The sequence below is a fragment of the Alkalihalobacillus sp. BA299 genome (genome assembly GCF_017745675.1).
Lineage (GTDB): Bacteria > Bacillota > Bacilli > Bacillales > Bacillaceae_F > Alkalihalobacterium.
In genome coordinates, this window is the sequence record NZ_JAFLJM010000002.1 from 169644 (window position 1) to 227314 (window position 57671).

Annotated in this window: 55 protein-coding genes (2 of these 55 cut by a window edge); 7 read left to right on the top strand and 48 right to left on the bottom strand. The window is 37.9% G+C overall.

Going from position 1 to position 57671, the window contains the following annotated elements; translation table 11 throughout:
* Nucleotides 1–1165, top strand: partial view of a vanadium-dependent haloperoxidase gene (locus J0N78_RS03365; RefSeq protein WP_247747120.1) — the 3' portion only. 338 nt of this gene lie to the left of the window's left edge; 1165 of the gene's 1503 nt are visible here — the last part of the coding sequence; its start codon lies off the left edge, out of view; its stop codon occupies nucleotides 1163–1165.
* A 639-nt stretch (nucleotides 1166–1804) separates the two neighbouring features.
* Here J0N78_RS03365 and J0N78_RS03370 read toward each other — a convergent pair.
* The 11 genes from J0N78_RS03370 to J0N78_RS03420 form a co-directional block, all read right to left on the bottom strand.
* Nucleotides 1805–2164, bottom strand: a complete 360-nt coding sequence (locus J0N78_RS03370; RefSeq protein WP_307794892.1) for a hypothetical protein — start codon at nucleotides 2162–2164, stop codon at nucleotides 1805–1807.
* A 97-nt stretch (nucleotides 2165–2261) separates the two neighbouring features.
* Nucleotides 2262–3080, bottom strand: a complete 819-nt coding sequence (locus J0N78_RS03375) for a DUF3100 domain-containing protein (RefSeq protein ID WP_209121616.1) — start codon at nucleotides 3078–3080, stop codon at nucleotides 2262–2264.
* 18 nt (nucleotides 3081–3098) lie between these two features.
* Entirely contained in the window at nucleotides 3099–3998 is a 900-nt protein-coding gene (locus J0N78_RS03380; protein WP_209121617.1) for an NAD(P)-dependent oxidoreductase, read from the bottom strand.
* A 36-nt stretch (nucleotides 3999–4034) separates the two neighbouring features.
* A complete protein-coding gene (locus J0N78_RS03385) occupies nucleotides 4035–5492 on the bottom strand; it encodes an aldehyde dehydrogenase family protein (RefSeq protein ID WP_209121618.1) in 1458 nt (485 codons plus the stop codon).
* Between the two features lie 2 nt (nucleotides 5493–5494).
* Nucleotides 5495–6697, bottom strand: coding sequence for a M20 metallopeptidase family protein (locus J0N78_RS03390; RefSeq protein WP_209121619.1), 1203 nt, complete (start codon nucleotides 6695–6697; stop codon nucleotides 5495–5497).
* A gap of 88 nt (nucleotides 6698–6785) precedes the next feature.
* Entirely contained in the window at nucleotides 6786–8402 is a 1617-nt protein-coding gene (locus tag J0N78_RS03395; protein ID WP_209121620.1) for a helix-turn-helix domain-containing protein, read from the bottom strand.
* Nucleotides 8403–9846: 1444 nt separating this feature from the next.
* A complete protein-coding gene (locus J0N78_RS03400) occupies nucleotides 9847–10647 on the bottom strand; it encodes a tyrosine-protein phosphatase (RefSeq protein ID WP_209121621.1) in 801 nt (266 codons plus the stop codon).
* Between the two features lie 15 nt (nucleotides 10648–10662).
* A complete protein-coding gene (phnE, locus tag J0N78_RS03405) occupies nucleotides 10663–11490 on the bottom strand; it encodes a phosphonate ABC transporter, permease protein PhnE (protein WP_209121622.1) in 828 nt (275 codons plus the stop codon).
* Nucleotides 11487–12278: a phosphonate ABC transporter, permease protein PhnE gene (gene phnE / locus J0N78_RS03410; RefSeq protein WP_209121623.1), complete on the bottom strand. Its 792-nt coding sequence runs from the start codon at nucleotides 12276–12278 to the stop codon at nucleotides 11487–11489. The genes phnE (J0N78_RS03405) and phnE (J0N78_RS03410) overlap by 4 nt, the downstream gene beginning before the upstream one ends.
* Nucleotides 12275–13078 (bottom strand): phosphonate ABC transporter ATP-binding protein, encoded by an 804-nt coding sequence (gene phnC / locus J0N78_RS03415; RefSeq protein WP_209121624.1) that lies wholly within the window; start codon nucleotides 13076–13078, stop codon nucleotides 12275–12277. The genes phnE (J0N78_RS03410) and phnC overlap by 4 nt, the downstream gene beginning before the upstream one ends.
* A gap of 12 nt (nucleotides 13079–13090) precedes the next feature.
* Nucleotides 13091–13999 carry a phosphate/phosphite/phosphonate ABC transporter substrate-binding protein gene (locus J0N78_RS03420; RefSeq protein WP_209121625.1) on the bottom strand — a complete coding sequence of 303 codons (909 nt, stop codon included), beginning with the start codon at nucleotides 13997–13999 and terminating at the stop codon, nucleotides 13091–13093.
* Nucleotides 14000–14243: 244 nt separating this feature from the next.
* On the opposite strand from J0N78_RS03420, the gene J0N78_RS03425 reads away from it, so the two are divergent.
* Nucleotides 14244–14873 (top strand): GntR family transcriptional regulator, encoded by a 630-nt coding sequence (locus J0N78_RS03425; RefSeq protein WP_209121626.1) that lies wholly within the window; start codon nucleotides 14244–14246, stop codon nucleotides 14871–14873.
* Nucleotides 14874–15050: 177 nt separating this feature from the next.
* Here the strand turns inward: J0N78_RS03425 and J0N78_RS03430 are convergent, their stop codons facing one another.
* From J0N78_RS03430 to J0N78_RS03460, 7 genes are all read right to left on the bottom strand, one after another.
* The gene (locus J0N78_RS03430) at nucleotides 15051–16655 is read right to left on the bottom strand and encodes a class I adenylate-forming enzyme family protein (protein WP_209121627.1); all 1605 of its coding nucleotides are present in this window, start codon (nucleotides 16653–16655) and stop codon (nucleotides 15051–15053) included.
* 149 nt (nucleotides 16656–16804) lie between these two features.
* On the bottom strand, nucleotides 16805–17695 hold the full coding sequence (locus J0N78_RS03435) for an isocitrate lyase/PEP mutase family protein (RefSeq protein ID WP_209121628.1): 891 nt from the start codon (nucleotides 17693–17695) through the stop codon (nucleotides 16805–16807).
* Nucleotides 17696–17740: 45 nt separating this feature from the next.
* Nucleotides 17741–18304 carry a TRAP transporter small permease gene (locus J0N78_RS03440; protein ID WP_209121629.1) on the bottom strand — a complete coding sequence of 188 codons (564 nt, stop codon included), beginning with the start codon at nucleotides 18302–18304 and terminating at the stop codon, nucleotides 17741–17743.
* 23 nt (nucleotides 18305–18327) lie between these two features.
* Nucleotides 18328–19632 carry a TRAP transporter large permease gene (locus tag J0N78_RS03445; RefSeq protein WP_209121630.1) on the bottom strand — a complete coding sequence of 435 codons (1305 nt, stop codon included), beginning with the start codon at nucleotides 19630–19632 and terminating at the stop codon, nucleotides 18328–18330.
* Nucleotides 19633–19719: 87 nt separating this feature from the next.
* The gene (dctP, locus tag J0N78_RS03450; protein ID WP_209121809.1) at nucleotides 19720–20880 is read right to left on the bottom strand and encodes a TRAP transporter substrate-binding protein DctP; all 1161 of its coding nucleotides are present in this window, start codon (nucleotides 20878–20880) and stop codon (nucleotides 19720–19722) included.
* Between the two features lie 82 nt (nucleotides 20881–20962).
* The gene (locus tag J0N78_RS03455) at nucleotides 20963–21475 is read right to left on the bottom strand and encodes a 3-isopropylmalate dehydratase small subunit (protein ID WP_209121631.1); all 513 of its coding nucleotides are present in this window, start codon (nucleotides 21473–21475) and stop codon (nucleotides 20963–20965) included.
* A gap of 16 nt (nucleotides 21476–21491) precedes the next feature.
* Nucleotides 21492–22745 (bottom strand): 3-isopropylmalate dehydratase large subunit, encoded by a 1254-nt coding sequence (locus J0N78_RS03460; RefSeq protein ID WP_209121632.1) that lies wholly within the window; start codon nucleotides 22743–22745, stop codon nucleotides 21492–21494.
* 390 nt (nucleotides 22746–23135) lie between these two features.
* On the opposite strand from J0N78_RS03460, the gene J0N78_RS03465 reads away from it, so the two are divergent.
* Nucleotides 23136–23732 (top strand): TetR/AcrR family transcriptional regulator, encoded by a 597-nt coding sequence (locus J0N78_RS03465; RefSeq protein WP_209121633.1) that lies wholly within the window; start codon nucleotides 23136–23138, stop codon nucleotides 23730–23732.
* Between the two features lie 832 nt (nucleotides 23733–24564).
* On the opposite strand, the gene J0N78_RS03470 is transcribed toward J0N78_RS03465, so the two are convergent.
* From J0N78_RS03470 to J0N78_RS03530, 13 genes are all read right to left on the bottom strand, one after another.
* On the bottom strand, nucleotides 24565–25221 hold the full coding sequence (locus J0N78_RS03470) for a bifunctional 4-hydroxy-2-oxoglutarate aldolase/2-dehydro-3-deoxy-phosphogluconate aldolase (RefSeq protein WP_209121634.1): 657 nt from the start codon (nucleotides 25219–25221) through the stop codon (nucleotides 24565–24567).
* Between the two features lie 19 nt (nucleotides 25222–25240).
* Nucleotides 25241–26182, bottom strand: coding sequence for a sugar kinase (locus tag J0N78_RS03475; protein WP_209121635.1), 942 nt, complete (start codon nucleotides 26180–26182; stop codon nucleotides 25241–25243).
* A gap of 165 nt (nucleotides 26183–26347) precedes the next feature.
* Entirely contained in the window at nucleotides 26348–27196 is an 849-nt protein-coding gene (locus J0N78_RS03480) for an SDR family oxidoreductase (RefSeq protein WP_209121636.1), read from the bottom strand.
* Nucleotides 27197–27198: 2 nt separating this feature from the next.
* Nucleotides 27199–28269, bottom strand: a complete 1071-nt coding sequence (uxuA, locus tag J0N78_RS03485) for a mannonate dehydratase (protein ID WP_209121637.1) — start codon at nucleotides 28267–28269, stop codon at nucleotides 27199–27201.
* Nucleotides 28270–28281: 12 nt separating this feature from the next.
* On the bottom strand, nucleotides 28282–29679 hold the full coding sequence (uxaC, locus tag J0N78_RS03490; protein ID WP_209121810.1) for a glucuronate isomerase: 1398 nt from the start codon (nucleotides 29677–29679) through the stop codon (nucleotides 28282–28284).
* A 46-nt stretch (nucleotides 29680–29725) separates the two neighbouring features.
* Nucleotides 29726–30484: an SDR family NAD(P)-dependent oxidoreductase gene (locus J0N78_RS03495; RefSeq protein WP_209121638.1), complete on the bottom strand. Its 759-nt coding sequence runs from the start codon at nucleotides 30482–30484 to the stop codon at nucleotides 29726–29728.
* 38 nt (nucleotides 30485–30522) lie between these two features.
* Nucleotides 30523–31803 carry a TRAP transporter large permease gene (locus tag J0N78_RS03500; RefSeq protein WP_209121639.1) on the bottom strand — a complete coding sequence of 427 codons (1281 nt, stop codon included), beginning with the start codon at nucleotides 31801–31803 and terminating at the stop codon, nucleotides 30523–30525.
* 19 nt (nucleotides 31804–31822) lie between these two features.
* A complete protein-coding gene (locus J0N78_RS03505) occupies nucleotides 31823–32305 on the bottom strand; it encodes a TRAP transporter small permease (protein ID WP_209121640.1) in 483 nt (160 codons plus the stop codon).
* Between the two features lie 12 nt (nucleotides 32306–32317).
* Nucleotides 32318–33367 (bottom strand): C4-dicarboxylate TRAP transporter substrate-binding protein, encoded by a 1050-nt coding sequence (locus J0N78_RS03510; RefSeq protein ID WP_247747095.1) that lies wholly within the window; start codon nucleotides 33365–33367, stop codon nucleotides 32318–32320.
* A gap of 100 nt (nucleotides 33368–33467) precedes the next feature.
* Nucleotides 33468–34154, bottom strand: a complete 687-nt coding sequence (locus tag J0N78_RS03515; RefSeq protein ID WP_247747096.1) for a GntR family transcriptional regulator — start codon at nucleotides 34152–34154, stop codon at nucleotides 33468–33470.
* A gap of 1231 nt (nucleotides 34155–35385) precedes the next feature.
* Entirely contained in the window at nucleotides 35386–35565 is a 180-nt protein-coding gene (locus J0N78_RS03520) for a YvrJ family protein (protein WP_209121641.1), read from the bottom strand.
* Nucleotides 35566–35812: 247 nt separating this feature from the next.
* Nucleotides 35813–36028 (bottom strand): DUF2922 domain-containing protein, encoded by a 216-nt coding sequence (locus J0N78_RS03525; protein ID WP_209121642.1) that lies wholly within the window; start codon nucleotides 36026–36028, stop codon nucleotides 35813–35815.
* 35 nt (nucleotides 36029–36063) lie between these two features.
* Complete coding sequence (locus tag J0N78_RS03530; protein ID WP_209121643.1) at nucleotides 36064–36270, bottom strand: DUF1659 domain-containing protein; 207 nt, start codon at nucleotides 36268–36270, stop codon at nucleotides 36064–36066.
* Nucleotides 36271–36461: 191 nt separating this feature from the next.
* On the opposite strand from J0N78_RS03530, the gene J0N78_RS03535 reads away from it, so the two are divergent.
* Nucleotides 36462–37310: a hypothetical protein gene (locus J0N78_RS03535; protein ID WP_209121644.1), complete on the top strand. Its 849-nt coding sequence runs from the start codon at nucleotides 36462–36464 to the stop codon at nucleotides 37308–37310.
* A 31-nt stretch (nucleotides 37311–37341) separates the two neighbouring features.
* Nucleotides 37342–37830, top strand: coding sequence for an NUDIX hydrolase (locus tag J0N78_RS03540; RefSeq protein ID WP_209121645.1), 489 nt, complete (start codon nucleotides 37342–37344; stop codon nucleotides 37828–37830).
* Nucleotides 37831–38252: 422 nt separating this feature from the next.
* Here the strand turns inward: J0N78_RS03540 and J0N78_RS03545 are convergent, their stop codons facing one another.
* The 3 genes from J0N78_RS03545 to J0N78_RS03555 form a co-directional block, all read right to left on the bottom strand.
* Nucleotides 38253–38408, bottom strand: a complete 156-nt coding sequence (locus J0N78_RS03545) for a Fur-regulated basic protein FbpA (protein WP_209121646.1) — start codon at nucleotides 38406–38408, stop codon at nucleotides 38253–38255.
* A 122-nt stretch (nucleotides 38409–38530) separates the two neighbouring features.
* Nucleotides 38531–39220: an LrgB family protein gene (locus tag J0N78_RS03550; protein WP_209121647.1), complete on the bottom strand. Its 690-nt coding sequence runs from the start codon at nucleotides 39218–39220 to the stop codon at nucleotides 38531–38533.
* Between the two features lie 3 nt (nucleotides 39221–39223).
* Nucleotides 39224–39586, bottom strand: coding sequence for a CidA/LrgA family protein (locus J0N78_RS03555; RefSeq protein ID WP_307794893.1), 363 nt, complete (start codon nucleotides 39584–39586; stop codon nucleotides 39224–39226).
* 442 nt (nucleotides 39587–40028) lie between these two features.
* On the opposite strand from J0N78_RS03555, the gene J0N78_RS03560 reads away from it, so the two are divergent.
* Entirely contained in the window at nucleotides 40029–41006 is a 978-nt protein-coding gene (locus tag J0N78_RS03560) for a cation diffusion facilitator family transporter (protein WP_209121648.1), read from the top strand.
* 391 nt (nucleotides 41007–41397) lie between these two features.
* Here J0N78_RS03560 and J0N78_RS03565 read toward each other — a convergent pair whose 3' ends face one another.
* The 10 genes from J0N78_RS03565 to J0N78_RS26090 form a co-directional block, all read right to left on the bottom strand.
* On the bottom strand, nucleotides 41398–42468 hold the full coding sequence (locus J0N78_RS03565) for an ABC transporter ATP-binding protein (protein ID WP_209121649.1): 1071 nt from the start codon (nucleotides 42466–42468) through the stop codon (nucleotides 41398–41400).
* A complete protein-coding gene (locus J0N78_RS03570; protein WP_209121650.1) occupies nucleotides 42465–44198 on the bottom strand; it encodes an ABC transporter permease in 1734 nt (577 codons plus the stop codon). Before J0N78_RS03570 ends, J0N78_RS03565 begins: the two co-directional genes overlap by 4 nt.
* 21 nt (nucleotides 44199–44219) lie before the next feature.
* The gene (locus J0N78_RS03575; protein WP_209121651.1) at nucleotides 44220–45260 is read right to left on the bottom strand and encodes an ABC transporter substrate-binding protein; all 1041 of its coding nucleotides are present in this window, start codon (nucleotides 45258–45260) and stop codon (nucleotides 44220–44222) included.
* A gap of 1142 nt (nucleotides 45261–46402) precedes the next feature.
* Nucleotides 46403–47560, bottom strand: coding sequence for a poly-beta-1,6-N-acetyl-D-glucosamine biosynthesis protein PgaD (gene pgaD / locus J0N78_RS03580; protein WP_209121652.1), 1158 nt, complete (start codon nucleotides 47558–47560; stop codon nucleotides 46403–46405).
* On the bottom strand, nucleotides 47557–48780 hold the full coding sequence (pgaC, locus tag J0N78_RS03585; protein WP_209121653.1) for a poly-beta-1,6-N-acetyl-D-glucosamine synthase: 1224 nt from the start codon (nucleotides 48778–48780) through the stop codon (nucleotides 47557–47559). Before pgaC ends, pgaD begins: the two co-directional genes overlap by 4 nt.
* A 157-nt stretch (nucleotides 48781–48937) precedes the next feature.
* Entirely contained in the window at nucleotides 48938–49669 is a 732-nt protein-coding gene (locus J0N78_RS03590) for a transposase (protein WP_247747097.1), read from the bottom strand.
* Nucleotides 49670–49728: 59 nt separating this feature from the next.
* Entirely contained in the window at nucleotides 49729–49998 is a 270-nt protein-coding gene (locus J0N78_RS03595; RefSeq protein ID WP_209121814.1) for a magnesium chelatase subunit ChlI family protein, read from the bottom strand.
* Nucleotides 49999–50918: 920 nt separating this feature from the next.
* The gene (locus J0N78_RS03600; RefSeq protein ID WP_209121655.1) at nucleotides 50919–51947 is read right to left on the bottom strand and encodes an aminopeptidase; all 1029 of its coding nucleotides are present in this window, start codon (nucleotides 51945–51947) and stop codon (nucleotides 50919–50921) included.
* A gap of 48 nt (nucleotides 51948–51995) precedes the next feature.
* Nucleotides 51996–53468: a sodium:solute symporter family protein gene (locus tag J0N78_RS03605; protein ID WP_209121656.1), complete on the bottom strand. Its 1473-nt coding sequence runs from the start codon at nucleotides 53466–53468 to the stop codon at nucleotides 51996–51998.
* 27 nt (nucleotides 53469–53495) lie between these two features.
* The gene (locus tag J0N78_RS26090; RefSeq protein ID WP_280637169.1) at nucleotides 53496–53624 is read right to left on the bottom strand and encodes a hypothetical protein; all 129 of its coding nucleotides are present in this window, start codon (nucleotides 53622–53624) and stop codon (nucleotides 53496–53498) included.
* A gap of 151 nt (nucleotides 53625–53775) precedes the next feature.
* Here J0N78_RS26090 and J0N78_RS03610 point away from each other — a divergent pair, with 151 nt between their 5' ends.
* Nucleotides 53776–54705: a LysR family transcriptional regulator gene (locus J0N78_RS03610; protein WP_247747124.1), complete on the top strand. Its 930-nt coding sequence runs from the start codon at nucleotides 53776–53778 to the stop codon at nucleotides 54703–54705.
* Nucleotides 54706–54868: 163 nt separating this feature from the next.
* Here the strand turns inward: J0N78_RS03610 and J0N78_RS25660 are convergent, their stop codons facing one another.
* From J0N78_RS25660 to J0N78_RS03625, 4 genes are all read right to left on the bottom strand, one after another.
* The gene (locus tag J0N78_RS25660; RefSeq protein WP_307794894.1) at nucleotides 54869–54973 is read right to left on the bottom strand and encodes a putative holin-like toxin; all 105 of its coding nucleotides are present in this window, start codon (nucleotides 54971–54973) and stop codon (nucleotides 54869–54871) included.
* Between the two features lie 219 nt (nucleotides 54974–55192).
* A complete protein-coding gene (locus J0N78_RS03615) occupies nucleotides 55193–55624 on the bottom strand; it encodes a Zn-ribbon domain-containing OB-fold protein (protein ID WP_209121657.1) in 432 nt (143 codons plus the stop codon).
* Nucleotides 55625–55653: 29 nt separating this feature from the next.
* Nucleotides 55654–56808 (bottom strand): thiolase family protein, encoded by a 1155-nt coding sequence (locus tag J0N78_RS03620; RefSeq protein WP_209121658.1) that lies wholly within the window; start codon nucleotides 56806–56808, stop codon nucleotides 55654–55656.
* 1 nt (nucleotide 56809) lies between these two features.
* Nucleotides 56810–57671 carry the 3' end of an acetate--CoA ligase family protein gene (locus J0N78_RS03625; RefSeq protein ID WP_209121659.1) on the bottom strand. 1298 nt of this gene lie beyond the right edge of the window, so only the last 862 of its 2160 coding nucleotides appear in the window; its start codon lies off the right edge, out of view; its stop codon occupies nucleotides 56810–56812.

Genomic DNA, 57671 nt, shown 5'->3' on the forward strand with positions numbered 1-57671 from the left:
CGCCTTCAGCAGTGCCTGGGAAGCCGGCGAAATGGCTGAAGTATACTGGAGAGCATTAACTCGTGACGTCCCATTTGAAGATTATGATACTAACCCGCTCACTATAGAAGCAGCATCAGAACTCTCTGGTTTTTCAGACTTTCGCGGCCCGAAAGACAATGGGACTGTTACAACATGTACGTTGTTTCGCGGTGATACACCGGGCGATCTCGAAGGACCTTTTATTTCACAATTCTTGTGGAAAGACATTCCCTTTGGAGCAACAACAATCACGCAACGTTATCGGACGGCATTAGCGGGGTCTGATCACATGACGGAATATGAAGAATGGTTGAATATCCAAAACGGCGGAAACCCTGCCTCCTCAACTTCAGACCCAACACCTCGGTACATTCGGAACGGTCGTGACTTAGGGGAATATGTTCACCATGACTTCTCATATCAATGTCTACTTTCTGTTTGTTTAATATTAACTCATTACGGAAAAGAAGCACTAAGTCCGAACAACCCCTACTTGAAATCAGCAAATCAAGGCGGCTTTGTTACCTTTGGTGGCCCACATATATTAGATTTAGTAACAAAAGTGACAAGGATAGCGTTAGAGGCTGCATGGTTTCAAAAGTTTTGTGTTCACCGCAGACTCAGACCAGAGGAATTTGGCGGACGGGTTCATAATCATGTAACAGGTGCCGCAAATTACCCGATTCATCAAGAACTACTTCATTCTCAAGCTATATCTAAAGTATTCAGTCAATACGGGACTTACCTTTTACCAATTTCATACCCGGAAGGATGTCCAACACACCCCGCTTATCCAGCTGGGCACGCATGCATTGCTGGAGCTGGTGTCACCGTCCTTAAGGCCTTTTTTAATGAAGCCTTTGTCATCCCGAATCCAGTAACAGCGAGCCAAGATGGCGATTCATTAGTTCCATATCAAGGCTCTACTTTGACATTAGGTGGTGAATTGAATAAACTCGCTTCCAATATTGCTCTCGGCCGAGATACAGCAGGTCTCCATTGGCGCTCTGACGGGATCGAAGGGATCAAATTCGGAGAAGCTGTTGCACTTCAGGTTCTTCGTGATTACAGGAAAACGTATAATGAAAATTTTCATGGTTTTACTTTAACAAAGTTTGACGGAACGAAAATACACATCGACTAGATAATAGATATTCCTTTTGCGATCTCCACTAGGCGATTTGGGCTAAATTCACGAGTTTGCCGTGATGTAATGTCCAACTTCGTTCATTTCCGTTTCAGGCAGAGCAAAACAGTGGATTTCCACCGACTCTTATGCTGAAATCATCGTCCATTCGTGTTAAAAAGCGGCTTTATTTTTGACTTCGTTGCATTTATCTTCGACTTTGGGTAATTTATTTTTGACTTCGTTGCATTTATCTTCGACTTTGGGTAATTTATTTTTAACTTTTAGTGATTTATTTTCAACTTTCACCGTTTTAAAGATTTCTCGGCAAATCTAACTATATTTCGACAACTAGTAAAACTGTCTCCATTTAACATTCGTTTAAAAAACTATCAATTACAGCAGGGAGTCCCTCATAAAAAATAGTCGTTATGCTCACCTACCACAGATGAGCATAACGACTAATCTAGCAAACTCTTCACTTATTCAACCTCTCTATACTACATTTAATTCAACCAAACCAGCTGAATTTTTGATGATGACAGGCACCCAATACAACCTACTCTAACAAACTTTCCCTCAACTTTTCTTTCTTTTCTTCGGCATATCTCCCATTAACTCGTTGGAGAGTGGGGTCAGAGTCAGACCCCGCATCACTTAAATAATCCCCTGCATCCGCAAAATTACTTCGGCTATTAGTGCGGAGCCAAGGAATGTCCCAAGCATGACGCACATAGCAACGACGATACTTCTCCAGCCGAGCTTGACGAAGTCTGTCCATGAACGGCCGATGGCGATACCCGCATAAGCTAAGATCGGTGTCGCTAAGGCTAATAGGTTGACACTATTGGTCCATTCGATAATTTGCGTTGAGCCTGGCATCCACGGCATCGAAACAAGGATACCGACGATCGCAACATAAGCAACACTTGGAATATTAACAGGTATGATTTTTTGAATGATTAAGCCTACAAGGCAGATGAGAACAAGGATAATCATCCCAGGTATCGCAGTCATTGGCAGTACATCATAGCCTACCCAGTTGCCAAGTAGCGAAACAACGCCAAATATAACTAATAATAATGTCCATTCTTGAATATTTTTCAGCATCGTATTACGCTCCTTTCCCTGCTTTAGCTTCTTCTTTTTTCTGCTTTCTTTTCGTCAATATATCATAGAACTTTTCAGTTAATGGAAGTCCAATAAAGATACTCATATATAGCCCTGTCGATAAGGATAATAAGTTACTTGCGCCAGCAAAGGCAAGTATATCCGTTTCCAAGTCAGGGAATGCCGCAACGAGCGATCCACTTGCAGCAGCCATCATACTACCACTACCAATACCCGATGCCATCGCAAACGATAAAGGATGAAGTGGCGTAAGGGTAGCTAAAAATCCAGAGATAAGACCCATAAATACAGCACCAAATACAGTACCGAAAATATAAATAGACATTACCCCACGCCCTTCAGGTGAGTCAAAACCAAATTTATCCATGATTAGACCAACGTTCGGCTCACGGGCAACCGAGTGTGTCATCCCGATACTTTCTCTCTTTAGACCTAAAAATACAGCGACTGGTAAAGCTAACAGGATCGTTCCTAAGTTACCGAATTCCTGCAGCAATAACGCTGGACCTGCAGCAATAATTTTAGGTAATGAAGGACCAATAATAACGCCAATTTTCGCAATTAGTAAAGTTACCCCTAAAACGATTAATGGTTCTGCATTCTTGGATTGCTTTTCTTTAACGATTGGTGTGAAGTATAATGCAAGACCGATAATAATGGCATAAAGCATAGGTAATAATAAAATTACTCCAGGACCAACCGTAAACTGATGGATGCCAATAAACTCTGTTAAAATTACAATGGCAAGAACAATTGCATGTAAACGCCAGTCTTTCCAAAGATTCTTTCTTTCTTCAGACATGTAAATTCCTCCTCTAAATTATTTTGAAACAATGGTAGCACCAGTCAAAACTTCTAGCACTTGACTAACTGCAGACGTATCCAACGCTCCTTTTCCATTATTTTTCGCAATGGTGTAAAAATTATCTACCATAGCACTGAAAAAGGTTGGGATCTTCTCTTGCTTCGCTAGATCCATATATAATTGAATATCTTTAGACATGTGCTGAAGCATAAACTTTACATTTTCATGGTCACCACTGATTAAATTAGGACCAAAAACAGACATCACTTTAGTTTGCGCAGAGCCTTTTTGAAACATACTTGCGATCTTTTCAGCTGGAACTCCCGCTTTCACTCCGGTTAACAAAGATTCGCTAAGCAAGGTCACAATCCCCGCGACCACAATGTTGTTACACAGCTTAATTACCTGACCAGAGCCTGACTCACCGATGTATTCAATCTCTTTTCCAATGACACGGAGCAGCGGGGAGATGTGTTCAAATTGAACTTCATCCCCACCAACAACAATCGTTAGCTCCCCTTTGTCAGCTCCATCGGGTCCACCGCTTAATGGACAATCAAAATAGGAAATCCCCTTTTGCTTTGCTTGCTCAAAAATGCGCCGTGTCGTTTCCACATCCGACGTACTAACATCTAGAATATAGGTGCCACTACTCATGAAGTGCAGGGCACCATTTTCCCCAGCAATCGTTTCTTCAACGAGTTCAGTTGTTGGTAATGAAGTAAACAAGTAATGAACTTGCCTAAAAATCAGCTCTTTGTTATAGATCGGGGTAGCTCCTAGTTCTATCACCGAATGCATTGCTTGATCATTTACGTCATAAGCAAATACTTCATAACCACCCTTGACCAGATTTTTAATGATCCCTCTTCCCATCGCTCCACAGCCAAACACACCGACTTTTAATTGATCCATTTCAATCGCCTCTATTTTTTATCGATATTTTACATCCTAATAATTCGGGTTGATATAAACGGTTTTGTAATCCGTCCAAAAGTCTAGCGCCGTGCTCCCTTGCTCTCTCGGGCCAATGCTTGACGTTTTCTTACCACCGAATGGGTACTGATTTTCAAAATAATTCGATGGAACATTGACATGAGTAACACCTGATTCAATGTTGCGAACAAAGTGGAACGCTTTTTCTAAATCCTTCGTATAAATTGATGACGACAAGCCAAATTCCGTATTATTTGCCACTCGGATCGCTTCCTCATACGAGTCTACTTCCATCACGGCAATAACTGGCCCGAAAATTTCTTCTTTAGCGATCGTCATCTCTTCTGTTACATTACTAAAAACAGTAGGTGCGACAAAATAGCCTTTATCTAAACCATTCTCGGTCAATCGTTTACCGCCAAATTCGAGTTTTGCTCCTTCTTCAATCGCTGTTTTAACGTAATGTAAGTACACATTGAGCTGTGACTCATCGATGACCGGACCGTTATCTACACCCTCATCAAAACCATTGCCAATCACGAGTTCTTGCGCCTTTTCCACGAGTTTTTCCGTTAAGTCCTTCGCAATCGATCTTAAAACAATTAATCGACTTGTGCCCGTACAACGTTGGCCATTATCTAAAAAGCCACTTACAACCAAACTCGCTGCTACCTTGTCGAGATCAGCATCCTCTAAAACGATCGAAGGGTTTTTCCCCCCCATTTCCGCTTGCATTTTCCCACCACGAGCGGTTACCGCTTTTCCGAGGGCAATTCCAACATCTGAAGATCCTGTAAAAGAAACCGCCTTAAGACTTGGGTTTTCTCCAAACGCTTTTCCAACAACGGAGCCCGATCCAGTGACCATATTGAGGACCCCTTTTGGCACCCCAGACTTTTCAAATAACTCAATGATTTTAATACTAATTAACGATGTATTACTTGCCGGTTTAAAAACGACGGTATTTCCAGCGACAATTGCAGGAGCAATTTTCCAAATCCCAATCCCCAGCGGGAAATTGTATGGAGCAATGACCCCGACTACTCCTAGCGGCTCTCTGACCGTATAGCCAAAGATATTCGGATCGTAGGACGGAATCGTCTCGCCTGTTAATCGTGTTGCTTCACCACTAAACTGCTTCATCGCTTGAATCGTTTTTTCCACTTCACCCTTCGCTTCTCGGAGCGATTTACCAACTTCTTTTGTAATGATTTCAGCAAGGATGTCTCTTTCCTGCTCTAGCTCTTGAATTAAGCGAAATAACACATCGCCTCGGGTTGGAACAGCTGTGTTGGCCCAAGCTGGAAATGCTTCACTAGCAGCTGCAATTGCTTGATCCACATCGGCAACTGTCGAGCTTTGAAAATAACCTAAAACTTCCTCTGTATTTGCTGGATTAATGCTCGCATACGTTTTTCCTGATTCCGAATTAACCCACTCTCCGTTAATGTAATTCTGATAAGTAGCTACCATACTTATTTCTCCTCCTTATTCAATCGAAAATGTTCTAAAGCTTTTTCTAGCGTTCGAACGACAGTCGTGACTGCATCTGGAATGATCTCATCGTTCACTAAAAAGGCTGGATCGTGCCACTGCTTGTTCACACCCTTATCGTCATCCCCTGTGCCGACCCAGAAAAAACAACCCGGTACATACTGTTGATACAATGAAAAATCTTCTCCACCAAGGGTAGGCTCTGGTTTCACGACGGCATCGTTGCCAAACACTTCTTCTACCGATTCTCGGACGATTTGAGTCATCGCCTGATCATTATCAATGGCCGGGACTTGCGGAATAAAATCTAATACCGCTTCTGCTCCATAGCCCTTTGCAATATCTGTCGCAATTCTTTCGATTAATTGCGGAAGCTGCGCTCGAACGTTCGGATTAAAACTGCGCACCGTTCCAAAAAGTTCCGCCGACCCCGCAATCACATTATGTGTTGTTCCTGATTGAAACGAACCGATTGTAATCACAACGGGTTCGAATGGATCGATGTTCCGGCTCACTGCAGATTGCAGCCCCATCACGATCGCTGAACCTGCAACAACCGAATCGACCGTGTGCTGTGGAATCGCACCGTGACCACTTTTTCCAGTTACCTTGATTTTTATCGTATCGACGGCACCCATTAAGTGATGATCGGTTACACCGACTTTACCTGCAGGAATACCAGGTTGGTTGTGAACACCAAAAATAGCCTGAATTTGTCCATCCTCAAACAAACCAGCCTCTATTAACTGCCTTGCCCCCTGCGTCGTTTCCTCAGCAGCCTGAAAAATAAAACGAACCGTCCCGCGGAGCTCTTCCTTTTTTTCCGCTAAAGTGAATGCTGCACCAAGAGCAATTGTCATATGGAAGTCATGACCACAGGCATGCGACACTCCGTCGATCATTGAAGCATAAGGAAGACCGGTTTGCTCCTGGATCGGTAAAGCATCAATATCCGTTCGATAGGCAATAGTTGGCCCTGGTAAATCCCCACGAATTTCAGCCACTAATCCCGTCTCCACCTCAAGTGGTAGAATAGAATACCCTGCTTCCGTTAACCACGCCTTTAATCGTTCAGTGGTTTGAAACTCTTTCGAACTTACTTCTGGGTATCGATGTAGCTCTTGTCTAATGTCAATCAATCGATCGGTCAGATTTTCTTGATGAATGGTTTTTGCGTTTACCAACCCACACTACTCCTTTTTTATTTGTCTTAATAAGAATTATAATATTCAGAAAAATAAAAAGAAATGTGACAAGTCACAATGTTTCAATCTATCCATTGTGACTTGTCACATATAGGTTGTAAGCAATCACTAAATTTAACCAATCGATTTCACGATCAAAGGAGATGTTCATTACTTTTTCTATCTTTTTGATCCGTTGGTAAAGCGTATTGGGATGGACATGTAATTGTTCCGCTGTCAGCTTGTGGTTTTTATTTAAACGAATGAATGCTCCTAGTGTTTCTAAATAAATCGGTTCCATTGAAATGAGTGGTCCCATTTTGTCATCAACAAACATACTTAACGTCGTTGGATCCACGTGTTGCAGCAAACGTTCAAAACCAAGATTCGAATAATCGACGTAGCGTTCTCCACTTGTTTTTCCATATCTGACTGCATCTAATGCTTCCCGATACGAATTCCCAAGCTTTCCTAGCGTTACCTTTCTTCCAACGCCAACAATAAGCTCCTTTTGATTTTTCCACTGATCAGCAATTTTAAGAGCTATCGCATCCACAACTTGATCGTTTGAAATAGGAATAATTAAAATCGCTTGAAAGGTTCTCGACAACACGAAGGTCGACTCACTAAACGTTTGGCAAATATCTTCTAATGAACGGATAAACCGTTCTTTTTCTAATAAAGATTCTGCTTCCCATAACGGGGTTTGCTTCCCTTCGATCACCATGCATACTAAGTCTGAATCCACATTCCAGCTCACATAATTTTGAACCCTTTTGAATTCTCCATGAGGAATGCCTTCAATCATTTGCTGAAACACTTCTTCACGAAAATGAAGCTCCTTTTCATACAGTGCATTAATTTTAACTAACTCAAGGGCTAATGCAGTCGATGCATGTTCGACAGCGACCACTTCTAAAGAAGACAAAGTGTTAATATCTTTTCCGATTGAAATATAACCCATCGTCTCCCTGCCACGAATAATGGGATACCCTTCTGAGGTCGCCTTCCAGTTCTCATCATGGAAGGTCACCTCAACAGCTAGTATTCGACTTAATAATGTTAAAATCGTATCAATACCACCGCCATCTAAAATCGCCTTCGTGAATTTCTTATGGATATCAATCGATTGCTTGAGTTGATCATTCTTTTTCTTTAAGTCTTGAAATAAATTCGAGTGAACAATCGCAATCGCACTTTGGTCAGCAATAATTTCAATGATACGAATGTCATCATCGGTAAACTGACCATCATTTTCAAAGTTATCAACGATGAGCACACCTAAGCACTCATCCTGATAAAGTAATGGAACCGAAAAAGCACTCTTGATCTGCCTTCGAAATACGCCTTCAAAATAGTAATGATAATTTTCAGATGACATATTCGACATGCTTTGTTTTAAAATATCTTCTTTAGCAAATAAATACGATTTCCGGTCAGCATAAGTTTTACCCGTTAACGACTCCCCAGGCACAAAGGCAATTTGACGCATCACTTCGATATCAATCCCAACACCTTCAGCAACCCGGAGAACATTATCCTCTGGATCGAATAAATAAAGGATAACCGTATCCGATACTTCTAATAAATTCCGGGCTTCCTCCACTAATGTACGTAAAACCACACCAATATCCAATGATTTGGTGAGTAAATGATTAATCTCAAACAACTTTTTCACTTTATCACTTCGTTTAATCGTTCCCATTCTCTCACCAACCCAGCAGTTGTTCTCTAGGCTTACAGTATATCGGAATGTAGACCAGGAGGAAACTGGAGCATTTTCACAAGTAAGTGATTACAGTAAAACACTACTCTTTGATAAAGTGAAACTTCATTCAGTGGGGGTTTTCCTTCATCCCCTACTGAATGTTAGTTGAACCAATCGGATTGTTACTGGCGCTTATCTCCCACTTAGTCTTTCTTGTTACCTCAATAGCCTTGAAGTGGGAGTCTTAGCGCCAGTTAAACGGGATAAACGTGAAACATACAAGAAACAGGGGTTTTCGGGGAATTACTGTGACGGATACACAAATTTTCAATTATTTCAGTTGCAGATAGACCACATCTACAGATTCCACACTTTAATTCCCCATAAACCTATGGTAAAAATCATTTTTTTGTTCAACTTTGGGTCATTTATTTTCAACTTTGGGTCATTTATTTTCAACTTTACCTGATTTATTTTCAACTTTGGATCATTTAAAGATTTCTCGACAATTCCCCCTATATTTCGCCCCCCACTAATACGAGTATCCTTTAGGTCGCAAATCCTTCATCATCACATAGTAGAAGTCCGAATCCCCACACCACACTTTTTTCAAAATGTTCAAACAACTACTATATCTGTTTTACACTTTGTCCAATGAAATACGAGTTTCTTTTTCATATAATAGAAGCATAAAAAAAGCACCTCGGAAAATAGAAGTGCTGATGTCTCTATAATGGATTTGTATCAAAATGCTTCAAGAGTAAAACCTGTTATAGCAGAAAGCATGCATCGACCAAAACCTTCTTTTCGGAATCGAGAACTTCATACACTACAATAACATTGCTTTTTCCTATATTTATATTCGATAAATTTACATTTAAAAATGAATGCCAAAAATTAAGGCTACTAATACCCTAACGTAAGACTAGTAATCTGTTAAATAAACGTTTAATTAATAGGTGATTTGGGCTAAATTCACGAGTTTGCCGTGATGTAATGTCCAACTTCGTACATTTCCGTTTCAGGTAGAGCAAAACAGTGGATTTCCACCGACTTTTATGTTGAAAATCATCGTCTATTCGTGTTAAAAGGCGGCTTTATTTTTGACTTCGTTGCATTTATCTTCGACTTTGGATGATTTATTTTCAACTTTTAGTGATTTATTTTTAACTTTGGACGATTTATTTTCAACTTTCACCGATTTAAAGATTTCTCGACAAATCTTACTAAATTTCGACACCTGGTAAAACTGTCTCCATTTAACATTCGTTTAAAACACTATCAATTACAGCAGGGGGTCCCTCATAAAAAATAGTCGGTATCCTCTCCTCTCAGATGAGCATAACGACTATTCTAGCAAACTCTTCACTTATTCAACCTCTCTATACTACGTTTAATTCAATCAGCTGAATTTCTGGTGATGACAGGCGCCCAATACAACCTACTCTAACAAACTTTCCCTCAACTTCTCTATCTCTTCTTCGGCTAGTCCAATCTTTTCTTGTAAATATTTTTCGACACTGTCATGGCATGTTTCAATTTCATCAAAGAAGGCCGTAATATATTCCAAACGTGCTTCTAATAAAGCTTCAATTACCTCCTCGTCAACTGGCAGATGGCTCATCAACTCATCATTGAGCAAATTCGCTTTAATCTCTTCAACAAAACAATTCGTATACAGGTAATCTTCAATAATGACATCGCGGGAGACACCAAGGATACTAAAGATCAATGCGGCTACAACTCCTGTACGATCCTTCCCTGCCATACAATGAAATAAAAACGGGGCATCCGGCTCCTCCAACAGGAAGGCAAAAACGCGTCGATAACTTTGAACATAGCTGGCCATTTGTCGATTCATTGCCATTAACACTTCACCTGGATGACTTTTAGAAAAAAGTTGTCGTGCCTCAGCCAAATCCCCAACTTGTCTTACAGTCCCTACCTCATCTGGTATAACTGGACTATGGAGCCAAACTGTATCTTCGCATACTGGGTCAGGATGTTTCTTGATCTCATCTTCGCTACGTAAATCACAGATTCGTTTTATCCCTAATTGCTTGAACAGCAAAAGATCAGCTTCTGTCATTCCGCTTAAATTACCAGCACGAAATAGCTTTCCCCATTTCACACGTCTTCCATCTGCTGCTGGATACCCTCCTAAATCACGAAAGTTAAACGTTCCTTCTAATGGAATGACCCGTCTACTCATATGATCTTCTTTTAACAACACATTTTCCATTCGTTCCCCTCCTATTTATCTTGTTTTCAATCTCATTTTCAAACGGTTAGATATAAACTCGACACTAAAAACCATCATAAAAATAACGAGTGCAACAAAAAAAGCTTGATCAAACCGATATAACCTCATGGCATGCATCAGTTCCCAACCGATGCCTCCTGCTCCAACCGCTCCTAAAATCGTCGATTCCGCAATATCCCCTTCAAAACGCAAGATACACCACGCCAATAGTGCCGTTAAAGCGGTAGGGATGACACCGTGTACAACCACTGACAACCAACTTGCCCCCGTCGCCTTCATCGCTTCAATTACCCCATTATCGATTTCCTCAATCGACTGAGCAAATACTTTAACGAGCATTCCCGTTGCACCTGCTGTAATCGCTAAAATTCCTGGGAATGGCCCCATGCCAACAGCAATAATAAAAATAAGTGCCCAAATAATGGTAGGAATTGCACGAATAAACGAAGCAAACCCTTTAATGAACGATGAAACAACTGGATGAGGAGTAAGATTTTCCGCCGCTGGAAAAGCTAAAATTATGCCAAAGAAAATGGCTAAAATGGTCCCTACAATCGCAACTTGTAGCGATTCAACTGCCGCAGCTAATACCTCCCGCCAGTAGGTGAAGTCGGGTGGCACCATAACAGGTAGGAGTTGGATAAATTTCCCTACACCTGTCAGCAGCCTCAAATAATCAATGGCTAATTGACTTAACGAAAAGATAAAGAAACCTACGGTAAAGACCAATACTCCCACCATAAAATAATTTCTTCGCCGCTTCGGCTCCTCAAAGTCCGTAAAGTGTTCAACCTTCTGATACGATACTGTTTTTTCACTCATATAATTCGCTCCCTCACTCGACTCGTCAACCATTCTGTCGCCAGTACGATAACTAAAATAAGGAGGATTCCCATACACACTTGCCCATACTGAAAAAGCTTTATGTTGGATTGAATCACAAACCCTAATCCACCGCCGCCGACCATACCGATAATCGTCGATGCACGAACATTAATTTCTAGCATGTACAGTGACCACCCTAAAAAACCAGGCAAAAACTGCGGCAGTACACCTTGAGCTAAAACTTGAGTATAACTAGCCCCTGTAGCACGAACGGCTTCAAGCTGTCCTAGATCAATTTCTTCTAATACTTCAGCAAAGGCCCGCGTCAATGCCCCAACAGAAACAATGATCAAAGACAAAGTTCCAACTAAGACTCCGAGCCCAAATGATGCCGTCAACAAAATTGCCCATATAAAAACAGGAATATTTCGAAACAAAGAACTAAAACCTCGCATCATCATGGGGAGCGCTGGATGTGGAGATGTTGTTTTTGCTGTAAGGACTGCTAACACAGCTGCGATAATTGCACCAATTATCATCGCTACAAAGCTCATATAAATTGTGTCCAACGCTGGACTGATAAGACTACTTAAGACGGAAAAGTCAGGAGGCAGCAAATCAGTAAAAATAAACATAAATGCTTCCTGTGAGCCAGAGGAAAGAGTAATCAATGAAAACCCTGTTTCTTTGGCGGACCAAACCGTTACAGCTAAAATGGCCACAACGAATAACCACACTTGCATTTTCTTTTGTTTGCGAATGTTTTCGAGATGTTCAGTCTTCATGAGACCATCTCCTTCTCTTTCTCCTTTTCTAGCTCTTTCTCATTAGCATTCTCTTTTTGTGTCCCATGATAGATGAGCTCAATCATTTCATCCGTGAGCTCTTCTGGCTTTCCATCAAACACTTTTTCCCCTGCATGGATACCGATAATTCGATTCGCATATTTTTTAGCGACATCAACTTGATGGAGATTACATAAACAAGCAATCCCATCTTCTTGACAAATTGTATACAAATGCTCCATGATCGTCTCCGATGATACTGGATCAAGACTTGCAATCGGTTCATCGGCTAAAATCAAATCTGGTTTTTGAGCAATCGCACGGGCAATCCCTACTCGTTGCTGCTGTCCGCCACTTAGTTCATCAGCTCGTTTATACATTTGACTGCCTAGACCAACCCTATGCAACAATTGCTTAGCTTCTTGTTTATCCCGCTCAGAAAATAAGCTAAAAAAACCTTTGAATGAATTCATATAGCCAAGACGTCCATGAAGCACATTGTTTATGACCGATGTACGCTCGACTAAGTTAAATCCTTGAAAAATCATCCCCACCTCACGTCGCAATTTCCTTAACTTCGAAGATCTGACTTTCATAATATCTTCGTTTTTAAAGACAATTTCCCCGCTCGTAGAATCAACCAGTCGGTTTATCGAACGAAGCAGCGTACTTTTCCCTGCACCGCTCGGACCGATCACAACAATAAATTCCCCTTTCTCTATTTGAAACGTAACATCCTTCAACGCTACCGTACCATCGGCATATACTTTTGATACCTTCTTTACATCGAGCAATGTCATCTCATTTCCCCCTTAATTTAACATATCACTTGGAGACATATTCAGACGTTCAGCCGTGTCTCTAATGACGTCAAAGTCACTATCTTCAACAGGAAAATAACCTTTCATTCCCATCACTTCAAAGTATTCTGGATTTTTTTCATGATAGCTTAAAGCGAACTCTCTTATTCTTTCAACTAAATCTTCTGGTAAATCTTCACGATAACTTAATGGCCCTCCAGGAATAGGATCGGACTCCATAATAATGCGAACATCTTCAACATCAAACAATCCAGAGTCTGCAAACATCTCAACGCAGAATTCACACACCGATGCCCCAGCAGCATCTCCGTTCGCAATCGCTAGTAAAGATTTATCATGCCCGCCTGAATAAGCAACACTACTGAAATACCCTTCTAACTCATCATTTCCCAGTCCCAATTCCTTTAACATGGAAGCACGTGGGAAAAGATGTCCCGATGTAGACGCAGGATCGACAAACAGAAAATCCTTTCCTTCTAAATCCTGTAACGATCGAGCTGGTGAATCTTTCGGTACGACAATGACACTTTGATACATAGCCGACTCTTCACTTTGACCCAAGATCGCAAGAGGTTTTGCCCCGCTGCGTTCAACTGCAATAATATAACCAAACGGTCCAAAGTTTGTAATATCAATCTTTTTGGCACGCATCGCTTCAATCATCATGTTATAATCTTGTCCTTCAAACAATTCCACTTCTATTCCTAATTCTTCACTTAAATCATCTGCAAAATCACTCGTTGATCGAGCAAAATTATTATCATCTTCTGTAGCCATCATTCCCAATCTTAATGTCTCAGGCCACCCATTATTTGCAGTTCCCTCAACCTCTTTTTCACTTGTACAACCAGTTACAACAAATAACACCATGAATAAGAACCCAACCAAACCTTTCTTCATTCCACTCACATTCCTTTCATTTCTGTTAGTTTTTGTTGAACACAAGGTTGTATACAACCTAAGTTCTAGTAAATTGTAACAAGAAACTATTAAAAAATTATTAAGAAAATACAAAGACTATATAAAGAAAGTTTTGAGAATTTGTAAATATTGAAAGAATGAGCCTGTTCCTTCGATATCTGTTTGCAACTATTGAAAAAACAATATAAGATAAAAGTTAAAATGACAGAAAGTTGGATTTAAATTGCAACATCTTGAAGAAAAAGCCTTTCTTTTTTTAAGAAATTTATTAATACATGGAGAGTACATGCCAGGAACCTTGCTCTCTGAAAACGAGCTTGCTAGACAACTGGACATGAGCCGAACTCCGATTAGAGCTGCTATTTCCCGGTTAGAAGGAGAAGGATTTCTAGAAACGGTGAAAAATCGTGGCATTCTCGTAAAAGATCCATCCTATAAAGAGTTATTAGATATGTTGGAAGTCATTTTTACCTTTCAATATTATCAGTTTAACTATCAAAAACGAAATTTGTCACAAATTGACACCCCGCTTTTAAAAAAATATTTAGACGAGCAATTACATTGCACGTCTAAAAATGACTACATCGGATATGTTCAAAATACTCTTTCTTTTATAAGGACAATTATATCTGGAGTTCATAACGCGGAAATGTCAAAAATTATTGATGGATTTTTTGATAGGATTTTTCGCTTTTCCATTATTAACTATAAAAGAACCCCCCATCACAGTCATTACTCGGCCAATGCTATTAACCAGAAAATGTATCATGCGATTTTGGAGAATGATTATGAAACCATTAAACAAACTTTGGATAAATATTACGAGACGATCTTCCATCGTTTCAGTTCCTAGGTTGACGGAGATGGGATTCCCCTTATTTACTTGAAAGCTATAATAAAACAACCATTACAGTAGATGACAGCTGTGCAATTCCCCTATCTATTAGAAAAACACGACTTACGCTAAACCATATGAAAAGAGGAAGAGGCAGAACCTCTTCCTCTAAATATATTTAAAAGTTTCATGATGTCACAGTGACACTCCGCTCAGCACCTTTTTCAGCACCTTTCCTCCTGCATTTCTTGGTAACTCTTTAAGAAATTCAATGAATTTAGGTACTTTAAAATCTGCAATTTTTCCAAAACAGAATTCCTTTATTTCGAGTTCAGAACAAACCTCACCTGGTTTAAGTACAATATATGCTTTAACTTGTTGACCAAGATAGTTATCAGGTATACCTACAACTGCAGCTTCTAGTATTTTAGAGTGGGAGTACAAAAGATTTTCTACTTCAATACTAAAGATTTTTTCGCCTCCCCGATTAATCATATCTTTTTTTCGATCGACAATATAAACATAGCCTTCTTCATCTATTTTTGCTAAGTCTCCGGTATAAAGCCACCCGTCTTTAATAGCGTGTTGAGTCGCCTCGGGATTTTTCCAATATCCTGGTATAACTTTTGCTCCCTTAATGATTAATTCTCCGACCTGATTGGCTTGCAATTCATTTCCTTGTGAGTCGATCACTTTTACTTGCACAAGTGGTACAGGTAAACCTATCGACTCAGGCTTTACTAAAGCATCATGGTCTGGGAGTAGAGTATCGAGCCCGTGACCTTCCGTTAAACCATATCCATTATGAATTTTCGTTTGCGGCATATCTTTTCGAAGATTTTTAATTAAATCGACTGGTGCTGGGGCACCTCCATATAGAATGGAGCGCACAGATTTAAAATCTTCTTTACAAAAATTAGGAGATGAAAGAATAAACCAAAACATGGTTGGAACACCTACAAGAATACTAGGTTTATAGGTTTTAACCATTTCGATGACCTTTTCAGTTTTAAATGCTCTAATAATATAAATCGGTATGCCTGTATAGATCGCCCCTAAAAATTGAAGCATTCCCGTAATGTGTAACATCGGTACGATCATCAAAGTACGATCATCCGTTTCTAAACTAAAAGTGTTAGCAAAATTCATTCCTGTTGAAATAAATCCCAGGTGCGTGAGTGTTGCACCCTTTGGCTTGCCTGTTGTTCCAGAGGTAAAAAAAATAGAACAAATATCTGTTTCTTTCGCAGGATGAACAATTTCTTGATCATCATGTGGAAATAGGAGAAAATCAAATGGTTCGGCACTTGAATGCTGGGGCTTTTGGTCAGTGACAAAACAATGTTTTAACGTCGGCATATTGGTTAATAGATCTTTTACTTTTAACCACTGGTTATGATCTGCAATGAGAATAGTAGATTCTGAATTGTTTATTTCATGAATGATTTCCTCACCTGCTAAACGTGTATTCAAAGGTACAGAAATAGCACCAATTTGGGCAATCGCAAAAAAGCAAGTTGGATAATCTATTCCATTTTCCAATAATAATGCAATCCGATCTCCTGGTTTTACACCATAATGCCGGCTTAAATGATAGGCAACTCGATTGACCCGTTGAAGAAGATCTGAATAGGTTAATGTTTCCTCATTAAAAATTAATGCAGAAGATTGAGGAATACGCAAGGCAGTATTTTTGAGTAACTGATAAACATTCTTTGGTCTGTATTTATATAAAGGAATTCCTTCTTCATCATAGGTGATTTCAAATTGGTCATTTGATTTCTGTGTCCAATGGTTCACCATTATCACCTCTTTATCTCACAAATTAATTCATTTAACAGTACTTCTAAAATGTTTTTCGCAGTTTCTATTCCCGTATATTTCAAGGAAGGTGAACTGCTAACTACTTTATATTTCAACGCTACGCCCATTTAATCTAGTTTAAAAAATTAATAGATTTCACTTTCATTTGGTAAGTACATTTCCTCCAATTGAGAGACCTTTTCCATGCCTAATGCTTTAACAAGTTCATGATGAGCTGTACGAGGGGTTTTCATTCCGACTATTGATTGCTTTTGTCCTAGTTGTTGAAAAGCTTCTGTTACGGCTTGGTGCATCGCTGTAACGGAAATTAATGCAAAGTGAGCAATTTTGGGACCAATCCAGCGAATTTCCTCGATTGATAAATTTTCTAACCACCCTACAATAACAAGAGAAACTGGACAGCCTACCTGATCTACAAACTGCTTCACTTCTTCTTTATTCTTAAAAGTTTTCGAAATTGGCTGAACAAGATCGGCACCAGCTTCGTAGTATAATTTTGCTCTTTGAACTGCCTCATCAAAGTTCGTTGCATCTGTTCGGGCAATAATAATCGTATCCGGATTGCTTTTATGTTCAACTGCTGCTTTAATTTTACCGACCGCTTCAGATACTGGAATGATTGTATTCGTTTCATCCACACAGATTGGACAACGCTTCGGACTAATCTGGTCTTCAATAATGACACCTGCAGCACCTGCCCTTTCAAATTCATGGACGGACTTAATGACACTAACTGCATTGCCATAACCGGTATCAATATCAGCAATTAATGGTTTGGCAGAGACATACGTCATCCGACTTACAGCTTCTACATTTTCAGATCTTGTATACATTTCAGTATCAGGTAAACCAAATTGTTGTGCCGAAATAGCAAATCCACTTGATAAAAGCGCATCAATTCCTTCAATATCATTAACAACTCTTGCACTTAAAGCATCGCCAACACCTGCAGTAACAATAAGATCACGTTTTTTTATTAATTCTTTTAACGAATATTGTTTGTTTACTTGTACCATTTCCTATCTCCTCCAAAATAAATAGTTTTTTTAACAAGTAAATGGTTAGGATACATACGAGGAATCTTCACCATCTATTTTTCCTTGTTGTTTTTGAAAGGTGATCCATACTCCTTTTGAAAAGAAGTTTTTTAACAGGAGTAAAATGATTTCAATCGCAATACATCCAAAACCAATTGGTACTAAAAATAAAAATGGATACACTGGAAAAAGATAACCTGCTGCTGGAAACGATGCGTTTTTTTCGGTTCCAGTTAATCCATAATCAAATGAATAGTAAGTAATCAAGACAACAATGATCAGCTCCAATAGAAGCAGGAGGATGTGTATTGTTTTTTGGAATATCTTAGGGGCTTTTTCGATGATCATTGAAATTCGCGGCATAATCCCAGATGAATACGCATATAGAATGATCGGAAATGCAGCGAGAGGCATTAAATAATTTCGAACCATTTCATAACTACCTGGTATAGAAGAGGACAAGAGATTTCTAGATAATACATCCAAAGTTATAAATAAAATCATCCCAAAGATTGCAATTCCACTAAGGATATTCCCTCCTTTTTTGATATATTCAAAGTATCCATATACTTGTTCTAATTTTGCCAATTTGATTCACCTCTCTCATTCTCTTATTTAACCGTAGAAGGTAACCATGTTACTGTCCCTTGAAAGAGAATCATTATTCCACAAACGACAATTGCTACAATAAGTGCTATGAGCATCGTATATTTAAATATCCCTTCTACTGCGACACCACTTGTAGCAGAAACCGCATAAACACTTAACCCAACTGGAGGGGTGATCAAACCAATTGTACAAATGACAGCGATAAATACTCCAAACCAAAGCACATCAATTTGTGCTTGTTCAATAATCGGGAGAAGGATTGGCAAGGTCATCAAAATAACAGCTGCCCCCTCAATAAACATGAATAAAACAAAAAACACGACGGCTAATATTACGAGAACCAAGAATGGCTGTTGTAACAATCCTTCTAGTAAACCAGAGATCTTTCTAGGAAGAAGTGAAAGTGAAACAAACCGTCCAAAAATTTTAGCACCAATCAAGATTAAAACAATCATCCCTGTAATTTTTGTTGTTTCAACAACGGAAGAGCGAATAAATTCCCAGTTCAGTTTCCCAAGTATGAATGCTGTAATAAAACTAGCTAGTGCTCCAATAGCTCCCGCTTCGGTCGGGGTGACAAAACCGGAATAAATTCCACCAAAAATAACGGTAAAAATAAAAAGACCTACACTACATACGATAATCATTCGTTTAGTACTTAACGTTTTACTTTGAGCATTTGCTAGATCAACAGAAGTACGTTGATCTTTGTAGAGAATAAAAACCAAAATAATTAGAACCATCATAATTAATATTCCCGGAATAATCGCACCAATAAATAAACTACTAATTGGAGTCTCTGTTATAACCCCATATAATATTAAAATAATACTTGGCGGAATAATCCCGGAGAGTGAACCACTTGTGGCTGCTATTGCCCCAGCAAGCTCTGGTTTATAACCGTAGTTTTTTAATTCTGGAACGGCTACTTGACCGAGTGAAGCGGATGTTGCTGCACCTGAACCAGATACCGCACCGAGAAAGCCTCCAACTAAAATAGTTAAAGCTCCAAGAACGCTAGGTTTTCCTCGGGATACATTGTAAGCCATTGTAAATGCATCCTGAACGATGCCAGCTTTTAAAATAAACTGTGCCATGATAATGTAAAGCGGAATGGTTGTGAGTGTATAACTAGAAATTTGTGAAAAAGGATCCTGACTGAGAAAGCCAGAAATAATATCAAACCCTTCAATATATATTAAGCCGAAAATTCCAATTGCAAATAGAATTGAATGAATATTTAAGCCAGCAATCATTAAAACGAAAAAAGCTATAAAGATAGAAATAATTAACAGAATGTCACCCATAACATTCACTCCTAAATAGGGAGGGGAGCTCGTTGATCTTTAACGAGCCGAACACCCTCCACCACTATTGATATTAGTTAAAAAATACTAGTCTAGTTGTTTAATGGCGTCTGGTACATCTCCTCCAAGCTCAAGTACAATATCACGCCATAGCTTTGCAATTTCTGTTCCAGGCTCTCCTTGATCTTCTAAAATCTTAATAAAATCAAACCAAGTTTTTTCCATCCCACTAACTAGTAACTCTTTAACTTCTGGGTCTAAATCGTTTACATCAATAAACTCAGCACCATTGCTTTCTGTTTGCTCGATGATTTCACTACGACGATCTACCCAAATTTGAGCACCGTCTTCAATATTATCGTTAACAGCCTTAATCATTATTTCCTGAATATCCTCTGGAAGCGCATCCCATTGTTCTTGCGTCATGGCGAGGAGCGAACTGAAATGGCCAAGATTGACATTTGTAACTGTGTACTTAAAGAGTTCTTCAAATCCGTATCCAGTCCAATCTGATATAAATAGAAAACTCCCATCGACAGCTCCGCGACTCATCGCATCGAATAAATCAAAAGTAGGCATTGTTACTGAATTAATACCAACGTTTTTCGCATAGAGCTCATGAATACGTGAAGGTGTTCTTAATTGCGATTTTCTAACTTCATCTACACTATTAAACTTTAAGCCTGTAGTTGAAATGGAATATTCTTCTGAAATCGTTGCAGGTAGTACTTTTAGTCCATGCTCTCCATATTCCAACTCAGAAAACGTTTTACCGTCTTTTAAAGGGGTCTCACTTTCAATTAATTTTTTGAAAGCCATCGTACCAATGATTGGACTTGACTTTGTTAAAGGTAACATACTAATTTCAGAAAGAGGGAAAGTAGATGGGTCATAAATCGGTAACAGTGGTGCCGCAATATGAACTGTTCCTTGTTTGAGCGCCTCCATTTCATTCGTAGCCTCAACTAGTTCTCCCGAAGTAAACGTCTCAAACGTTACTCTTCCATTTGTTTCCTCTTCAATTTGCTTCATCCATGGCTCATAAAAACCAACCCAAAGACCATGTTTCGGACTGAGTGCAGACGTTACTCGGAAAGTAAACGTTTCTTCGGTTGTTTTCGCCTCAGTTTCTTCTTCTTTTTCAGAAGATGGTTGCTCATTCGCTGCGTTTTCTGTTCCTCCGCTACTACATGCAGCCATCAATAGGATGAATAAACCAATTAATACACCTAACAAAGGATATTTCATTTTCAATGTGATTGCCCCCAATCGTTTTTTAGGATATTTGAAAAATGCTGTTTCCTAACAAATTTGTAAACTTACATACTTATTAAATAGATTTCAAGCGAGTATGTTTTAAATATTCAATAATACCACCATGAACAATTAAATCTTTTGTCTTTTGTGGTACTTTATTACAAGGAAGTTCAATGTCTTTATCTGGAAAAGACAGCTTCTCTGTTTCCCAATTAAAGTGAACTCGGTCCCATCTGTTTGCGATTGTAGAAATGCCGGGACATTCGATTAAAGGAAAACCATTCGTCGATTCCCCGCGATAAAAACCTGGAGAAAAGGATTCCGCAATAATTGCTTTAATCCCGAGAGCTCTTAAAGCACGACAAGACGGATAATGAGGGTGACCGTAACCAAAATTTTCACCACCTACAATGACATCTCCTTCACGAACATCGGTTTTAAAGTTGGGGTCGTATTCCTTCATACAAACTTCTTTTAACTTTTCAATGTCTTTTGTCTTGATATTGTCGACACCTACAATCAAATCGATATCGTAATTAGCTTCTTTAAATATCCAGGCAATCCTCCCATTAATCGTAGGAAGCATATTCTTTTTCACCCCCTTAAAGCATTGTTCTTGGATCTGTAATGATACCTTTAACTGCTGTTGCCGCAATCGTGTATGGACTTGCTGTATAAATTTCGGCCTTATTACTCCCCATTCGTCCAGGAATATTCAACGTTCCGGTTGAAACGGCACGTTCGCCTTCAGAAATCGCTCCCATTTGACCGATACAAAAATCACAAGTTGAAACATTTACGAGTGCACCCGCTTTAATCAACTTCGATGTAATTCCTAGTTCACTCATTTTAGCCTGTATTAATGTCGAAGTTGGAACAGCATTTAAACGAAAGGATTCCGCAATTTTTTTCCCATCTAAAATTTCAACAGCTTGCATAAAATCTTTTATTCTACCACTTGCACAAGAACCAATATATCCAGCATCAATAGGTAAACCTATTACATCCGATATCGGTACAGTATTTGCTGGGGAAGGTGGTGCTACAATCACCGGTTCAACCTCATCAAGGTTAATGGTGTATTCTTTTGAATAAACGGCACCTTCATCAGGATAGATTTCATCATATTCTTCTACACCATGGTCCTTCAAATAGTTATAAGTCATTTCATCTGTTTCCATTACTGCGCTTATCCCGCCAAGGAACATAGCCAAATTACAAAGTGTAAAGCGCTCATCCATTTCTAACGAAGAAAGTCCTGGTCCACCATATTCAATAACGCTAGAGCGGCACCCTGCTGGCCCCAATTCTCTGACAATCGAGTGAAATATATCTCTGGAAGTGACCCCTTTTGCTAATTTTCCGGTTAAATTAATACGTACGGTTGGTGGAACGACTAAAGAGACTTGTTCTGTTGCAAATGCTTCGATCATACTATTGCGAATGCCAACACCAATCGCACCAAGTGCCCCCACTGTGCTAATATGACCATCAAAATGGACCACAAAACGTCCCGGTTGGATATAGCCTTCCTCAGAAATCACATGATGACCAATTCCCTTTCCTTCATAAAGTTTAAAACCATAGCGTTTCGCAAACCTTCTCGTAATCGCATGAATTTCTTGTTCCTTTGGTGTTCCTGCAGGATATAAGTGATCAATAAATAAAACGAATTTTTCTGGATGCTTTACTTTTTCAATTTTAAGCACGTCAACCATTTGCTGTTCATACTTATCAACATAACCAGGATAGTCATAAGCAGTGATTACATCCGGTGAGAAAAGTCGTTCATCACCTGTACGAACCACACTACCAAAATTTTTAGTAAATACTTTCTCTACTATTGTTTGACTCAAAATCTCACCCCTTTACTTAAAATAAAGTCAGTCTATTTAACTAGACTTTTTAAGTTTTCATACCCAAGTTGATCTTCAATTGAATTTTCGTTTTCGTTTGTTCTATTTATCACCCCCTATTAAATTTCCCCTGTAATCTTTTAGTTGTTGATTGTATGCGTTTTCAATTTATGATTTATTAAGCGAGCCAACCTCTATCAACGTTATAAAGTTTGACCCGTTATGCTTTGGACGGTTTGTTTACTAAGCAAAAAAATATGTAAGATTTAAAATTTTTTATATTTTTTTGCTTTATTGACTTGAGTCAGTGACTTGAGTCAATTATAATACTAATAAGAATTCTAAATCAACTAAATTTTTAAAAAATTATAAAATAAAAGGTGATAAACTATGAACTCTCGTCAAATTAAAGCTGTAGAAACAAAAAATGCACTATATACTAGTGCCATTAAATTATTTAAGGAAAAAGGGTATGAAAATGTACACGTTGAGGAAATTGCTGAATTTGCTGGAACTTCAAAAGGATCTTTTTATACTTATTTCAAATCAAAAGACGGTGTCGTTATCGAACATTATAATAAAATCGATCAATCTTATGAAAATGCGTTGAATATTCTACCGGAAAATACTCCTGCTGTAAAAAAACTTGTTACCGTATTAAATGCAGGATTTCAATTCTCTGACGATCTTGGATATGAGTTTTTATCTTTAGTTCTTACCAATCAATTATCACTAAAAGAAACTGAATCATTAGTTGTAGGAAAAAATCGAAAATTATATAAAGTCGTTTATAGTATTATTGAAAAAGGGAAAAAAACAGGTGAATTCGACATTAATGAACCGATTGAGAGCTTGGTTGAAATGACTTTAACATTTTATCGGGGGTTATTTCTTGACTATTGTCTAATGAAGAATCCCAATATAAAACTGAGTAATTATGGCGAAGTTAGAATGAAAACATTTATTGAAAAGATGTTTTTTAATTAATTCGATTACTTAAAAAGAAGTAACCACCTTATCCACTGGTCGAGAGCGGAGGTGGTTACTTCTTCTTTTTCTAAAATATAAATTAAGAGATTTCGTATCTTTTACACAAACTTGAAAAGATAATTTTCTTTTTTATTTAGTACACGTTCTCCCTATCAACCGTGAAACAAGATTATTCAGGATATCTCATGAAATTTCGGGGCGTCACTGTGACAGCTCATACTGTTGAACACTCTTAGTAATCATTAAATAAATGTTTATTTAATTGAGAAATCGGACATATTCCACGAGATTACAGTGAACGAAATCACTAGTTTCAGTATGTTTCCATTGCATACAGGTCCAAGATATGCCGTTTTCACCGATTTTGTGCTGAAAACCCAGACTTCGCGTGATGAAAAATAGTTTTATTTTTAACTTTACAGCGTTTATTTTCAAGTTTATACGATTTATTTTCAACTTCTTCCTAAATATTTTCAACTTTCATCCATTTATCGATTTCTCGACAAAGTTACCTATATTCCGACACCAAATCATGCCAAATTCACTTAAAAACGGTAGCCACGTTTCCATCATGATAACCTCCCTTCTTCACAAGAAAAGTGCAAGCCCCATTCAGCGGTGTATGGACTAGAGCCCCACCGTATGAGATAAAGGAAACACGGCGAGAGTAATCGAGCCGCTGTTGACTTATCGTAAGGAGGGGGAGCGAAGTCCACTAGACGCTAGGCGCTGTACCTAGACATCCTCGAAATTTATGTATTCTTTGAAAAAGGAAGAGGCAGAACCTCACCCACTTAAAATTTGACATTTTATGAGTTATTTCGGGGAGTCACAGTGACATCCCCCGAGCTTTTTTTATTTCAGAAATAAATTGTGACGCTGTTTCTTTGATAGAATCAAAATCAGATCGCTGAATGGCCTCTTTATTTATTAAGGTTCCTCCAACGCCAACTGCTTCAACTCCTGCTTTAATAAAGTCTCCAACATTATTCACATCAATTCCACCAGTTGGAATGATCGGTATTTGCGGGAATGGGCCCTTTACATCCTTTATAAATTTAACACCAAGAACTGAGGCCGGGAAAATCTTAACCATATCCGCTCCACATTCCATAGCGTTCATCATCTCTGTTGGAGTCATTACTCCAGGGACCACGACTTTTCCATAGCGTAATGTTGTTTTTACAACTTCTGGGTTGAAGTTAGGGCTGAGGATATAATTTGCCCCTTTACTTATTGCAAGTTGTGCAGACGCACTGTCAATCACTGTACCCGCACCAATGAGAACCTGATCTTTGTATTTCTTGGATAGAAATTCAATCATCGAAAACCCATTTTCACCTTCTACTGTAATCTCTAAAGTATTGATTCCACTTGAAATCAGAGCTTCTGCTAAGTCTGAAATTTTATCTTCAGGTATGTTGCGAATAACTGCGATAATTCCATTGTCTTGAATCTTTCTTATTGTTTCAATCTTTTCAATCATTTTTCCCAACCTCTTTCACTTAACGTAATATTTCCTTCTTACCGTTCGACTGAATCTGAGACCAATATGGATAACCCTCTGCATCACCAGCAACGGTTAATGCATAAGCGGCCACCTTATTGGCTAATTCCACGGATTCTTTTACTGACCATTGACGAATTAACCCTGAAAGAAATCCACCAGCAAATCCGTCTCCAGCACCAATTGGATCCACTATGTTTTCAACAACTTGTCCATCAACATAACCACTTTCAGTTTTTGTAGCAAAATAAGCTCCCTTTTTCCCTAACTTTACGACTACGGTATTTGTTCTTCCCTGAAGCAGCGTTTGTGCAATTTCCTCAGGAGAGCTCTTACCAGTTAGGATCTCACCTTCCTCAATACCAGGGAGGACGACATCACAGAGACTGGCAATATCCTTTAATACGTTCCCTGCTTCCTCTTGGGTCCAAAGCTTTAATCGGATATTCGGATCGAATACAACCTTGACATTATTTCTGCTTGCTAGCTTAATCGCATGATAGATCGTTTCTCTACACGTTTGACTTAGTGCAGGTGTAATGCCTGTAATGTGTAAAAACTTTGCTCTGGCGATATAGTCTTCATTAAGATCATCAGCTGTCATATAGCTTGCTGCAGAGTTTTTTCTATAGTAATAGACTTTTGGTTCACCACCATTTTTTCTTTCCTTAAAAAATACAGCTGTTTGGTTGTTTTCATCAAAGAGAACTTGGCTCGTATCTACTCCTTCTCCACGAATCAAGTTGCGAACATAAATACCAAAATCGTCATCTCCAAGCCTGCTTATCCAGCCTACTTTATGCCCTAATCTTGAAAGAGCTATCGCTACATTAGACTCTGCTCCACCAATTGTTTTATCAAATTTACCTGCATAACAAAACGAGCCCGCTGAATCTGGGGTAAATAGAACCATTGATTCTCCAATCGTTACTACATCCATTATTTACTACTCCCTTCTATTAAAACTTCTATATGTCGTTTGCAAAAAATGTTTGATCGCCTAGAAAAACTAAAATCGCTGCCTTTTCTTTATGCTTTATCCATTTGAAGTTCCACTCTTAAAGAGTAAAAAAAGATAAGTCTATAAAACTTATCTTTTTAGTAGTTAAACTCCTGAATACGCCATGAAGCCACCATCAACTGGTACCGTGATCCCTGTTACAAATCCTGACATATTATCATCTACTAACCACAATAATGTCCCTAATAAGTCTTCTGGTTTACCAAATCGTTTCATCGGAGTATGTGCCATAATTTTTGTAGATCTTTCCGTTAATGAACCATCTTCGTTTGTTAATAATTTTCTATTTTGCTCTGTTAAGAAAAATCCTGGTGCAATCGCATTTACGCGGATACCCGCATCAGCAAAATGTACAGCCAACCATTGTGTTAAGTTATCAATTCCAGCTTTAGCAGCACTATAGGCAGGAACTTTTGTCATTGGCGATGGTGCACTCATAGAAGAAAGGTTGATCACCACTGCACCTTTCCGGTTTACCATATCTTTAGCAAAAATTTGTGTCGGAATAATGGTCCCTAATATATTTAAATCAAACACAAACCCAAAGCCCTCTTTCGTTAAATCAAAAAAGGTTTGAATATCTTTATCTTCTAGATCCTCTGGTTGAAAGGTTTCCTTTGTTGTAATTCCATCCGGATGATTTCCACCAGCACCGTTAATCAGAATATCACAAACGCCAAATTTCTGGATGATCTCTTCTTTTGCTTGGAATACACTTTCACGATTCAATACATCACAAGCAATTGCTAATGCCTCACCACCAGCATCAATAATATCTTGTTCAACAACTTTCCCTTTTTCTAAAGTTCTATTTAAAATGGCTACTTTGGCACCTTGGCGTCCAAGCTCTCTCGCCATAGCTCCACACAAGACGCCACTTCCGCCAGTAATCACAGCCACTTTTCCTTTTAAATTCTCATTTATACCTAGCATATTTAAACACCTCTCTGCATTTTTACGAGTGAATCCCAAATTCCCCACAAATACATAATTCCAAGCGCACGATCATAAAGTCCATAGCCAGGTCGACATTCCTCATTCCATAAATGTCTGCCGTGATCAGGTCTTGCATATCCTGTAAAACCACTATCATGATAAGCCTTAACGATTTCACATATATCGAGTGATCCATCACTTGCTCTGTGTGATGTTTCAATGAAATCGCCATTTTCATAACGTTTTAGATTTCGAATATGCGCAAAATGAATACGATCATGGAATTCTCTAATCATTCCAGGAATATCATTGTTTTCATTCGCTCCTAACGATCCACTACATAACGTAAGGCCGTTATACGGACTATCTACCAATGATAAGAACTTTCTAATATTCTCTTGGTTCGTAATAATCCTTGGTAATCCAAATACTGGCCACGGTGGATCATCCGGGTGGATTGCCATTTTTATATTTAGCTCTTCTGCCACAGGAATAATTTCTTCTAAAAAATACTTCAAATTTTCCCAAAGCTTTTCTTCAGTCACACCCTTATACGCCTCGAACATCTCCGATAATTTCGCTAATCGTTCTGGTTCCCATCCTGGTAAGGTAAACTCATCATTTTCTAAAAATCGGTTAACTAAATCAGAAGGATCCATATTTTCTACCTTGGAACTTTCATAAAATAATGCGGTCGATCCATCCTCTAACTCTTTAAATAAATCAGTACGCACCCAATCGAAGACAGGCATAAAGTTATAACAAATTACCTTTACACCTACTTTTGATAGCTCCCTCATCGTTTCTTTATAATTTTCAATATATTGATCTCGAGTAGGTAGTCCTAGTTTAATATCTTCATGAATATTTACACTTTCAACTACATCAATGTTTAGATCATATTGTTCAGCTTGACTTTTAATATTGATAATTTCTTCAATTGGCCACTTCTCACCAGTTGGGATATGGTGAAGTGCCCATACGATCCCCGTAACCCCTGGTATCTGTTTTATATAGGAGAGAGGAATCGTATCATTTCCCTCCCCAAACCATCTAAAGACCATTTCCATTGTTATCACCTATTATTGTTTAGATTCTATTCCTAAATATTTCTCTATATTAAAATAGCAAATATCTTCTATGATTTTTCCTAATATTTCAAAGTCAGCAGGATATTCCCCTTTCTCTACCCAGCTTCCGATGATATTACATAAAATTCTTCTAAAATATTCATGTCTCGTATATGATAAGAAGCTTCTTGAATCTGTGAGCATTCCTATAAATTTAGGTAATAATCCACAGTTGGCCAGAACTTTAATTTGATCTTCCATACCATCACGTTGATCATTAAACCACCATGCGGTTCCAAATTGAATCTTCCCAGGAACATCTTCTTGGAAATTTCCAATCATAGAACCAATCATATAATTATCTCTAGGATTCAAGTTATAAATAATCGTCTTCGGTAATGAATTCTTATAATCTAGTGAATTCAATAAATGAGATAAATCCTCTGCATAAGTAAAGTCAGCGATCGAATCAAAGCCTGTATTTGGACCAACTGCTTCTAATTTTTTCGTATTATTATTTCGTAACGCCCCAATGTGTAGCTGCATCGCCCAACCATAATCAGCATAAAGTTTACCTAATGATTTCATTACAGCCGTTTTGTACTTAATAATTTCATTGGTTGTAAGTTCCTCGTTTAATAAACCTTTTTTGAAGATACGATCCACTTCTTCATCACTAGTTTCTAAGTAAAAGTTTGTATCTAAACCGTGGTCAGATAATCTGCAGCCTACTTCATGGAAAAAGTGAACTCTTGCTTCCAAACCTTCTACAAAGTCAGTATAAGTTTTAATAGAAAGGCCAGTAATTTCTTCAAGCTTACTTACCCAATGATTAAACGAAGGACTTTCAACTGTTAATGCTCCATCTGGTCGAAAAGTAGGCAGAACATGGACATCAAATGCTTCATTCTCTTTTAACTCTATATGATACGTTAGATCATCTAATGGATCATCCGTCGTACAGATTCCTTTAACATTAGAACGTTTAATCAATTCTTGGGCTGTAAAGGCCTCAGTTTTTAGTAACTGATTACACGTCTCCCAAATTTCATTGGCCGTTCCCTTATTTAGCGGAGTCATAATGCCAAAATATCGTTGCAGCTCCAAATGCGTCCAGTGATATAACGGATTCCCAATCGTAAATGGAACGGTTTCAGCCCATTTATCAAACTTCGCTTTTTCATCAGCGTTACCAGTGATCCATTCTTCTTTTATGCCATTGCTTCTTAAGGCTCTCCATTTATAATGGTCATCCGTCAGCCAAATGTCTGTAAGCGAGGAAAACGACTTATTTTCCGCAATTTCCTTCGCAGAAAGGTGACAATGATAATCAAAAATTGGCATATCTTTAGCAAAGTCATGATACAACTTTATCGCGGTATCCGTTTCCAACAAAAAGTTTTCATCCATAAATGCTTTCACAACGGACCTCCTTATTCCTCATTTCACGAATATTTTAATCCATTAATAAACCGCCATTCACTTCAATGATTTCACCTGTTATGTAGCTCGCGTATGGAGATGCTAAATAGAGTGCCGCGCCAGCTACTTCCTCTGCAGTTCCTTCTCTACCTAATGGCACTTGGTTTGCCATCCCTTTTCGCATTTCAGCGGTAGAGTATCGATCATGGAAAGGAGTTGTAATGATCCCAGGTCCAATCCCATTGACACGAATGTTGTAGCCAACCAATTCCTTGGCTAACCCGCGTGTAAATGTACTAACCGCTCCTTTGGCAGTAGCATAAGCAACCGCTCCAGGTCCACCGCCATTTCGTGCTGCAAGAGAAGTCATATTAATGATTTGTCCTTCTTTTTGCTGTTTTAATAGTGGTAATGCTGCTTGAGTAACATGGAAAACAGAATTCAAATTAATGTTCATAATATCATTCCATGTATCGACATCTAAATCTTCAATTTTTGTACGAGTGACCATCGTACCCGCATTATTAATGAGAATATCTAATCGGCCAAATTCTTTTTCAATTTCAGAAGCCATTTGATTAACTTGTCCTCGATCTGTTACATCCCCTGAAACAAGAATAGCTTTCACACCCTTACTGCGAACCATTTCTAACGTCTCTTCTGCCTTAGAAAGGTTAGAGTTTCCGTGCACAACCACATCGGCTCCGTGTTCAGCAAATGCCAGCGCAATGGCTCTGCCAATTCCCGTACTACTTCCAGTGACCCAGACAACTTTCTGATCAAATGAATACAAATGATTACCTCCTCAAAAGTAATAGTAGATTTAAAGATCTACATAAATAAATCTGGTAAAAACATGACAATTCCTGGTACAAACGTTAATAACGCAATGAGAGCCATAATCCCTAATATAAATGGAAGTGATTCCTTCACATATTCCTCAACCGAAACATTTGTAAGGGAACAAACGGTATACATCGTTACCCCAACAGGTGGAGTCATTCCTCCAAATGTAACGATCGTCATCATCAAAATTCCAAAATGAACGGGATCCACGCCAATCTGTGTAACGATTGGTAAAAAGATTGGAGTTAATAATAAAACAAGTACGGTTGATTCTATAAACATCCCAGCAAAAACAAGGAAAATTAAAATTAAAATCAATAATAGACTTGGATTGCTAGTAATCCCGAGCAAAAACTCGGCAGCCGTTTGCGGTAACCTATCATACGTAATTAAAAATCCTAGAATTGAAGATGCAGAGATAATTAATAAAATAGTGGCATTATCAGTTACAGATTGAGAAATCGATTCTTTAAACGTTTTCCAGTTCAATTCCTTATAGACTAAAAAACCAATAACTAGAGCATAAACTACGGCAAATGCTCCTGCCTCTGAAGCAGTAAATATTCCAAAACGAATTCCAACGACAAGAATAACTGGGAATAAAAGTGCCCAAATACTATCTTTAAATGTCATAAGTACTTCTTTAAAGGACATTCTCTTTGTTTCAATATCTTGGTCATATCCTCTTCTTTTCGCAATGATATAAGCAACAATCATTAGAAAAGCCATCATCAGAATACCTGGTATGATTCCCGCTAAGAAAAGCCTTCCTATTGAAACTTCCCCAACAAATCCATATAAAATGAGGCCAATACTAGGTGGGATCGTTGCAGTGATCAAAGAACTAAATGCAATAACTCCAACTGAATACCCACCTGAATAGCCCTTAGCGATCATTTGAGGACCTAGAATTCTACTCTGCATGGCTGCATCCGCATTGGCTGACCCAGAAATCCCCCCCATAATCGTACTAAGAACGATCGATACGTGGGCTAAACTTCCTATTAAATGACCTGTTAAGGCGTTTGCAAATCGCATCAGTCTCTTCGTAATCCCAGAAGAGTTCATTAGATTCCCTGCTAGGATAAAAAAAGGAACGGCAAGTAATGGAAAAGATTGTGTTCCAGCTACCATACGCTGCGCTGTTATTTGAACAGGTAAATTAGGATCTAATATGAAGAAGAAAAGACTCGCGATTCCAATCGCAAATGCGACTGGCATATTAAGAAAAAGTAATACAAAAAATATCACAGCAACGAGTAACACCTATTTCACCCCTCTTTACTCAACTATTTGATACTGTTTTAAGAGCCATTATTTTCTCCTTAATTTTAATAAGGATAGTAAAAATCATCAGAATACAACCGATTGGGACTGACAATGTGACAAACGAATAGCTCATCGTGAGATTACTAATTAATCTCACTGAATTTTCGATACTAAGCAAAATTCCGAAATACCCGATAAAAATAAGAAAACCCATTACTAGTAACATCATTAGGATCTCTAAGGTGACTCTTAATCTATCAGGTAATTTTTTAGTAAAAAAGTCAACACCAATATGTCTGTCCTCCCGAAGAGCCCGGTTAGCCCCTAAGAAAATGACCCAAACAAATAATAATTGAGCAAATTCAACGGACCATGGGATGGGCGAACCTGCCCATCGCATGACCGAAGCTATAAATACAAAGAATACGACACCTATCATTAAAAAATCAGTTATAAAATTCTCTGTTTTAACATAAGTTCTTCCAATTTTATTTAACATAGATATCACTCTCTATTTTCCAAGAATACTATTAATCTCTTCACGAAGCTCTTGATACCCATCAAATTGCTCATAAACTACTTCAGTTGCTGCCTTAAATACTTCCACATCAACCTCATGTACTTCTACACCCTCATCGATCATCATTTGTTCAAAATCTGCTAACATTTCTTCCGTTTTATATGAAGCTTCTTCACCTGCTTTTAAAGCCTCTTCAAATATGATCGTTTTATACTCTTCTGGTAAGTTAGACATCCAGTTAGCACCAGCTACGATACCTGTTAACAATTGGAAATGTCTAGTTTTTGAAATATGATCGATCACTTCATACAGCTTCGCTCCATACGTAGCTGGATGTTGTGCCTCTGCCCCATCAATAACACCTTGTTGAATAGCTGGGTATACTTCTGCCCATGCCATACCTGTTGGGCTTGCTCCCATTGCCTTAATTGTTTCTAACCATATCGGTGCACCTGGAGTACGTAATTGAACACCTTTTAAATCTTCTGGTGTCTCAATTGGCTTATTTGTTAATAAATGACGTTCCCCTTGATACCAGTTAAATGACAAGATTTGTAAATTATGATCTTGAGCTAACTTTTCTTCCCAGCCTTTAAACAAATCAGACTGTGTAACTTGGTTTGCTTCGCTAAAATTGTCAACAATATAAGGCGCTGTCATGATTCCAATTTCCGGTACCATTTCCGCTAATCGTCCAGAGTCAACAAGTACAGCTACGTTTGCCCCAACCTTTGCTTGTTCAAGAATATCTTTATCCTCACCTAAGGAACCGCTTCCAAAAATCTCAATTTCTACTGCCCCATTCGTTCTCTCGGCTACACTATCTTTAAAAGCTTCTAAACCTTGGTAAATTGGATCTGTTTCAGCAAGGGCTGTACCTACTTTTAATGTATATACTTCACTGCTTTTTTCTTCGTTGTTAGCGTTTTCATCAGAGCCAGTTTCTTCTTGACTACCACCACTAGATTGTTGTCCACAAGCAGCTAACAAAAACATAACCAATACTAATAATAGAGATAATACATTTCTCTTCATTTTCATCTCAAGATCCCCCTAAAATAGATTATTTTTATATTTAAACGCAGTCATTACTGCATTCAAACCAGTATTAATAAAACGCTTACAAGTGAATTAAAAAATTTTATTTAAAGTATTTTCTATATTCACTTTTAAGACTCTCTTGTTCAAAGGTTAGTTTTTTCAAATGATCTTCCATTACCTTATCCGCTTTATCTGGATTTTTCTCTTTAATTGCTGAAATAATCTCTTCATGCTGAGATAAGATTAAATCCCAATTATAATTAGCAACTAGGCTTAGCATTCTTATGCGATTCAAGTGTGCATTCATTTGCTGAATCACTGTCCAAATCCGCTCTTTACCACAGCCCACCGTAATCGTATAATGGAACTCCTCATCTAATTCAAACAGCCTATTGAAATCCTTCTCTTTAACACAGAGCTTTTGCATGGCCAAATTCTGTTCTAATTTAAGAAGATTTTCAGCCGAAAAACTTTTACATGCTTCTCTCACGGCAGCTCGCTCTAGGTGTTCTCTTATAAATCTCGCTTCCTCAACATGCTGTAAATCAATGAGAGAAATAAAAGTTCCCCTTTGAGGATAAACCTCTAGTAGCTCTTCCTGGACTAACTTCACAAACGCTTCTCTAACAGGTGTTCTGCTAACCTGTAACAATTCTGAAATCTCTTTTTCTGATATGGTTTGTCCAGGTTCTAATTCCAGAGAGATTATGTTTTCTCTTAACACTTGATACACATGATCTCTTGTGGAATAATTCGTCACCTTCTTTTTCATATCCACATTTAGCATTAAAATGGTCCCCCTCTGCCTTGTATGTTACCATATTACCATATTAGTATACTTGTATGGTAGTTCTTTTTAAAATTTTTTTAACTTTTTCACTATTTTTATTAATTAGGTTAATTGCCCAGTTTCATAATACTAGTATCTAAGCCAAAGTTAAGCTTTCTAGTTATAAATACCAACCATGAAATATACTAAAAAAAGCACTATACCGCGGGTAATATACGAAAAACTTATCCAGACACGAGAAAGGCCTTCTTAATTTAAAAATCAACACAAATAACCCTCAATCTATTCTCACAGTTTAGAAGAGGGTCATTTTACTAACAGTGGGTATCCCTGTTATTTATCTTATTTTAGAATGGTAAAAGCACGTAATATTATGACTATAAGGTCTGTACTTAGTCAAAAGGCAAAATATTGGCCTGCGTGAAACAGCCTGTGAAACAAAATTTTTCGAGGAGTCACAGTGACGGAATCATGCAACTTTTAATATTTTTACCGAACCAATGTCTTCTGTAGAATAATGTAGTTCACCTTGTTTAATTAAAACTTATGCCAAAATAAAACAAGCATCTAAGTAAATTGATGCTTGAGCAAAGTCTATACCAATCATATACATAACTAACATATAATAAAAAATTGCCGAGTGCAGAATACACTCAGCCAAAGCAACTACATCCGCATGAAGAGCTATTGTACTGTTGAATTTAGTAGATTTCTTAACTAAAAAGTAACCTATACTAACCTTTGGACTAGCCCTGGATGGTTCCTTTTTTTATTTCTTTGAAGAATATTCTTATTAATATGTTACAGCAAAAACAGGATCCCACCTTTCAACCCTTAACAAACTTCGAGGCGTCACAGTGACCGGACTTTATTAAATAAATGTTTATTTAATTGAGAAATCGGACATATTCCACGAGATTACAGTGAACTAAAACACTAGTTTCAGTATGTTTCCATTGCATACAGGTCCAAGATATGCCGTTTTCACCGATTTTGTGCTGAAAACCCAGACTTCGCGTGATGAAAAATAGTTTTATTTTTAACTTTACAGCGTTTATTTTCAAGTTTGTACGATTTATTTTCAAGTTTATACGATTTATTTTCAACTTCTTCCTAAATATTTTCAACTTTCATCCATTTATCGATTTCTCGACAAACTCACCTATATTTCGACACCAAATCATAATAAAAACCATCTAGCACTAAGAAGGCTAAATGGTTTTCTCATTTATATACTACTTTTCTTTTGGTCTGTATTTCTATAGTATTGCAGCATTGCTAGGCTTTCTGGTAATCTTTGGATTGACTGGTTGACCATGTCTAGCTTTTTTTCTACTCGGTTCAATAAGTACAGGGTCACCACCACAGGAAAGCCAAATTCACTTAAAAGCGGTAGCCACGTTTCCATCGCTAAAGCCTCCTTTCTTCACAAGAAAAGCGCAAGCGCCCGTTCTGCGGCGTATGGGCTGGAGCCCACCGTATGAGATAAAGGAAACACCGCGAGAGTAATCGAGCCGATGTTGACTTATCGTAAGGAGGGGGAGCGAAGTCCACTAGACGCTGGGCGCTGTAGCTAGACATCCTCGAAATTTATGCTTTCTTATTCTTTGAAAAAGGAAGAGGCAAAACCTCCTCCTCTTCCATTCGATTTATCATTATAATGCAATCATTTCAACCGTGCGATCCACGACACGTGCGCTTTTTTTCAATACAAGGTTCCCACCAGCAGATGTAAACGCATTTTGTGTAATGATCGCATCCATCGCTGCACTAACCGCAGCTGGATCGACTGGGTAAACAGGGTTGTCCAGTGAAAGTGTTACTGTTTTAGTTTGCTCGTTTTCAAAAATGAGCTCTAGCTTTTTCGTCATCCTAAGCCCTCCTTTCCTTTATTTTTCATAAGATTTTAAGCTTCAAGAGAATACACATTATTGCGTTCAATCTTATACGGTGTCCAAGCCTGAAGTGGTGTTAACGCATCGGCTACAGCTTTCAACTGTTCGTCCGTTGCCGCTGTTTTAATGTTATTAAAGCTCTTCGTTTTTAAAATTGGCTCACCGATTTCGTTGACACCCGTTTCGAACACAATGACTAAGCGAGAGTTTGTAAGCATCTTGTCTCACCCCCTTTCACTTTGTATATATGGAGAAAGGGGTAAAAACGACGATGTTAAAGCACAGGGACGGTTCTTGTGCTTCTTCTTTCTCTATGCTTTAAATATTAAGTTAATAGAATGAAAAATTGAGGCGTGTGGGTTCTGGCCTCATTCCCTCTAATATTTCCGACAAACTTCGGGGAGTCACTGTGACGGTATCAAGATTCCATGGTAAAATTAGATTTGGAAATATTTTTTTAGGGAGTGAAATTATGTCAGGTTTTACAATGCCAACAGAAGCACAAGCAAAACAAAATCTAGCTTATTATTCTGAAATAGAAGCATCCGGTTTAAGAAAGAAATTTGCCCAACTATCATTTTTTCATGCGATAACCAATAATTTTGAGGATGAACTATTTGAGAGAGTAAGTGAAATTATAAATTCGAAAAAATTAATTTCGATTTCTAAGCAACCGAACCAGAAAGCTGCTTTGGCTGGAACACAAGATTATGATTATACTGCAAATCGACATAAATACATATACTTCTCATTAGGAACAAGCATCCATAGTAATGCTCCAAAGAACATTACATTTGAGTTCCCAAATAATACTTTTTCATATATGAAATATGATAATATTTTTTTCTGTAATGACTTCGCTGGTTATTTTGATTTAACTGATATAACAAGGTTTAACTATGCTTCTTATGCCGAATCCATTTTAACATTTTCTGATGGAATAAAGATCAATGCAGACTTGGTAGCAAAGGATATAATGTTAAAAAAACAAACTTTAGCCGATTTTGCCCTTTCACGAGGAAGAATTGATAATAAAGCTATCAAGTTAAAAGACGCCTCCTTAATCAACCCAGAGTTTGCAGTAAAACAAGATGTATCTATTGACGAAAAAGATGTAAAAATTCATCTAGTTGGTCTATCAGAGGAAACGGTTTGCAAAATTATAAACCTTGCTTCTGAAAAAATAAACTGTTTAATAACTTCTCATCCAGATAGACATACTTTTCAAGAATACCTTAAGTCGTTAGTCAACAAGTAATTGGAAGCAGGGAAGCACAAGAACCGTCCCTGTGCTTCTCCCCTGTGCTTCTCCAGACTTTACTAATGATAAAGATGCACCTATCGCTAATTCAATTAAACCTGCTGCTGCCGTTGCAATTCTTAATGAAAATGAAGAAATATTACTGGTACAGCGCCGAGATAGTGGGAAATGGACAATGCCTGGTGGGACATTAGATTTCGGTGAAGATTTAAAAACTTGTGCGATACGAGAAGTTCAAGAAGAGCTTGGCTACCAAGTCGAAATCACAGACATTATTGGGACCTATACTAATCCAAACACAGTCATTGCTTATTCGGATGGTGAAGTGCGTCAGGAATTTGCAATCGTATACAAAGGGACTATTAACAGTGGATTGCTTAAACTAGATAGTGAATCAACAGCCTACCAATGGATATCACTAAAGGAAGCAGCAAAATTATCTATGGCCGAATCACAAAAACAAAGAATAAACGATGTGATAGAATTTCAAAAACAAGGAACACGTGCTTTCAGGTAAATGGAAGCACGGGGACGGTTCTTGGATGAAGGTGAAAGCACACAGAGTGGAGCTCAGTCCCCCTTCCCGGAGACCTTTATCCAAAAGATCATTCAATCCTTCAAAGAACGGTCTACAAGTATAAGAAAAACGACATCAAAACAAGCTTCATCCAGTACTTTTACGGAACGATCGCTGGGAATTTAGCAGTGAAAAGCGAAAGATGCTACTGAGGAAAAGCCTTGGCGCAGTTGGTTAATGGGAGACTGACGTGGTAGTTATTCAAAGTATCAGTTTAACGAAGAAATATAGGTAGAATAACTATTCCAACGATAATGCAATGAGGGACTGACCCCCGATTCCAAAAATACTTACCCGCTAAGCCATTATTACTCAGCAGGTAAGTATTTCGACAAACTTCAAGGAATTACTATGTCACAGGATCAAGTTTTCAAAAACTTTTTAACCAATATTTCTAATTCTGTTAAAGTAAGTGAGTCAAGTTCTTTATAGGAAGAGTCAAAAACACCAGAATCAATGAGTTGTTGAATGTAATACTTTTTCATTTTTCCGACAGCCTCACGAAGTTGATTACTCATCGTGTACACCTCCATTCATTCTGGAGAATTTAGAACTCAGATCCTAAACGAAACGATTTATTATTGGTCATTTTTCTTTAAAGTCAACTTATTTTGGTTACGACTTCCTTTATTTACGATCTTCAAAAAAGTAAAAGTAGTAACGGTACAGAAATAGAGAGAAATAAAGCAGACGTCGTCATCGCTATACTCCCCATGGCTCCTTCCTCCTCTCCCCAAACAAGAGAACGATTAACCCCGAGCATTTGCGCGGATATCCCCATGGCCACCCCTCTTGCAGATTTACTTTTTATACCAAATTGTCTTAATAATTTCGGTCCAATAATTAAAGAAATAAACGCTGACATCAGTACATAGAAAACGGTCGTAGAAGTAAGCCCACCTAAATCACTTGATACCGTCAATGCGACCGGAAGAGTGACAGACCGAGGAATCAGTGAAGCAATCATCTGCTCCTCTAATTGGAATATTTGCGCTAACACTGATACAGCAAGTACGCCCATTGCCGTCCCGCAAATGACACCTACACAGATTTTTTTATAGTTTCTCTTTAATAAATTCCATTGTTTGTACAGTGGAACAGCTAACGAGACAACCGCAAGCTGCAACAGTTGATTAAATACGAAACTCCCTTGTTGATAAGTATCGACATTAATATGAAAACCTAGCAGAAATATTATTAGAAATACTGATGCAGTATATAATGGATGGAGCCAACCTTTTTTATATTTACGATAAAGTGTTAATCCGAAAAAGTAACAAATCAAGGTGAGAGCAACGCATAAGAGTACATTTCCCATGAAAGTCATCATTGTTTATTGCTCCTTCCTTTTTATTTTTTCATACCACTCCACAGCGAAGGCTGAACCTAACAAGCAGCAGATGCTACTCACAATTAATATGATTAAGACATTCCATTGCAAGATCTCTTGAAATTTGGAGGATATAAAGACACTAACAATGAATGGAATAAATAGCATGGTCAGGTGCCGCATCTGAAAGGAAGAGATTTGTTCAATCCATTCTATTTTTACAATGCCTGCCAATAAGGAAACGAAGAGTAGGATCATCCCAACGACACTGCCTGGTAATGGAACTTGAAAAATAAAAACAATCCCATAGCCTAAGAGCAGAAACCCAGAAATGCACAAAAGCTGAGGAAGCCAACTGAACCTCACGTTATCTTCCTCCTATTTGTTAATATTTGTTATTTTAAGTGTATCGTCTTCAAATATCCGTGTCAGCAAATATATGAGTAAATCTAACATGGTTTTTTAATTAATGGAGATTTTTTGCAGAAAATCTCACAAAATAAAGGTTATCTAATTTATGGAACTGGAGACCTGTAAAGTTCGCTTGAATATGTTGGGAACTTCAATAAGAAGGTTGGACTAAGTATTATACATTGTAAAATTTTACCTACACTAGAGGGTATGTGAATTGGGATTAAGAGTGGGGAACAGTCCCTGATTCCCACTACCATCCCATTAAATATTTAAACTTCGGGGAGTCACTGTGACAAATACATACCTTTTGATAAATAAGGAAAAATAAACCTAAATATCTAAATGATCAAGCTTTTGAGGTATTTAGATAAATCAAAAACACAAGGTGATCATTATGTCTTTTATAGAACTATTAAAAAAGGGAAATACGTCTTCGGGGATTGCGGCATTAGGCAATACTTTTTTGGCGATAGTTAAAGGGATTGCGGCTTTTATTAGTGGAAGTGGCGCGATGTTTGCCACAACCCTTCACTCTGTTGCGGATGCGACTAATCAGGGATTTGTCTATTTTGGTAGTGCATTAGCTGAAAAAGAGCCAACTAAACGATTTCCAGCTGGATTCGGAAGAGTTGTTAATCTATTTGTGTTAATCGCTGTTATCGTCATTTCCATCATGGCTTATGAAACCATACATAAAGGATGGGAACTGATCCAACACCCAAAGGCATCGACCAATCTCTGGTTAAATATTGGAATTTTACTTTTAGCTGTAGTCATTGATGGTTTGGTTTTAATTAAAGCAATGAAAGAAATACTTCACGAAACACGGGCTAAAGCTACTGGCTTATCATTAATACCTTCAGCTTTTAAAAATGTGAACCTCGCCTCACCACCAACAAGACTCGTTTTTTATGAAGACATTATCGCGACTTTTGGGGCATTGCTCGCTCTATTCTCAATTATCATCGCTAATTCGACAGGACTATACTACCTTGACGGAGTCGGAACGATGTTAATCGGTATTTTACTTATCATAATCGCTGTCAAAATTGGTTATGAAAATACCATCGGTTTGATTGGCGTTACCGCTCCTAAAGAAGTCGTGGATCGTGTCGCCTCTATTATTTTTTCTGACTCAGACGTTATAGATATTAAAAAATTACGTATATTACAAGAAGGACGTAGATACCATGTAGAAAGCTATTTGGAACTTAAAAAAGGACTTACCCTAGCCGATGCCGATGATATTAAATTCAGGGTGCGAGACTCCCTTTTAAATGATCCAGACATAGCTGATGTAACACTTGGTATTATCGAAGCAGATGATGTACAAAATTGGGTAATAGGTGAGCCAAATCAAGGGACTACTTAATATAGTAAAATAATTGGTTGTAGCGCAACAGTTATTGCTTCGTCTGTCGTCATTTTACCAACTCCCTTCTATCGGGAGTTGGTTCAACTGCCCTTTGCTTATTTGAGGTTGCTACGTCGATAATACAAAGGTACGTTCTTGTATCTAGTGTTTCTCTCTTTGAATAATGTGAATGTATTATTTTACTTTTTTACCTTAAAACATACGAAAACAGGGTCTGGATTCCCTACACACCCTAAACACTCATATTTCGCATATCCAATATCTCTTGTTCGACAACGCATTGCTTTTTCAACTAACTTATCCACAGATTAAGAATTTTATAATTGCCTATCCAACAAAAAACACCCGTCCAAGCTAACAATCTAGCTCAGACGGGTGCCGTGTACCATCATACAAAAGCTTTCGACAAATTTCGGGTAGCTGTGACGCCACCAAAATCAACTACTACCTTTTCATCGACATGATAGCGTTGAAAACAATTCGTATGGACAGTGATTAACTTTCCGTTGACATCAATCGAATAATGAATTTCTTTTCCTTGAAACATTACGTTCCGTACCGTTCCATGAAAACCCAAACCGTCTTTTTTTAAGACTAGCTGTTCAGGGCGAACAGGAAATAAACCTTGTTTTCTCATTTCAAGCGAAACATTTTTAGTTTCCCAAACGAGACTGTCTTCTCCTTCAGGTTTAAACCAATTTTGAGACCAGCTTCCCCGAAAGATGTTTGCTTTCCCTACAAACCTTGCAACAAACATCGTTTCAGGACTTAAATAGATTTCTTCAGGGCTACCTACCTGTTCGACCTTTCCTTCTCTCATTACAACAATTTTATCAGCCATCGCTAATGCTTCCCCTTGATCATGTGTAACATACACGATAGACGTCTTCGTTAAACGATGGATCGTTTGAATTTCTTTTCTTAAGTCCATCCTTAACTCTGCATCAAGACTACTAAGCGGTTCGTCCATTAATAATAACGCAGGTTGAGGTGCAAGTGCTCGAGCGATGGCCACCCGCTGTTTCTGCCCACCAGATAGTTCACTCGGCATACGATCGCCATAGCTAGAAAGACCGACGAGCTCAAGCATTTCTCGAACACGTTCTTCACTCTTTTTCTTTATCGTTTCAGACACATAACGATGATGTTGAATCGGAAATTTAATTTGTTCTTTTACTTTTAGATGCGGCCACAATGCAAATGATTGAAAGACCATGCCAATATTTCGTTTTTCCGGTGATAAAGTATGACTTGGGTTCGAAATCAATTCATTATTCATCATAATGTTGCCGGCAGACGGTTTTTCAAAGCCAGCAAGCAGTCGTAATAAAGTCGTTTTTCCGCAGCCCGAAGGACCTAAAATAGCAACGAACTCCCCCTTATTGATTGTCAGATCAATCGATGATAGAGCGGTCGTTTCTCCAAATTGTTTTGAAATACGTTGAACGACTGTACTCATATGCTTTTCACCTTCTTTTCAAAAATCTTTTGAAAGCCTAACAACAAAAGGGCTAGCCCTAACATCGTTGAAACAATTACAGTAGAAAATGCCGTAGAATAGGTTGTGTATCCCGCTTGCTCAAAGTTAAAAATCATTAAGCCAATCGTTTCTGAACCACTTGACCAAAGTAAGGCTGAAACCGTCAATTCCGTTAATGCTGTTAGCAATACTAGAAATGCCCCACTTAACAACCCTGGAAGTAAAAGGGGTAACATAATAAAGCGCCATTTGCTAAAACCATTAGCTCCTGAAACTTGTGCTGCTTCCTCCATCGACGGGGCAATTTGTGACATGGCGGTCATACTTCCCCGCACTTGTAAAATCATAAACCTCGTAATATAGGCGATCAATAAAATCCAAATACTTCCGTATATTCCTGGGTTCCAGCCTGCGATTGGCTCCATCCATGTTAAAATCATAGCAAGCGCTAATACGGTTCCTGGCAATGCATAAGGCAGACCAACAGAAAGTTCCATCCATTTACCGAAAATATTATTTTTTCGTAAACGATAATAGGCTATAGCTGTCCCAGCAATTAAACAAATGATCGATGTCCCTATCGCTAGCTTAATACTGTTGAATATGGTTGCTCTGATTTTGTCATTTTCAAGTAATACAAATTGATAATGATTTAAAGTAAGATTTTCGAAAGTAAAAGGAAGACCATAAGCTTTAATCAGTGACGAGCCAACCATCGAAAATAACGGAATAATACTAATGATAATAAGAACAGACCATAAGAATATCTCAACCCTTGTTCGATAACGCCCTAGAGTAAAACGAGGACTTGTATCTATTTCACTTGTATCTCCTTGCGTCGCACGCTTTAATAGCATCCATTGAAACAACGTTCCGAGTAAAGCAATGGCACCAAGAATTACTGAAAAAGTTGCCGCTCTTGCAAAGGCATTGGGTCCAAACCCAACAATCTCTTGATAAATAGCTGTACTTAACACGGTAATATTGGCAGGAATTCCAAGAAAAGCTGGAATTCCAAAGTTATCAAGATTAGCAAGAAACGCTAAGAAGCCGCCACTAGCAATGCCTGGTAAAGCAAGTGGAAGCGTCACCTTCTGAAAAGCTGTCCAATAACTTCCACCCGAAGCGCGAACAGCCCATTCTAATTCTCGTGGTATTCTCTTGATAATACTCATCGTTAATAAAAAAACTAATGGATAGTGCGATAATCCAAGAATAATAATCATGCCTGTGTAACTGTATAAATTTAGAGGCTCGACTTGACCTGGTAACAATGAAAGAACTTTTGCTAACATCCCGTTATTCCCCATAAACTGAGTCCATGATAACGTTACAATGTAAGAGGGGATGATAAATGGTAACATCACAAAAATGGTTAACATTTTTTTATAACGAATATCACTATAAGCTACTAACCACGCAAGTGAAACCCCTAAAAAAAGAGATAAGAGAGTCGATCCAGAGACGATGATAAACGTATTCGAGAGAATTTTTAAGGTTCTCGCTTCTTGCAGGATTAAAAAATAATTCGAGAAAATATGACCCTCTTCACCAGAAAAACTTAACAAAGTTAAGCGTACAATCGGCCAAAGAAAAAAAATAAAAACGAGCAGCAAAGTGATTCCGATCCAAATTTTATGATTTAGCTTAGTTGATAAGGAAAAGAAGGAAGACAAGTTTTCTCGTCTTCCTTGTAACGGGTTTAACATGTATCGTACACCTCAATTTAATTATTCACCAAGAATTTCAATGAAGCGTTGTTTATCTTCATCACGCGTTTTTAACAATTCTTGAATATCGTGCGAAACAACATTCATGTCTGTAATGGGTTTTAGCCCTTCTGGTGCAGCAACACCTTCACGGATGGGTGTGTATCCTAACTCAGAAGCTAATGTTTGTCCTTCTTCTGAAAGAACAAAATCAACAAATGCTTTTGCCGCAGCTTCATTTTTTGTATTTGATAAAATACCAATCGGTTCAGTAATAACAGGTACTCCTTCTTCAGGGTAGATTAAGTCGATCGGTGAACCTTCCGCTTTGGAACGAGCAACAATAAAATCAACGACCATACCATATGTCTTTTCTCCAGCTGCTACGGCCTTTAGTACCGCACCATTTCCTTGGACAACTGTCATATTGTTTTCACGAAGCTTTTCAAAAAATTCCCAACCAAAAGCATCCTGACGTGAAAGTACGCCTACATTATATGCAGCAGCTCCAGAATATAACGGACTTGGCATCATTCCTTCTCCATTAGCATCAGCATCCGTTAATACTTTCCAAGAAGTCGGAAGCTCACTGACCGCATTGGTATTTACCGCTAGTACAGTTGCCATAACCTTTGTCCCGACATACATGTAGTCATCATCTACAAACTCAGCTGGAATATGATCATGTTCTGGCGACTGATACGCTAGTAATAACTCTTGTTCTTTTAAGTTTTCGAATGTTACTGCATCTGCAACTAATAGAACATCGGCTTGAATATCACCCGCTTGTTTTTCTGCTTGAATTTTACTAATGACTTCTTCTGTTCCTGACCGGAATATTTCAACCGTTACGTCCGGATAATTTTCATTAAAAGCTTTCACTAATTCACCCGCATCACTATCTGGCTGTGACGTATAAAAATGGACGTTCCCCGAAATGTTCTCCTCAGCTTCAGCTGGTGTATTGGACGTTTCAATATTTTCAGTGGTTTCTGTACTACTCCCACATGCTCCTAAAGCGAGTGCTGATGCTGCTAAAATAGAATAAAAATAACGCTTCATGAATAAAGCTCCTCCTTCGACTTTTTCATCATTTTGTTGTGAAACCAACGTTCAAGCGTTCTCACATGCTTTTTATGACATACTTTTCCTTCCAGTGAGGTGACGGTAAAATACCCTCTCTTTCCTTTTTCTTACTTCCACTATACATGTCATTTATCAAGCTACCTTTAAGCCTCAATTTTGTTTTTGTAAAATTAATGTAAATAAGAAACAGGGAAAGCATGGGGACGGTTCTTGGGGAAAGCATGGGGACGGTTCTTGTGCTTCTCTCACTTTTTCTATACACTGGAAAGCATGGGGACGGTTCTTGTGCTTCTCTTACTTTTTCTATACACTAAATATAAGATTAGATGAGACATCCAAAATTCTAGCGGCTTGGCGTTGTGATACCCCATTAATTTTTTACCTTTTTACCTTCCGTAATATTTCGTTTCTTTTCAGTTTAGGTTAACACTTTACTTGTGCAATCTTAAATCGTAATACCATCAAGCAATTTCCGGGTTTCTACTCTGGCCTCTTCGTCTGATAACCTTCTATTTTTCATTTACTCTTTCTTCTAGACGCGTATCGTCACTTTTTCTTTAATTAAATTCTTTCAATTTTACTCTAGCAACCGTGAGATCGTCGGAAAACATCTTAAAATAAAATCAACATCTAGTATACCTACAGAATAAGTGAGGGTTTGTAACATAAAGATACAGGTAATTTGGAGACTTAGGGTAAAAATGAGACTTTGGGGTGACTGAATGTTGGTGGGGCAGTTTTTCGTTAACTAGAAGAAATGGAACACATATGGAGAAGAGTAATAAATCCTATTTAAGGATATTAAATGCTTTAAAGAGTTTTACAATTTCACATAGAAAGGAATGTGATGTCTAACAACTTGGATTTTTTTAATTCTTTCATATACTATTTTGCTAATATTTTCATCATTTTTTTGGACACACAAGATAATGCTAGTATCAAATGGAATAATGCTCATCAATACTCGCAGTAGAAGATAAGCTTGTCCAAGCTTCCTATTTTTTTTTAGGGGTTTCTTCTATAATTTTCATTCTTCTTCAATTCAATATTTTTGATTGGTTAAGAAGCACGAGAACCGTCCCCGTGCTTCTCCTGTCTATTCTAGAGTAGGGATAGACCTAATCCCCCATGCTTCCTTCTGCGGCAATTTCTTGCATGCCTATAAGCATTTCTTCACATACCAAAGCCATTATAGGCTGACTTAGTAGATCTCCTTGTGCATAATTACATTGATGTTGAATGAGAAAGTTTAGTTGCGCTTCATTCTCTATCCCTTCTGCGATGATATTAAGATCAAGACGATAGGCTAGTTCAATAATGGCTTCGGCAATCGCATTATCCTTACGACTGTTAAACAAACTCGCCGTAAATGATCGATCCATTTTTAAAGTGTTAATCGGCAGAGACTGTAAATATTTAAAAGAAAATAAGTCGCTACCAAAATTTGAAATTGCCAATTTAACACCTAAATTACTTAAATTATTTAAAATCATAGTCGACTGACTAATATTTCGAGTAATCGTTTGTTCTGTTATTTCCAATTCTAGGAACGATGGTTCTAACTCCGTTTGATTCAACACATTTTTAACAATCTCAATAAAGTTCGATTGATAAAACAAACTTTCTGGTATTTTTACTTTTACCTTAACAAAAGAAATCCCCATATCTATCCATAATTTATTTTGTTTACAAGCTTCAGATAAAACCCACTCCAATATGGATGTTATGCTACCTGCTTCCTCAGCAATGGGAATAAAATCCTCTGGATAAAGAACCCCACTTTTTGGATGTTTCCAACGAATAAGCGCTTCTACCCCTTCGATCCTCCCCGTTTTGATTTGAAATTGAGGTTGGTATTCTAAAAAGAATTGCGACAAATCTAATGCAGTTTGCAAATCTTCTTGTGTAAGTTTCTTTTCGACATCAATCCATTTTACCGTTTGAAAATGTTTGACTTCCTTTACCGAAACACCAAAAGCTTCCGACAACTCTTCTAAACTTACATCATTTGGAAATTCTCTCCTATTTAATTCACCATACTTTCTCTTGTTATAAACAGACCATAAAATAGTTAATGATATTACAATAAATAAAGAAATAAAAGATACAATTAATGCAAACAGGAAAAAAGTATCTTTGTTTACAGTAAAATAATTATTAGAAATAGGCGGAATTAAATACGTGAGAAATAAAATAAAAAGTAGCCAAACAAACATGGTAATCCCTAGCTCTATGAACTTAATAATTTTCCTTTGTTTTCCATCTATTATTCTCATCTTGGGAGCCCCCGATCTGGACTATCCCACGTTGCAAAATCTTGTTTATTCTTCGAAAGGATCTTAAAAGCTCTAGGTACCGCTGGAATTAATACAAGTACATTAACAATCCAATAAAATAATGGATACCAAGCAGCCCATATCACAAATTTCAAGCTAATTTTTTCATACTTACGGTCTAGATATAATGCAATTGTTAATTGCAACACCGCAATTAACGCTAAAAAAGAGCCATATAAAAATAGTGTCCGATTAAATTCGAAAATAAGGATATAAAGTAAATAGAATAACCAAAGAAAAGCCCAAAGGATGCTAAGTACTTGTTCTAAAAAGATAGGATATAGTCGTCTCTGTCGATAATCTTTAAAAATATTGACATGTCTAATGATGACCTCTATGCCACCCTGAGCCCAACGAATCCTCTGTTTCCATAAACCTTTTATTGTTTCTGGGACGAGCATCCAGCAGATAGCCCTTGGTTCATAACGAACATCCCAAAATCTTTTTTGCAGTTTCCACGTAATTCCAATATCGTCAGTTATTAAATCCTTGTCCCATAACCCTACATCCATAAGGGCTCTTTTTCGAAAAGCAACAATCACTCCTGAAACAGTCATCACTTTTCCGATCACACGTTGTGCACGTTTTATCATTCCAATAATCGAGGAATATTCAACAAATTGTATTTTAGCCAACAGGGAACTACGATTTCTAATCCGTGGATTCCCTGTCACAGCTCCAACTCGTTCACCATTTTTAGGTGTTATAAAATGAGGAACAATATATTGCAAGGCATCCGGGTCTAGAATCGCATCTGCGTCCATTGTCATAACAATTTCTCCTCTTGCTGCTAAAACCCCATAGGAAAGAGCGTTGGCTTTTCCTTGATTTTGTTTTAAATTAACAACACGGAGTTTTTCATACTTTTTACAAGAAAACCATAATAAAGACTCTGTCGAATCATTGCTATAATCATTAATGATAATGACTTCATAGTTAGGATAATTTAACGACATGAGCTCTTGGACGGTTTCTAAGATATTCTCATCTTCATTAAAACTAGGAATTAAAATGGAGACTAGAGGTGCCTGATCCTCCAATAGCAAAGGGGAGAGTTTCGATCTTTCCCTATTATAGTAAAAAATCAAACCTCCAATAATCCAAAAAAGACTCATAAATAATGGATATAAAAATAAAAAAAATGCTAATATATTCGTCATAAAAAACCCTTTTTTAAAATGTATTAACTAACTTCTCTACTAACTTTTAGTATACACGAAAATTGTCTGTTAAAAGTGAATTTTAAGATAATTTTTCGGTGGAAAGCACGGGGACGGTTCTTGGAAAGCACGGGGACGGTTCTTGTGCTTCCTGTTTCTATGCTTTAAATATAAGATTAGGTGAGACTCCTAAAATTCTAGCGGCTTGGCGTTGTGATACCCCATTAATTTTTTTTACGTTCTGCAATATTTCATTTCTTCTCTGTTTAGGTAAACTCTTTACTTGTGCTATCTCAATTCCATCAAGCAATTTTCTGATTTCTACCCTTGCCTCTTCGTCTGTTACCTTTCTTTTATCATTTCCTGTCTCTTCTAAACATGCATCCTTATTTTTTCTTTCATTAAATTCTTTAAATCTTACTTTAGCAACCGTGAGATCATCAGAAAACCTCTTTAAAATGAAATCAATGTCTAGTAATCCTACAGGGTAATTATTTTGTCCGTAATATTCAAGACAACTGCTCCACTTCCATTCATCAGGCCGATCAATGATCCCCGCTTTTACTGGATTTTGGTGGATATACCTTATGACTGTTAGTAAATAGCGATCCGTTTCTACATTCTCACTTTTGAACCTATCTTGAAAAAGGTGCCCTGTTGTGAAGTACTTCCAATTATAATAATAGGCGTAACTTATACCAATCCTCTTCATTGTATTCGAGATATCTTCCTCACCTTCTTTTACAAGCAAATGTACATGATTCCCCATTAAGCACCAACCATATACTTTCATCCCTGTTTTAATTTTATATTTTACAATCGTATCCATAAATTTTATGGAATCTTCCTCATCATGGAATATTTCCTGTCGATTCGCACCTCTCAACATGATATGATATATTCCACTTCTGCTCCTTACCCTAGCTCTTCGAGGCATCTCCATCACCACTAAGTATTTATTTTTTCATTATCATACTCATATGTAAATTCACCTGTTAAAATATCAGTGTACATTGTTGTAAAAGTAATATGATTCATTTTTCTAAGTAACAATGCTTCACCTAAAGCTTCATCCGAAATGGCATCTTCTCCCCTTAAATCAGCGATCGTCCTTGCTAATCGAATGATTTTAATTTGCACGCGATTACTAAGTCCTTGTTTTATTGATAGCCTTTGTAAATGGTGTTGCTGTGCAGCTTTCAGAAGGGGGTTAGCCAGTAATTCCTATAATTACGGTTTGGAAAACTCACCTAACTCATCAAGGAACAGACCCCCGCAATGGGCTATAGAAATTGAATAAACGATAGTGACTGTCTTCCTGCATGTATATCCATAACATCTTAAATGGTTGCAATATAAATGAGTTCTAAATTAGACATTTCCAACGTTGGAATGGTAGGATCATGTGGGAGAAAGAAAGAGCTTTTTAAGCCCCAGTCTTTTGGCTGCTAGAATCGCAGCATCATACCTTCAACAGCAAGAACGGTTCCATCTAATGATAGAGTTCCGATGAAACCCTTCAATCACCTGTACTTCCACCTGAACTCAGTAACCTCCCAGGCCTTTTAAACCAATAGTAGTTACCTTGCTGACATTTTTCTGCTTCCTCCAATACCGGTTATTTAATAGTTTTTCTAAAATTTTCCTAATGTGGATTTTTTAAAGTTATAAAATAGGAGTTTAATTTACATTGTCTTTACTGAGGATTTCAAACATAATGTTGCGGGTAAATTGGTAACTTTCATGGATTCTTGGGGGAAATATGAGACTATAAGCTGAAGTGTTGATTAAGAAACATTTTCATTAATCAGAAGGAACGTAGCACATATTGAGAGGGAGGGTATACCCTATTTAAGGATAAAGGAGGCTATAAGGAGTCTTACATTTTTCCAATGGACAAGAATGTGGTGACTAACACCTTTGATTTTGTTAGAACTATCATATACTATTATGCTAATATTTTCATCATTTTTGTTTAACATACAATGATCATACTGGTACTAAAGAATAATTTTCATAAATACCTTACAGTGGGAGGTCAGGTAATTCAAGCTTCCTATTTTTCTATTTCTTTTTGTGGTTTAAAAGAAGCATGAGAACCGTCCCCATGCTTCCCCCTTCCCCATGCTTCCCCCTACTTACTTCACGTAATAACCTGAAAGTTGCGGAAGGTCTTTTGAAACAATTCGACCTTCTTCAAAAATAGTTTTTCCGTCAAGCTTAATGGTTGGATACCAGAAAATGTTATCAAAATGGCCATTACAAGTGATTGTACCTCCCATGGTTGATTCATTATTTCCATGTCCAACATGAGCAGTCCCAAAGATTGATTCATCTTCAATAAATTGACCTCTTAAACGAGCCTTAGGATTAAGGCCTATTCCCAATTCTGCAACTTGATAAATATCGTCATCTGCGACATCATCTAGTCGCATCTGTAATGCAGCAGCCTCTTTACCACCTTCCACACTCACAATACGACCATCTTCAACAGTTAGATAGATAGGATCATTAACTGCACCTACTGCAGAATGGGCTGCATCGACTACAATCTTCCCTTGAGTGGTTCCTTCAATTGGCGCGATATTTGCTTCAACACAAGGAGGGGCAGCAAAATTATCATTATATTCTTCCTGGCCTTTATGTAGCCAGCCATGTTCAAGGTCAATATTATAACGGCTTTCAAGGTTAAACCAAAGTTCCGTACCAGCTTTTGTTGTCACCTCAGCTTCTTTTGCCTCTGTTAACATTTGGTTCACAGTCATGACTGTTTCTTTCAAATCACCATATGGGGTCTCAACCATTGTTCTGGCAAACAACTCATCATCTGCCGAAGGTATTGTATAACATCTAACTCCTTGCCTGCTTGCATCACGTCTAGCTGTACAATGACTCATTGACCATACAGTTGGCATAAAGACAACATCAACTTTTTTCATTGCTTCTGCCACGGCCTTTGACGGATTTTGTCCATGTAATCTACCATACAAAGGCATCACGATAATATCAACATATTTCGTAATTGATAGTGACGCTGACATGATAGCCTCAGCAAACTTTATGCTAGCCGTATCAGTGACAATTAAAACATCTTCTCCAGCTTCAAGTTTTGCAGATTCAGTTACTAAACGATATGCACCTTTAAAAATATCCGGTCTAATTTCCATATTATTTCCAACCCTTTCAATTTGAATTAAATTTTATAGTATAAAGTATCATGATACTTTATTCTTTATTGATTTTACTGTTGAGCTCTGTAAGCGATCGTACATCGCTATTGTCTTTTCGGAAGGTTCTGTTAATTTACTTACTACTATAATTAGTATCAATGTAATAAGCAGAGTCGGAATGATTGGATCTATATTGGTTGTTATTAAACCTGACCAAGTACCTAATCGCCAAAGGATAGCAATTGATGCACCTGCAATAATCCCACTCCAAGCGCCCTGCTTCGTCATACCTTTATAGTACATGCTTAATAGAATGACCACCCCTCCAGCACTTCCTGCAATCGCATAGGCGATATTCATCATTTCAATGATATAACCAGGTCGCCATATACCGATTGGAATTGCTAGTACAGAAAGGAGAAAAATTAACGTCTTCGAACAGAATAAAACATTTTTCTCAGATGCTTGCGGATTAATGATAGTTTGATAGATATCTCGTGTTAAACTAGTGGCTGCAGTCAATAACCACGTATTCACAGAAGATAAAATACCTACAAATATTGCCGCCATTCCAAGCCCAATAATAATCGAAGGCGCAAGGTCATATAAGGAAACCATCCAGATCGTTTCTGTGTCAGTAAGTGAAGGATAAAGAACCTTCGCTGCTGTTGCAATCATGAAAATAAAAATCCAAAACGGCAGGTAGAGAACAGAGATACCGATCCCAGCTTTCACAATTTCACGTTCGTTTTCCGCAGTGTAGAAACGAGTTAAGAATCCAGGGTGACCTAAGTAACCGAGGCTCCAAATGATTAACCATGAAAGAGCCGCAGTAAAGCCAACATTGCTTGTATTTGTAAAAAAGTCAGGCTGCTGCACTTGAACTGTAGATACAATTGCACCCCAGCCGCCAGCGGCATTCATAATTATCGGGAAACCGATCACTGTGACAATTAACAGGATAAACATCGCAATAAAGTCACTGTTTAATACAGCAACCATCCCACCAAAGATCGTTAATACAATCGTAATGAGACCGATTAGAAAAATACTCGTCGCATAATTCAAACCAAACATGTTTTCAAATAACAATCCACCCTGAACATAAAGAGTTCCCATTAAAATAACCATCCATATAGAAACTAGTAAGGAGAAGACAGGTTTTAATAAAGGACTGTCAAATCGTTCAGCCAAATACTCTGGTATCGTGAACATTCCGAATCTCCTGAGTTTTGGTCCTACAAAGAAACACATGATAAAGAATCCCCAAGAGCATCCTAATAATATCCAAAAGACAGAAGCGCCCAGATTGTAAAAGTAAGCTTGCATCCCAAAGAAGGCCGCACCACTTATAGTTGACGCCATTAGTGAGCCTAGAATTAAATACCACTTTGCTTTTCTTTCAGCAAGGAAAAACGAGTTCGCATTTTTTATTTTCAGATAAGCTATGAGGGATACCGCTATTACTAAGGCTATAACAGCGAAAAAAGCGGTCAACACCACGATATCGTTATTCATTTTTTATCACCACCTTTTTCCAATTAATTATACATCTTCAGGTTTCTCCCAAGGATACCTTTCGTTCTTTAACCAATACGTGCCTAAAATAATTGCTGCTATGATATTAATCAGGCCAACTAGCACAATAACAAACATATCACCTAACCATCCCATTGATAACACCTCCCCTTCAATCGATATAAATGTTACGAGAAAATTCTTACAAATTTGAATTTTAATTATTTTTAGTATACATTAACAATTTAAATATGTATAATATATATATTATTGCCTTTTTATATTTTCAAAGTATTAATGAGTGTCAATGAAAGGAGTGGTAGACATCGAGATTCGTCAATTAAAATATTTTATTGCTGTAGCTGAGGAGCTACATTTTAGTAATGCAGCAAAGCGTTTGAATATGGCCCAACCGCCGCTTAGCCAGCAAATTAAAAACCTTGAAATCGAAATTGGAGTACCACTTTTGCAACGCACAAAAAGACATGTTGAACTTACAGAGGCAGGGGAGGCTTTTTTAAAGAGAGCGTACGCCATTGTAAATAGCTTGGATTTTGCCAAGGAAGAAGCTACAAGAGTTCATAACGGGGAGTATGGACAATTAATCGTCGGATTTACTGGTTCAGTTACTTATGATTTACTACCAAACATCATTTGTTCATATCAAGAAAGACATCCGAATGTCAACATCGTTCTTAAACAATTAACATTAACAGAACAAATTAAAGCTTTACATAATAAAAAAATCCATGTTGGTATACTCGTTTCTCCTATTGATTCTTCGTTTTTAAAAATCGAAGAATTGCGCAAAGAAACCTTCGTTGCTGTTTTGCCAAAGACACATCCGCTTGCAAACAGCCGAAAAAAAATTGATGCCGAAAACTTATCCAAATATCCTTTCATTGTTACACCACGAAAAATAGGCCCAGCTTTCTATGATGCAACTATTAGTTACTTTCATCGCTCTGGCTTTAGTCCAACAATTTCACAAGAGGCTCATGAATTACACACAATAGTCTCACTGGTATCCTTTGGAATGGGAGTTGCGTTATTACCCTCATCTATAATAAAAACGATTAATCACCCAGGGATAGTTTTTAAAGAATTAAAAAACAGCTTTACCATTGATATTTCTTGTGCATATCACGAGAAGGCTGCCACCCCCCAACTAGATTCCTTCCTAACAGTAGTAAGGGACATATATAGGGATGGTTCTATCTTGCAACAACCTACTTAAACCATGTATAATTAAGTGAGATAAATTGTCTAATAAAAAGAGACCGAGCGCTGCGAATGCTCAGTCGGTAGCAACTACATGCCGCATGAAGAGCGGCTGACATGAAATTTAAGTATACTTAGAAAAAGTAACTACCTTACTCTTTGGTCGGAGCGGAGGGCAGTTACTTTTTCTTTTTGTTGGCGACAAGTGCAATAATTGCTACAAACAATGGAACAATGAATGTTCCGAATTGAAAGACCAAATTCATTGCTTCGTATGTCACCACGCTTAGCACCCCCTTTCTTACTAGGGAGTGCCAACCGCCCTTCCGCTTTTGAAGTTGCTATACTGACTATAGCGAAAATACGTTCGTGTTTATGTTATATTATTATCATCAAGACTTTAATTATGATAGTGGCAACTACTATTTTTGCTAAACTGATCACTAATACCATTCATTTTACACTTAACTACTTTAGCACTTTACTCTTTAGCAGAGTGGCGGTCAGACCCCACTAGCCCGATTGGTTAATGAAGCACGAGAACCGTCCCCGTGCTTCTTGAATTTTGGCAATTTTAAACTTTCATCTACTTCCTCAAAAACTACTTCAACTTGGTCACCGATCTTAATTTTATCATCCACAATAGTACTCATCATCCTTACACCTTCTTTTAACTCTATTAAAGCTAATGTATAAGGAACATCTTCCACAAATGCTTTGGATGGTGCTCTTCGAATGACAGTATAGGTGTAGACCTTACCTCTTCCTTCTGATTCAATCCAATCTAAGTCCTGGCTGTGACACTCTATACAAAAGAATCTTGGGTAAAATTGAATGTTATTACATGTTGTACACTTTTGGAGCATTAATTTTTCATTCTTTGTTGCATTCCAATACTCTTTACTTTCATCCGTTATTCTTGGTAATGGCTTCATTTAATTCACACCCTTACAATTGTTTTATCTTAATCTCTCGCTAAAATTAGCGTTCCGTGTGCTGACATGACGCCACCATTAGAATGGACACAGGCCAATTTTGCATTCTCTACCTGTCTATTATCAGCTTGGTGTCTTAACTGTCTAACTGCCTCAGTAATATGGAAGAGCGATGAACCACCACCAGAATGTCCGTGGGATAATAGACCACCATGCGTATTAATAGGTAAACCTTCCCCTAGTTTAATTCCCTTTTCTTGTACAAACGAACTGCTAGTTCCTTTTTCGCAAAAACCTAAATCCTCTAATTCCATAAGAACCGTAATTGTAAAGCAGTCATATAACATAGCTACATCAATTTCACTTGGTGTAATGCCAGCCATCCCAAACGCTCTTTCACCCGACTGCTTGGCCCCGCTCGATGTTAAGTCGCTAGAAGACGTTACATATTCATGTGTATAACCTTCACCATAGCCAATGACATGGACGGGGTGTTGCCTTAAAGATTTTGCTCTTTCTGCACTGGTAATAATGAGAGCTCCAGCTCCATTGGAGACTGGGGAACAATCTAACATATGCAGAGGATCTGCAATCATTTTAGAATTTAAGACGTCGTCTTCACTTATAACTTCCTGAAATTGTGCAAGTGGATTTAGAGAAGCATGGTATCTCATAGCTACAGCCACTTTCGCTAAATCACGTTCCGTTGTACCGTATAATTCCATATGCCGTTTAGCAATAAGAGAATATAAACCAGGAACTAATGTGCCATATGGTGCTTCAAAATCAGGATGGCTGACACTTGATAAAAGTTCAATCGCTTTATTTCTACCCAGTTGATTATTTCTACTTTCGCCTCCTACTAGAAGAACAGTCTCACAAGCACCACTATTAATGGCGTGAATCGCATTTTCTACCATCATAGCGCCTACAGCTCCACCAATAGAAGGAGCAAGAGTATACTTTGGATAGATGTTCATATAATCACAGAATGTCACACTCGGCATAATAAAACCATCTGATAAACTCGGAGCAACAATAACGCCATCAATTTCCGACATTGAAATGCCTGCATCTTTTACCGCATTTAAGGCAGCTTCACCTTGTAACTCTAGTGTTGTTTTACACGACACCTTCTCCATCTTAGTTTCACCAAGACCGACAATCGAAGCTTGAATACTCATATTACTCCCCTCTCCCATTGACTGCTGCACCGATTTTTTTCTCTTCTTTTCCTTTGATTACCGCATCTAAGATTTGAATTCCCATTCCCTCTTGGTAAACGGCAACAGGATTCATTTCAAGCTCTGATATTTTATCTTCAAGCGTATAAGCTAAATCTCCTAGATTAGTTATAAAATTAATGAGGGCTTCTAGATCGGCTTTTTCTTGTGAACGATAACCTTCTAAAAGCTTATAGCCTTTTAGCTTTTTCAGGGATTTATTTATATAGTTAGTATCAAATGGAGGCTGGAGAATCACATAGTCATTTAATAATTCTGTAAAAATCCCTCCTAGACCGACTACTATATTCGAACCAAAATTCTGATCTACACTCACACTGATCAACATTTCACATACTGGTTTGGCCGTATTCATTTTTTCTACCATGATTCCTTCGATTTCTAACCGATTAATCTTTGCTGACACATTATTCATGATCGACTGATACCCTACAGCAACTTCTTCTTCATTCACTAAGTTAAGACAAACCCCGCCAAGGTCACTCTTATGGAGGATGTTTTTCCCAACTACTTTCAGCACTACAGGGTACCCAATAGAATTAGCGATGGCTATTGATTCTTGTTCAGAATTAGCAGCATTGGACTGAGGTACTGGTAGATGAAATTCATTTAAGATGGCTTTTGCATCAACTTCATTCAATGTAGCTTGCGACTTTAATTTATTTAAAATCCGAGATGTATTCTCGGTTAAAGGAATTTTACTAGTCTCCAAACGGTCAACCACCTGAGGCTCAGTTGTATTCATGTGATAAACAGAAGAAACGGCACCCACAGCTCTGTTTAAATCACCGAAAATAGGAATC

Excerpts from the sequence above, each read along its gene's own strand:
- J0N78_RS03370 (WP_307794892.1), bottom strand. The coding sequence starts at position 2,164 with ATGACTGCGATACCTGGGATGATTATCCTTGTTCTCATCTGCCTTGTA.
- J0N78_RS03375 (WP_209121616.1), bottom strand. The coding sequence starts at position 3,080 with ATGTCTGAAGAAAGAAAGAATCTTTGGAAAGACTGGCGTTTACATGCA.
- J0N78_RS03380 (WP_209121617.1), bottom strand. The coding sequence starts at position 3,998 with ATGGATCAATTAAAAGTCGGTGTGTTTGGCTGTGGAGCGATGGGAAGA.
- J0N78_RS03385 (WP_209121618.1), bottom strand. The coding sequence starts at position 5,492 with ATGGTAGCTACTTATCAGAATTACATTAACGGAGAGTGGGTTAATTCG.
- J0N78_RS03395 (WP_209121620.1), bottom strand. The coding sequence starts at position 8,402 with ATGGGAACGATTAAACGAAGTGATAAAGTGAAAAAGTTGTTTGAGATT.
- J0N78_RS03400 (WP_209121621.1), bottom strand. The coding sequence starts at position 10,647 with ATGGAAAATGTGTTGTTAAAAGAAGATCATATGAGTAGACGGGTCATT.
- phnE (WP_209121622.1), bottom strand. The coding sequence starts at position 11,490 with ATGAGTGAAAAAACAGTATCGTATCAGAAGGTTGAACACTTTACGGAC.
- phnE (WP_209121623.1), bottom strand. The coding sequence starts at position 12,278 with ATGAAGACTGAACATCTCGAAAACATTCGCAAACAAAAGAAAATGCAA.
- phnC (WP_209121624.1), bottom strand. The coding sequence starts at position 13,078 with ATGACATTGCTCGATGTAAAGAAGGTATCAAAAGTATATGCCGATGGT.
- J0N78_RS03420 (WP_209121625.1), bottom strand. The coding sequence starts at position 13,999 with ATGAAGAAAGGTTTGGTTGGGTTCTTATTCATGGTGTTATTTGTTGTA.
- J0N78_RS03435 (WP_209121628.1), bottom strand. The coding sequence starts at position 17,695 with ATGGTACAAGTAAACAAACAATATTCGTTAAAAGAATTAATAAAAAAA.
- J0N78_RS03445 (WP_209121630.1), bottom strand. The coding sequence starts at position 19,632 with ATGGGTGACATTCTGTTAATTATTTCTATCTTTATAGCTTTTTTCGTT.
- dctP (WP_209121809.1), bottom strand. The coding sequence starts at position 20,880 with ATGAAATATCCTTTGTTAGGTGTATTAATTGGTTTATTCATCCTATTG.
- J0N78_RS03455 (WP_209121631.1), bottom strand. The coding sequence starts at position 21,475 with ATGCTTCCTACGATTAATGGGAGGATTGCCTGGATATTTAAAGAAGCT.
- J0N78_RS03465 (WP_209121633.1), top strand. The coding sequence starts at position 23,136 with ATGAACTCTCGTCAAATTAAAGCTGTAGAAACAAAAAATGCACTATAT.
- J0N78_RS03470 (WP_209121634.1), bottom strand. The coding sequence starts at position 25,221 with ATGATTGAAAAGATTGAAACAATAAGAAAGATTCAAGACAATGGAATT.
- J0N78_RS03475 (WP_209121635.1), bottom strand. The coding sequence starts at position 26,182 with ATGGATGTAGTAACGATTGGAGAATCAATGGTTCTATTTACCCCAGAT.
- J0N78_RS03480 (WP_209121636.1), bottom strand. The coding sequence starts at position 27,196 with ATGCTAGGTATAAATGAGAATTTAAAAGGAAAAGTGGCTGTGATTACT.
- uxuA (WP_209121637.1), bottom strand. The coding sequence starts at position 28,269 with ATGGAAATGGTCTTTAGATGGTTTGGGGAGGGAAATGATACGATTCCT.
- uxaC (WP_209121810.1), bottom strand. The coding sequence starts at position 29,679 with ATGGATGAAAACTTTTTGTTGGAAACGGATACCGCGATAAAGTTGTAT.
- J0N78_RS03505 (WP_209121640.1), bottom strand. The coding sequence starts at position 32,305 with ATGTTAAATAAAATTGGAAGAACTTATGTTAAAACAGAGAATTTTATA.
- J0N78_RS03510 (WP_247747095.1), bottom strand. The coding sequence starts at position 33,367 with ATGAAAATGAAGAGAAATGTATTATCTCTATTATTAGTATTGGTTATG.
- J0N78_RS03515 (WP_247747096.1), bottom strand. The coding sequence starts at position 34,154 with ATGCTAAATGTGGATATGAAAAAGAAGGTGACGAATTATTCCACAAGA.
- J0N78_RS03520 (WP_209121641.1), bottom strand. The coding sequence starts at position 35,565 with ATGGAAACGTGGCTACCGCTTTTAAGTGAATTTGGCTTTCCTGTGGTG.
- J0N78_RS03525 (WP_209121642.1), bottom strand. The coding sequence starts at position 36,028 with ATGACGAAAAAGCTAGAGCTCATTTTTGAAAACGAGCAAACTAAAACA.
- J0N78_RS03530 (WP_209121643.1), bottom strand. The coding sequence starts at position 36,270 with ATGCTTACAAACTCTCGCTTAGTCATTGTGTTCGAAACGGGTGTCAAC.
- J0N78_RS03545 (WP_209121646.1), bottom strand. The coding sequence starts at position 38,408 with ATGAGTAATCAACTTCGTGAGGCTGTCGGAAAAATGAAAAAGTATTAC.
- J0N78_RS03550 (WP_209121647.1), bottom strand. The coding sequence starts at position 39,220 with ATGATGACTTTCATGGGAAATGTACTCTTATGCGTTGCTCTCACCTTG.
- J0N78_RS03560 (WP_209121648.1), top strand. The coding sequence starts at position 40,029 with ATGTCTTTTATAGAACTATTAAAAAAGGGAAATACGTCTTCGGGGATT.
- J0N78_RS03565 (WP_209121649.1), bottom strand. The coding sequence starts at position 42,468 with ATGAGTACAGTCGTTCAACGTATTTCAAAACAATTTGGAGAAACGACC.
- J0N78_RS03570 (WP_209121650.1), bottom strand. The coding sequence starts at position 44,198 with ATGTTAAACCCGTTACAAGGAAGACGAGAAAACTTGTCTTCCTTCTTT.
- J0N78_RS03575 (WP_209121651.1), bottom strand. The coding sequence starts at position 45,260 with ATGAAGCGTTATTTTTATTCTATTTTAGCAGCATCAGCACTCGCTTTA.
- pgaD (WP_209121652.1), bottom strand. The coding sequence starts at position 47,560 with ATGAGAATAATAGATGGAAAACAAAGGAAAATTATTAAGTTCATAGAG.
- pgaC (WP_209121653.1), bottom strand. The coding sequence starts at position 48,780 with ATGACGAATATATTAGCATTTTTTTTATTTTTATATCCATTATTTATG.
- J0N78_RS03590 (WP_247747097.1), bottom strand. The coding sequence starts at position 49,669 with ATGTTGAGAGGTGCGAATCGACAGGAAATATTCCATGATGAGGAAGAT.
- J0N78_RS03600 (WP_209121655.1), bottom strand. The coding sequence starts at position 51,947 with ATGGAAATTAGACCGGATATTTTTAAAGGTGCATATCGTTTAGTAACT.
- J0N78_RS03605 (WP_209121656.1), bottom strand. The coding sequence starts at position 53,468 with ATGAATAACGATATCGTGGTGTTGACCGCTTTTTTCGCTGTTATAGCC.
- J0N78_RS26090 (WP_280637169.1), bottom strand. The coding sequence starts at position 53,624 with ATGGGATGGTTAGGTGATATGTTTGTTATTGTGCTAGTTGGCCTGATT.
- J0N78_RS03610 (WP_247747124.1), top strand. The coding sequence starts at position 53,776 with ATGAAAGGAGTGGTAGACATCGAGATTCGTCAATTAAAATATTTTATT.
- J0N78_RS03615 (WP_209121657.1), bottom strand. The coding sequence starts at position 55,624 with ATGAAGCCATTACCAAGAATAACGGATGAAAGTAAAGAGTATTGGAAT.
- J0N78_RS03620 (WP_209121658.1), bottom strand. The coding sequence starts at position 56,808 with ATGAGTATTCAAGCTTCGATTGTCGGTCTTGGTGAAACTAAGATGGAG.